This is a genomic window from Mycobacterium sp. IS-1496 (genome assembly GCF_001499995.1).
GTDB lineage: Bacteria > Actinomycetota > Actinomycetes > Mycobacteriales > Mycobacteriaceae > Mycobacterium.
In genome coordinates this window covers 1-54,668 of record NZ_LQIU01000031.1, presented here as the reverse complement: position 1 = coordinate 54,668, position 54,668 = coordinate 1, and the positions used below count along the sequence as shown (strand labels likewise).

The 54,668-nt window shown below is 68.8% G+C and carries 54 protein-coding genes; 32 read left to right on the top strand and 22 right to left on the bottom strand.

Annotation, left to right across the window (positions count from 1 at the left end):
• The first annotated feature begins 79 nt into the window (after positions 1-79).
• Genes AU195_RS16620 through AU195_RS16595 form a run of 6 tightly spaced genes read left to right on the top strand, consistent with a single transcriptional unit; the run spans position 80 to position 6,639 of the window.
• Entirely contained in the window at positions 80-814 is a 735-nt protein-coding gene (locus tag AU195_RS16620) for an enoyl-CoA hydratase (RefSeq protein WP_059160164.1), read from the top strand.
• A gap of 1 nt (position 815) precedes the next feature.
• Positions 816-1,931: an MBL fold metallo-hydrolase gene (locus AU195_RS16615; protein ID WP_059160163.1), complete on the top strand. Its 1,116-nt coding sequence runs from the start codon at positions 816-818 to the stop codon at positions 1,929-1,931.
• A gap of 9 nt (positions 1,932-1,940) precedes the next feature.
• Positions 1,941-3,542, top strand: coding sequence for a serine hydrolase (locus AU195_RS16610; RefSeq protein WP_059160162.1), 1,602 nt, complete (start codon positions 1,941-1,943; stop codon positions 3,540-3,542).
• Positions 3,543-3,555: 13 nt separating this feature from the next.
• On the top strand, positions 3,556-5,964 hold the full coding sequence (locus AU195_RS16605) for an HAD-IC family P-type ATPase (RefSeq protein ID WP_059160161.1): 2,409 nt from the start codon (positions 3,556-3,558) through the stop codon (positions 5,962-5,964).
• 4 nt (positions 5,965-5,968) lie between these two features.
• Positions 5,969-6,199, top strand: coding sequence for an antitoxin (locus tag AU195_RS16600; protein WP_059160160.1), 231 nt, complete (start codon positions 5,969-5,971; stop codon positions 6,197-6,199).
• A gap of 2 nt (positions 6,200-6,201) precedes the next feature.
• Positions 6,202-6,639 carry a type II toxin-antitoxin system Rv0910 family toxin gene (locus AU195_RS16595; RefSeq protein ID WP_059160159.1) on the top strand — a complete coding sequence of 146 codons (438 nt, stop codon included), beginning with the start codon at positions 6,202-6,204 and terminating at the stop codon, positions 6,637-6,639.
• A 197-nt stretch (positions 6,640-6,836) separates the two neighbouring features.
• On the opposite strand, the gene AU195_RS16590 is transcribed toward AU195_RS16595, so the two are convergent.
• From AU195_RS16590 to AU195_RS16555, 10 genes are all read right to left on the bottom strand, one after another.
• The gene (locus AU195_RS16590) at positions 6,837-7,880 is read right to left on the bottom strand and encodes an NAD(P)H-dependent amine dehydrogenase family protein (RefSeq protein WP_059160158.1); all 1,044 of its coding nucleotides are present in this window, start codon (positions 7,878-7,880) and stop codon (positions 6,837-6,839) included.
• Positions 7,877-9,094, bottom strand: coding sequence for a cytochrome P450 (locus tag AU195_RS16585; protein WP_059160157.1), 1,218 nt, complete (start codon positions 9,092-9,094; stop codon positions 7,877-7,879). The genes AU195_RS16590 and AU195_RS16585 overlap by 4 nt, the downstream gene beginning before the upstream one ends.
• Positions 9,091-9,507: a hypothetical protein gene (locus AU195_RS16580; protein ID WP_059160156.1), complete on the bottom strand. Its 417-nt coding sequence runs from the start codon at positions 9,505-9,507 to the stop codon at positions 9,091-9,093. The genes AU195_RS16585 and AU195_RS16580 overlap by 4 nt, the downstream gene beginning before the upstream one ends.
• Before the next feature lie 9 nt (positions 9,508-9,516).
• The gene (locus AU195_RS16575) at positions 9,517-10,239 is read right to left on the bottom strand and encodes a hypothetical protein (protein ID WP_172800611.1); all 723 of its coding nucleotides are present in this window, start codon (positions 10,237-10,239) and stop codon (positions 9,517-9,519) included.
• Positions 10,236-10,364 (bottom strand): hypothetical protein, encoded by a 129-nt coding sequence (locus AU195_RS26230; RefSeq protein WP_014211088.1) that lies wholly within the window; start codon positions 10,362-10,364, stop codon positions 10,236-10,238. The genes AU195_RS16575 and AU195_RS26230 overlap by 4 nt, the downstream gene beginning before the upstream one ends.
• Positions 10,365-10,377: 13 nt before the next feature.
• Positions 10,378-11,199 carry a CbbQ/NirQ/NorQ/GpvN family protein gene (locus AU195_RS16570; protein WP_059160154.1) on the bottom strand — a complete coding sequence of 274 codons (822 nt, stop codon included), beginning with the start codon at positions 11,197-11,199 and terminating at the stop codon, positions 10,378-10,380.
• Positions 11,196-12,728, bottom strand: a complete 1,533-nt coding sequence (locus AU195_RS16565; protein ID WP_059160153.1) for a nitric oxide reductase activation protein NorD — start codon at positions 12,726-12,728, stop codon at positions 11,196-11,198. The genes AU195_RS16570 and AU195_RS16565 overlap by 4 nt, the downstream gene beginning before the upstream one ends.
• Before the next feature lie 139 nt (positions 12,729-12,867).
• On the bottom strand, positions 12,868-13,011 hold the full coding sequence (locus tag AU195_RS25730) for a hypothetical protein (protein WP_157531158.1): 144 nt from the start codon (positions 13,009-13,011) through the stop codon (positions 12,868-12,870).
• A gap of 47 nt (positions 13,012-13,058) precedes the next feature.
• A complete protein-coding gene (locus tag AU195_RS16560) occupies positions 13,059-13,706 on the bottom strand; it encodes a hypothetical protein (RefSeq protein ID WP_172800612.1) in 648 nt (215 codons plus the stop codon).
• Between the two features lie 107 nt (positions 13,707-13,813).
• Positions 13,814-14,413, bottom strand: coding sequence for a TetR family transcriptional regulator (locus tag AU195_RS16555; RefSeq protein WP_059160151.1), 600 nt, complete (start codon positions 14,411-14,413; stop codon positions 13,814-13,816).
• Positions 14,414-14,482: 69 nt separating this feature from the next.
• Here AU195_RS16555 and AU195_RS16550 point away from each other — a divergent pair, with 69 nt between their 5' ends.
• Together AU195_RS16550 and AU195_RS16545 are read left to right on the top strand one after the other, a co-directional pair.
• On the top strand, positions 14,483-15,271 hold the full coding sequence (locus tag AU195_RS16550) for an SDR family NAD(P)-dependent oxidoreductase (protein ID WP_059160150.1): 789 nt from the start codon (positions 14,483-14,485) through the stop codon (positions 15,269-15,271).
• Positions 15,272-15,284: 13 nt separating this feature from the next.
• Positions 15,285-16,358 carry an NAD(P)H-dependent amine dehydrogenase family protein gene (locus AU195_RS16545; RefSeq protein WP_059160149.1) on the top strand — a complete coding sequence of 358 codons (1,074 nt, stop codon included), beginning with the start codon at positions 15,285-15,287 and terminating at the stop codon, positions 16,356-16,358.
• 1 nt (position 16,359) lies between these two features.
• Here the strand turns inward: AU195_RS16545 and AU195_RS16540 are convergent, their stop codons facing one another.
• From AU195_RS16540 to AU195_RS16515, 6 genes are all read right to left on the bottom strand, one after another.
• Positions 16,360-17,019: an NAD(P)H-binding protein gene (locus tag AU195_RS16540; protein WP_059160148.1), complete on the bottom strand. Its 660-nt coding sequence runs from the start codon at positions 17,017-17,019 to the stop codon at positions 16,360-16,362.
• Positions 17,020-17,103: 84 nt separating this feature from the next.
• Complete coding sequence (locus AU195_RS16535; RefSeq protein WP_059160147.1) at positions 17,104-18,561, bottom strand: acyl-CoA synthetase; 1,458 nt, start codon at positions 18,559-18,561, stop codon at positions 17,104-17,106.
• A 28-nt stretch (positions 18,562-18,589) separates the two neighbouring features.
• Positions 18,590-19,363: an SDR family NAD(P)-dependent oxidoreductase gene (locus AU195_RS16530; RefSeq protein ID WP_059160146.1), complete on the bottom strand. Its 774-nt coding sequence runs from the start codon at positions 19,361-19,363 to the stop codon at positions 18,590-18,592.
• Between the two features lies 1 nt (position 19,364).
• Positions 19,365-20,927 carry an AMP-binding protein gene (locus tag AU195_RS16525; protein ID WP_059160145.1) on the bottom strand — a complete coding sequence of 521 codons (1,563 nt, stop codon included), beginning with the start codon at positions 20,925-20,927 and terminating at the stop codon, positions 19,365-19,367.
• Between the two features lie 4 nt (positions 20,928-20,931).
• On the bottom strand, positions 20,932-21,669 hold the full coding sequence (locus AU195_RS16520; RefSeq protein WP_059160144.1) for a GntR family transcriptional regulator: 738 nt from the start codon (positions 21,667-21,669) through the stop codon (positions 20,932-20,934).
• Positions 21,666-23,285, bottom strand: a complete 1,620-nt coding sequence (locus AU195_RS16515; protein WP_059160143.1) for an SMP-30/gluconolactonase/LRE family protein — start codon at positions 23,283-23,285, stop codon at positions 21,666-21,668. The genes AU195_RS16520 and AU195_RS16515 overlap by 4 nt, the downstream gene beginning before the upstream one ends.
• Positions 23,286-23,429: 144 nt before the next feature.
• On the opposite strand from AU195_RS16515, the gene AU195_RS16510 reads away from it, so the two are divergent.
• The 20 genes from AU195_RS16510 to AU195_RS16415 all read left to right on the top strand — a co-directional run bounded on the left by AU195_RS16510 (position 23,430) and on the right by AU195_RS16415 (position 47,361).
• Positions 23,430-24,275, top strand: coding sequence for an SDR family NAD(P)-dependent oxidoreductase (locus tag AU195_RS16510; protein WP_059160142.1), 846 nt, complete (start codon positions 23,430-23,432; stop codon positions 24,273-24,275).
• A complete protein-coding gene (locus tag AU195_RS16505; protein ID WP_059160141.1) occupies positions 24,275-25,690 on the top strand; it encodes an aromatic ring-hydroxylating oxygenase subunit alpha in 1,416 nt (471 codons plus the stop codon). Before AU195_RS16510 ends, AU195_RS16505 begins: the two co-directional genes overlap by 1 nt.
• 61 nt (positions 25,691-25,751) lie before the next feature.
• On the top strand, positions 25,752-27,584 hold the full coding sequence (locus AU195_RS16500) for a flavin-containing monooxygenase (RefSeq protein ID WP_059160140.1): 1,833 nt from the start codon (positions 25,752-25,754) through the stop codon (positions 27,582-27,584).
• 62 nt (positions 27,585-27,646) lie between these two features.
• On the top strand, positions 27,647-28,582 hold the full coding sequence (locus tag AU195_RS16495; protein WP_059160139.1) for an SDR family NAD(P)-dependent oxidoreductase: 936 nt from the start codon (positions 27,647-27,649) through the stop codon (positions 28,580-28,582).
• A complete protein-coding gene (locus AU195_RS16490; protein WP_059160138.1) occupies positions 28,575-29,798 on the top strand; it encodes a CaiB/BaiF CoA transferase family protein in 1,224 nt (407 codons plus the stop codon). The genes AU195_RS16495 and AU195_RS16490 overlap by 8 nt, the downstream gene beginning before the upstream one ends.
• A gap of 2 nt (positions 29,799-29,800) precedes the next feature.
• The gene (locus tag AU195_RS16485) at positions 29,801-30,952 is read left to right on the top strand and encodes an acyl-CoA dehydrogenase family protein (RefSeq protein ID WP_059160137.1); all 1,152 of its coding nucleotides are present in this window, start codon (positions 29,801-29,803) and stop codon (positions 30,950-30,952) included.
• Complete coding sequence (locus tag AU195_RS16480; protein ID WP_059160136.1) at positions 30,949-31,866, top strand: acyl-CoA dehydrogenase family protein; 918 nt, start codon at positions 30,949-30,951, stop codon at positions 31,864-31,866. The genes AU195_RS16485 and AU195_RS16480 overlap by 4 nt, the downstream gene beginning before the upstream one ends.
• Complete coding sequence (locus tag AU195_RS16475; protein ID WP_059160135.1) at positions 31,863-32,819, top strand: Gfo/Idh/MocA family protein; 957 nt, start codon at positions 31,863-31,865, stop codon at positions 32,817-32,819. Before AU195_RS16480 ends, AU195_RS16475 begins: the two co-directional genes overlap by 4 nt.
• Positions 32,816-33,592 (top strand): enoyl-CoA hydratase/isomerase family protein, encoded by a 777-nt coding sequence (locus AU195_RS16470; protein WP_059160134.1) that lies wholly within the window; start codon positions 32,816-32,818, stop codon positions 33,590-33,592. Before AU195_RS16475 ends, AU195_RS16470 begins: the two co-directional genes overlap by 4 nt.
• The gene (locus tag AU195_RS16465) at positions 33,589-34,749 is read left to right on the top strand and encodes an acyl-CoA dehydrogenase family protein (RefSeq protein WP_059160133.1); all 1,161 of its coding nucleotides are present in this window, start codon (positions 33,589-33,591) and stop codon (positions 34,747-34,749) included. The genes AU195_RS16470 and AU195_RS16465 overlap by 4 nt, the downstream gene beginning before the upstream one ends.
• Entirely contained in the window at positions 34,749-35,735 is a 987-nt protein-coding gene (locus tag AU195_RS16460) for an acyl-CoA dehydrogenase family protein (protein WP_059160132.1), read from the top strand. The genes AU195_RS16465 and AU195_RS16460 overlap by 1 nt, the downstream gene beginning before the upstream one ends.
• Before the next feature lie 4 nt (positions 35,736-35,739).
• The gene (locus AU195_RS16455; RefSeq protein ID WP_059160131.1) at positions 35,740-37,455 is read left to right on the top strand and encodes a thiamine pyrophosphate-binding protein; all 1,716 of its coding nucleotides are present in this window, start codon (positions 35,740-35,742) and stop codon (positions 37,453-37,455) included.
• Positions 37,456-37,481: 26 nt separating this feature from the next.
• Positions 37,482-38,915, top strand: a complete 1,434-nt coding sequence (locus AU195_RS16450) for an aldehyde dehydrogenase family protein (RefSeq protein ID WP_059160130.1) — start codon at positions 37,482-37,484, stop codon at positions 38,913-38,915.
• A gap of 57 nt (positions 38,916-38,972) precedes the next feature.
• Positions 38,973-39,863, top strand: a complete 891-nt coding sequence (locus AU195_RS16445; RefSeq protein WP_059160129.1) for an amidohydrolase family protein — start codon at positions 38,973-38,975, stop codon at positions 39,861-39,863.
• Positions 39,864-40,010: 147 nt separating this feature from the next.
• Positions 40,011-40,328 carry an L-rhamnose mutarotase gene (locus AU195_RS16440; protein WP_059160128.1) on the top strand — a complete coding sequence of 106 codons (318 nt, stop codon included), beginning with the start codon at positions 40,011-40,013 and terminating at the stop codon, positions 40,326-40,328.
• A 21-nt stretch (positions 40,329-40,349) separates the two neighbouring features.
• Positions 40,350-41,669: an MFS transporter gene (locus AU195_RS16435; RefSeq protein ID WP_059160127.1), complete on the top strand. Its 1,320-nt coding sequence runs from the start codon at positions 40,350-40,352 to the stop codon at positions 41,667-41,669.
• Complete coding sequence (rhaI, locus tag AU195_RS16430; protein ID WP_059160126.1) at positions 41,666-42,844, top strand: L-rhamnose isomerase; 1,179 nt, start codon at positions 41,666-41,668, stop codon at positions 42,842-42,844. The genes AU195_RS16435 and rhaI overlap by 4 nt, the downstream gene beginning before the upstream one ends.
• 2 nt (positions 42,845-42,846) lie before the next feature.
• Positions 42,847-44,895, top strand: coding sequence for a bifunctional rhamnulose-1-phosphate aldolase/short-chain dehydrogenase (locus tag AU195_RS16425; protein ID WP_059160125.1), 2,049 nt, complete (start codon positions 42,847-42,849; stop codon positions 44,893-44,895).
• A 28-nt stretch (positions 44,896-44,923) separates the two neighbouring features.
• Positions 44,924-46,369 (top strand): rhamnulokinase, encoded by a 1,446-nt coding sequence (locus AU195_RS16420; RefSeq protein WP_059160124.1) that lies wholly within the window; start codon positions 44,924-44,926, stop codon positions 46,367-46,369.
• 2 nt (positions 46,370-46,371) lie between these two features.
• Positions 46,372-47,361, top strand: coding sequence for a LacI family DNA-binding transcriptional regulator (locus AU195_RS16415; RefSeq protein WP_059160123.1), 990 nt, complete (start codon positions 46,372-46,374; stop codon positions 47,359-47,361).
• Here the strand turns inward: AU195_RS16415 and AU195_RS16410 are convergent.
• The 3 genes from AU195_RS16410 to AU195_RS16400 are packed head-to-tail and all read right to left on the bottom strand — an operon-like array spanning position 47,358 to position 50,177.
• Complete coding sequence (locus tag AU195_RS16410; protein WP_059160122.1) at positions 47,358-47,969, bottom strand: LutC/YkgG family protein; 612 nt, start codon at positions 47,967-47,969, stop codon at positions 47,358-47,360. The two genes, AU195_RS16415 and AU195_RS16410, sit on opposite strands and share 4 nt — an antisense overlap.
• Positions 47,962-49,425, bottom strand: coding sequence for a LutB/LldF family L-lactate oxidation iron-sulfur protein (locus tag AU195_RS16405; protein WP_059160121.1), 1,464 nt, complete (start codon positions 49,423-49,425; stop codon positions 47,962-47,964). The genes AU195_RS16410 and AU195_RS16405 overlap by 8 nt, the downstream gene beginning before the upstream one ends.
• A complete protein-coding gene (locus AU195_RS16400) occupies positions 49,422-50,177 on the bottom strand; it encodes a (Fe-S)-binding protein (RefSeq protein WP_059160120.1) in 756 nt (251 codons plus the stop codon). The genes AU195_RS16405 and AU195_RS16400 overlap by 4 nt, the downstream gene beginning before the upstream one ends.
• Before the next feature lie 85 nt (positions 50,178-50,262).
• Between AU195_RS16400 and AU195_RS16395 the strand changes: the two genes are divergently transcribed.
• Together AU195_RS16395 and AU195_RS16390 are read left to right on the top strand one after the other, a co-directional pair.
• The gene (locus AU195_RS16395; protein ID WP_059160119.1) at positions 50,263-50,949 is read left to right on the top strand and encodes a FadR/GntR family transcriptional regulator; all 687 of its coding nucleotides are present in this window, start codon (positions 50,263-50,265) and stop codon (positions 50,947-50,949) included.
• 47 nt (positions 50,950-50,996) lie between these two features.
• Positions 50,997-51,725: a 3-keto-5-aminohexanoate cleavage protein gene (locus AU195_RS16390; RefSeq protein WP_059160118.1), complete on the top strand. Its 729-nt coding sequence runs from the start codon at positions 50,997-50,999 to the stop codon at positions 51,723-51,725.
• Here AU195_RS16390 and AU195_RS16385 read toward each other — a convergent pair.
• On the bottom strand, positions 51,715-52,161 hold the full coding sequence (locus AU195_RS16385; RefSeq protein WP_059160117.1) for a cupin domain-containing protein: 447 nt from the start codon (positions 52,159-52,161) through the stop codon (positions 51,715-51,717). The two genes, AU195_RS16390 and AU195_RS16385, sit on opposite strands and share 11 nt — an antisense overlap.
• Positions 52,162-52,256: 95 nt before the next feature.
• Here AU195_RS16385 and AU195_RS16380 point away from each other — a divergent pair, with 95 nt between their 5' ends.
• Positions 52,257-52,676: a hypothetical protein gene (locus AU195_RS16380; protein WP_059160116.1), complete on the top strand. Its 420-nt coding sequence runs from the start codon at positions 52,257-52,259 to the stop codon at positions 52,674-52,676.
• Positions 52,677-52,726: 50 nt separating this feature from the next.
• Here AU195_RS16380 and AU195_RS16375 read toward each other — a convergent pair whose 3' ends face one another.
• A complete protein-coding gene (locus tag AU195_RS16375) occupies positions 52,727-53,176 on the bottom strand; it encodes an Hsp20/alpha crystallin family protein (protein WP_059160115.1) in 450 nt (149 codons plus the stop codon).
• Between the two features lie 390 nt (positions 53,177-53,566).
• Here AU195_RS16375 and AU195_RS16370 point away from each other — a divergent pair, with 390 nt between their 5' ends.
• Positions 53,567-54,250, top strand: coding sequence for a GAF and ANTAR domain-containing protein (locus tag AU195_RS16370; protein WP_059160114.1), 684 nt, complete (start codon positions 53,567-53,569; stop codon positions 54,248-54,250).
• Here the strand turns inward: AU195_RS16370 and AU195_RS16365 are convergent, their stop codons facing one another.
• On the bottom strand, positions 54,251-54,487 hold the full coding sequence (locus AU195_RS16365) for a hypothetical protein (RefSeq protein ID WP_059160113.1): 237 nt from the start codon (positions 54,485-54,487) through the stop codon (positions 54,251-54,253).
• Between the last annotated feature and the right edge of the window lie 181 nt (positions 54,488-54,668).

Below are 54,668 nucleotides of genomic sequence, written 5' to 3'. Positions count from 1 at the left end.
TCTTCGGCCATTTGCAGACAGACCACAACCACCGTCAAAAGCCTTGCCAAATGGCAGCGGCTTGACATAGGAGAGACGCATGATCGGTGCCACACGCGACGGCCACGTGCTCACCCTCGAGATGCAGAGGGCGGAGCGGCGCAACGCCCTCAACGGTGAACTCGTCGACGGTCTGCGCGAAGCCATCGAGAAGGCCACCACCGAGGACGTCCGGGCCATCGTCCTCACCGGACAGGGCCACGTGTTCAGCTCGGGTGCGGATCTGTCCGGCGGACAGGGCGTCGCCGACGAGCTGCCCGACAAGGCCAGGGCATTGAACTTCGCCATCGACAAGGCGCCGGTCCCGGTGATCGCCGCGATCAACGGCCCGGCGATCGGCGCGGGCGTCATCCTGTCGATGATCTGCGATCTGCGGGTGGTGGCGCCCGACGCCTACTTCCAGTTTCCTGTCGCCAAATACGGTATCGCGCTGGACAACTGGAGCATCCGGCGGCTGACGTCGCTGGTCGGCGCCGGCCGGGCCCGCGGCATGCTGCTGGCGGCCGAGCGGCTCACCGCCGACGTCGCGCTGCAGACGGGGATGGCGAACCGGGTCGGCACGCTCGCCGACGCGCAGGCGTGGGCGCAGGAGATCGCCGGGTTCGCACCGCTGGCGCTGCAGCACGCCAAACGGGTGCTCAACGACGACGGCGCCTATGAGGACCCCTGGCCCGCGCACCAGGAACTGTTCGACAAGGCATGGGCCAGCCAGGACATCATCGAAGCGCAGGTCGCGCGAATCGAGAAGCGGCCGCCGAGGTTCCAGGGGGCCTGACATGTTGGGTGCAGCGCTGCGGTTCGGATTCGGGACGGCCTCGGTGCTGGCCGGTGGCTGGGTACTGCGGGCGCTGCACGGCACACCCGCCTCGCTGGGTGCGACCCCGGCCGAGATCCACCCGGTCGCCAAACGGTCGCCGAACTACCGCGACGGCGAGTTCTTCAACCTCGAACCGGCCGCGGCCATGTCCATGGAGGCCGAAGAACGCCGCATGCTGATGCGCGATCTGGTGCTCGGCGACAACGGCAGGCCCGGCGGTCCGATCCCGGTGGTGACCCCCACCGCCCCCGACGCGCAGGCCGCGGGGCTGGCGGCCTACTGGCACGGGCACTCCACCACGCTGGTCGAGGTCGACGGCTACCGCGTGCTCACCGACCCGATCTGGAGCGCCCGCTGTTCGCCGTCGCGCGCCGTCGGCCCGCAACGCCTGCACGAACCGCCGGTGCCGCTGGAACAGCTGCCCGCCGTGGACGCGGTGCTGATCAGCCACGACCACTACGACCACCTCGACATCGACACGATCCTCGGGCTGGCGCGCACGCAACGGGCGCCGTTCGTCGTCCCGCTCGGCGTGGGTGCGCACCTGCGCAAGTGGGGGATCTCCGAAGCGCGGGTGGTCGAACTCGACTGGAACGAGAGCCACCGCATCGGCGAGCTGACGCTGGTGTGCACGCCCGCTCGGCACTTCTCCGGCCGGCTGTTCACCCGCAACACCACCCTGTGGGCGTCCTGGGTGATCGCCGGGCCGCGACACCGCGCGTTCTTCGGCGGCGACACCGGATACACCGCCAGCTTCACCGAGATCGGTTCGGATCACGGGCCTTTCGACCTCACCCTGCTACCCGTCGGGGCGTACCACCCGGCGTGGCCGGACATCCACATGAATCCCGAGGAAGCCGTCCGCGCGCACCGGGACCTGACCGACGCGGGCGGTGGCGTGCTGCTGCCCATCCACTGGGGCACGTTCCGGCTGGCGCCGCACGCCTGGGCCGAACCGGTGGAGCGGTTGCTGTCGGCCGCCGATCCGGCGGGCGTGAGCGTCGTGGTGCCCAAACCGGGGCAGCGTGTCGAGCGGGGCGCGTCACCGCCGATAGACCGATGGTGGCAGCTCTGAGCGGCTAGCGTGCAGGCTGTGAACCGCCGACTCCTGCCGTTGTTCGCCCTCGCCGTGACACTCACCCTGGTCGCGGGGTGTGACTCCGCCCCGACCGAGCAACCGCAGTCGGCGCCGCCGCCAGCGGCCACCCCGAAGTCGGACGTCCCGCCGCCGCTCGTCCCCGCCATGCCGCTACCGGAGGGCGCCGTCGACAAGGCCGTCGGCCAACTCGACAGGATGGCCGAGGACCTGCTGGCCGAGACCGGGATCCCCGGGATGGCGGTCGCGGTGGTGCACGGTGGAAAGACGGTGTACGCCAAGGGGTTCGGTGTCACCGACGTGAGAACGGGTGCGAAGGTGGATCCGGATACGGTGTTCCAGCTCGCGTCGCTGTCGAAACCGTTGGGCGCCACCGTCGTCGCCCACCAGGTCAGCGAGAAGGCCATCGAGTGGGACACGCCGATCGTGTCGAAGCTGCCGTGGTTCGCGCTGTCCGATCCGGCGGTCACCCAGATGGTCACCGTCGGCGACCTGTACGCGCACCGCTCGGGGCTGCCCGACCACGCCGGTGATCTGCTCGAGGAGGTGGGATACGACCGCCGCGCGATCATCGAGCGGTTGCGCCTGCTTCCGCTGGCGCCGTTCCGGGACTCGTACGCCTACACCAACTTCGGGCTCACCACCGCCGCCGAAGCGGTCGCGACCAGTGCCGGAAGACCGTGGGAGACGCTCGCCGAGGAGGTGCTGTACCGGCCGCTGGGGATGACCTCGACCAGTTCGCGTTTCGCCGACTACGAGAAGCGCCCCGACCGGGCGGTCGGCCATATCCACGTCGACGGCCGCTACGAGCCGACCTACGTACGGAACCCGGACGCGCAGAGCCCGGCGGGCGGGGTGAGTTCGTCGGTCAACGACGTGACCAAGTGGCTGGCCATGGTGCTCGCGGACGGGTCCGCAGGCGGGAAACAGCTCGTCGCCCCCGACGCACTGCTGCCCGCCGTCACGCCGCAGATCGTTTCGAGTCCGGCCGGTGAACCGGCGATGCGGTCGGGTTTCTACGGATTCGGCTTCAATGTCAGCACCACGTCGGCCGCACGCGTCGAGTTCAGCCATTCGGGCGCCTTCGAACTCGGCGCGGGGTCGAACGCCCTGTTCTTGCCGTCCGCGGACGTGGCGATCGTGGCCCTGACCAACGCCACCCCGGCGGGGGTCCCCGAGGCACTGACCGCCCAGTTCGCCGACCTCGTGCAGTTCGGCGAGGTGCGCGAGGACTGGTTCCGCCTCTACAACGACGCGTTCGTGGCCATGGCGAAGCCACTCGGCGCGCTCGTCGGCAAAAAGCCGCCCGCCGATCCGGCTCCGCCCGCGCCGCTGACGACGCTGGCCGGCACCTACAACAACGACTTCTGGGGTCCGGCCGAGGTCAGCGAGGCGGGCGGCACGCTGGGTCTCAAACTCGGTCCGCGCGGTGAGGTCTGGCCGCTGAAGCACTGGGACGGCAACGTCTTCACGTTCAGCTTCGTCACGGAGAACTCCCCGCCCGGATCGGTCTCGAAGGCCACGTTCGACGGGAACCGGTTGACGCTGGAGTACTTCGACCAAGAGGGTGACGGAGTCTTCACGCGATGAGCCGAGTACCCCGATGACGGTGGGTCCGGCACTGAGGACCGCCGGGCTGACCGATGCCGAGGTCGCCCGGCGCGTCGAAGCGGGCCAGTCGAACGACGTCCCCACCCGGGCCGCGCGCACCACCGGTGAGATCGTCCGCGCCAACGTGTTCACGCGCATCAACGCCATCCTCGGCGTGCTGTTCGTCATCGTGCTGTCCACCGGGTCGATCATCAACGGCGCCTTCGGCCTGCTGATCGTCGCCAACAGCGCGATCGGCATCATCCAGGAACTGCGGGCCAAGCGGACGCTGGACAAGCTGGCGATCGTCGGCCAGGCGAAACCGTTGGTGCGCAGGGAGTCCGGCACCCGGGCCATGGCGCCGAGCGAGGTGGTGCTCGACGACATCATCGAGTTGGGGCCCGGCGACCAGATCGTCGTCGACGGTGAGGTCGTCGAGGACAACAACCTCGAGATCGACGAATCCCTGCTCACCGGCGAGGCCGACGCAATCGCCAAGGACGCGGGCGACCCGGTGATGTCGGGCAGCTTCGTGGTGGCCGGCTCCGGCGCCTACCGCGCCACCAGGGTGGGGCGTGAGGCGTACGCCGCCAAACTCGCCGAGGAGGCCAGCAAGTTCACGCTGGTGAAATCGGAACTGCGCAGCGGTATCAACCAGATCCTGCGGTTCATCACCTACCTGCTGGTGCCCGCCGGTCTGCTGACCATCTACACCCAGCTGTTCACCACCGACACCGGGTGGCGGCGCGCGGTGCTGGCCATGGTGGGGGCGCTGGTGCCGATGGTGCCCGAGGGTCTGGTGCTGATGACGTCGATCGCGTTCGCGGTCGGGGTGATCCGGCTGGGCCGACGGCAGTGCCTGGTCAACGAACTGCCCGCCATCGAGGGGTTGGCCCGCGTCGACGTGGTGTGTGCCGACAAGACGGGCACGCTGACCGAGAACGGTATGCGCCTGCACGACGTCGAGACGTTCACCACCGATCAGATCGCGGACGTCCTGGCCTCGATGGCCGCCGACGACACCAGGCCCAACGCGAGCATCCAGGCCATCGCGGAGGCCTACCCGGACCCGCCCGGGTGGACCGCCACCGCGGTCGCGCCGTTCAAATCGGCCACCAAGTGGAGCGGGGTGTCCTACGGCGCGCACGGCAACTGGGTGATCGGTGCGCCCGATGTGCTGCTCGACCCGTCCTCGCCGGCGGCCGAACAGGCCGAGGCGATCGGTTCCCACGGGCTGCGTGTCCTGCTGGTCGGGTCGTCGGACCTGCCGGTGGACGATCCGGCCGCGCCGGGCACCGTGACCCCGGTCGCGCTCGTGGTGCTCGAACAACGTGTGCGGCCCGACGCCCGGGACACGCTGGACTACTTCGCCACCCAGCAGGTGTCGATCAAGGTCATCTCCGGCGACAACGCGCTGTCGGTCGGCGCGGTCGCCGGCTCACTGGGACTGCACGGCGAATGCATGGACGCCCGCAACCTGCCCGACACGACCGACGAACTCGCCGAGGAGATCGAGTCCCACACCACGTTCGGTCGTGTCCGCCCCGACCAGAAACGGGCGATGGTGCACGCGCTGCAGTCCCGCGGACACACCGTCGCGATGACGGGCGACGGCGTCAACGACGTGCTCGCGCTCAAGGACGCCGACATCGGCGTGGCGATGGGCGCGGGCAGTCCGGCCACCCGGGCCGTCGCGCAGATCGTGTTGTTGGACAACAAGTTCGCGACACTGCCGTACGTCGTCGGCGAGGGCCGCCGCGTGATCGGCAACATCGAACGGGTCTCGAACCTCTTCCTGACCAAGACCGTCTACTCGGTCCTGCTGGCGGTCCTGGTGGGGGTGGCGGGCCTGGCGTCGGAGATCTTCGGGACCGATCCGCTGCTGTTCCCGTTCCAGCCCATCCACGTGACGATCGCCGCCTGGTTCACCATCGGCATCCCAGCCTTCGTCCTGTCGCTGGCGCCGAACAACGAGCGCGCGCACACCGGGTTCGTGCGGCGGGTGATGTCGGCGGCCCTGCCGTCCGGACTCGTGGTCGGGACGGCGACGTTCATCGCGTATCTGCTGGCCTACCAGGGCCGCGCCGCCAGTGAGACCGAACAGATCCAGGCCTCCACCGCGGCGCTCATCACGTTGCTGGTGACGGCGCTCTGGGTGCTGGCCGTGGTGGCCCGGCCCTACGAGTGGTGGCGGGTCGCACTGGTCGGGCTCTCGGCGCTGGCGTACGTGGTGATCTTCTCGATTCCGTGGGCTCAGGAGTTGTTCATCCTCGACCCGACGAACGTGACGACGACCACGATGGCGCTCGGAGTCGGCCTGGTCGGGGCGGCCGCGATCGAAGCGCTCTGGTGGGGGCAGGGAAGGTTGCTGGGGGAACGGCGCCGGCTGTGGCAGGAGCGTCAGGACGCAGCGGTAGGCTGACGTCATGGCATTCCTCGACAAGGTGAAGAACTGGGTGTCGAAGAACCCCGACAAGGCCGGCAGCGCGATCGAGAAGGCCGGTGACCTCTTCGACCAGAAGACCAAGGGCAAGTACACCAACCAGGTGAACAAGGCCCAGAGCGCGGCGCAGAACTACGTCAACCAGAACAACCCGCAGCAGCCGCCGCCTCCGCAACCCCCGGTCAACCCGCAGAACCCGCCGCTGCACCCCTAGCCATGGCGAAGCTGTCCGTCTCCGTCGACGTTCCCCTACCGCCGGAGCAGGCGTGGGAGTGCGCCTCTGACCTGTCGCGGTACAAAGAATGGCTGTCCATCCACCGGGTGTGGCGCTCGAAGCTGCCCGAGACGTTGGACAAGGGTGTCCGCATCGACTCGATCGTCGAGGTGATGGGCATGCCCAACCGGGTGAGCTGGACCATCGTCCACTACAAGCCGCCGCAGGCGATGACGCTCAACGGCGACGGCAAGGGCGGGGTCAAGGTCAAGCTGATGGGCAAGGTCAAACCGTCCGGTGACGGTTCCACCGTCACGTTCGACATCCATCTCGGCGGCCCCGCCCTGTTCGGGCCGATCGGCATGGTGGTGGCCGGGGCGCTCAAGAGCGACATCCGGGAGTCGTTGAACCGGTTCAAGACCGTCTTCGCCCCTGCCTGAGCGCTCCATGTGTCGGAGCATCACGGCGACGGCACACCGGCAGTGCGGTGTCCCTGCCGATAGCCGTCACCGGCGGGCGGCCGATCCGCTGGCGGAAGCGCCGACGACCTGCTTCGCCACCCGGTGAAGCACGGCGGGATCGATCCGATACGTCACCATGCCACCTCAGAACTGGTGCGCACGCGATTCGCCGACGGTCACGGGCGCACCAGCCCGCGGGGCCGGATCAGGCCGAGATCGAGGTGGGTGACCCAACCGGGTGGCGCGTCGCAGACGTCGGGGATCGCGTTGATCGCGCCCATCGCCGTCCAGTCGTATCCGGGATGCCGCAGCGACCCGTCGGCCTGATCGAAGCCTTGGAGGGTCAGTTCGCTCGGCGGGTCCCCGTCGATCACGATGCGGTAGCGGGTCTCTCCCCACTCCCACCGGGGTTCGATCTTGTCGGAGGTGAGGTAGATCGCGTGATAGACGATCAGCGGCGCGCCGTCGACCCATGCCGTCCACTCGTGGTGCTGCGCGGCCACCGTCCCGCGCGGGATGGCGCCGAGTTCGTGCGGGATGTCCTCGGTCGCGACGGCGGCCCTGACGTCGGCGGCGGTCACCTCGTCGATCTGCACACCGAGGCCGGCCGCGATCATGTACATCGACTGGGCGAAGAACGGCACGCCGAGGCCGAGGATCGTGGGTTCGGTCAGGAACGCGTCGCGGTCCTTGCCGAAACCCATCCAGTCGATGTGGTCGAGCGGCGCGTCGGTGAGGACGTTGACCACTTCGAAGACGCGGATCTGGTCGATCCTGCTCATCACGCGGGCCAGGGTGAGCGGCAGGATGTCGCCCGCGTAGCCCGGATGGATGCCGCCGGCGTGGAACGACGTGCCGCCGTCATGGCACGCGGCGCGGATCTTGTCCCCGTCGGCGGCGAAGTCCGGTGTCGGATAGAAGAATCCGCTGGTCGTCACGACGTTCTTGCCGGAGCGCAGCAGTCGGCAGACCGTGTCGGTGTCCATGATGACCGGCGTGAAGAAGACGCAGTCGGCCTCCATCGCGATCACCGCGTCGATGTCGTCGGTCGCGGTCACTCCGATCGACGGGATTCCGGCGATGTCACCGGCGTCCTTGCCGACCTTGTGGCTGTCGTGCACCAGCACCCCGACGAGTTCGAACACGGGGTTGTCGGCGAAGTGCCGGATGCCGACCTGTCCGACGTCGCCGGTCATCCACTGGATGACGCGATAGGTCATGTCCGTCGCCGCACCGGAGTGAACGTGACAGGGATGCTGCGGAATCCACGCGTGACCGAGTTGCCGTGGAAGGTGGCGGCACCGTCGGACGCCAACACGTAGTCGGGTATACGCGTCAGCACCTGTTGAAGTCCGACCGTGAACTCGAGGCGGGCGAGGTTCGACCCGAGGCATCGGTGCACGCCCGCGCCGAAGCCGAGGTGGCGGTTCGCCTGCCGGTCCAGGACGCATCGATCCGGGTCGGGAAACTGATCGGCGTCCCGGTTGGCCGACGCGTAGTTGACGATCACCGACTGGCCCGGACAGAACGTGTGGCCGCTGACTTCCACCTCGGCGGCCACGGTGCGCGGTATCCCGTGGATCGATCCGGCATAGCGGATGAACTCCTCGACCGCGCGGGGCAGGATCTCGGGTTCGGCGATCAGCCGGTCGCGATCGGCCGGGTTCGTCGCGAGGTGATGGAACGCGAACGACATTGCACTGGCGGTGGTTTCGAGCCCTGCCTGCACCAGCAGCATCGCGTTGGCGACGGCCATCTCGAAGGGCAGCGGCTCACCATCGATCTCGGCGTTGAGCAAGACGTCGATCATGTCGTCGCGGGGAGGCTGCGTGGTCCTCGCGGTGACGGCGCGGTGGAGATGGGCGTACAGCGCACCCCAGGCGCCCATCCGGACGTCCTCGGTGTCGCCGTTCAGCGCGGTGTCGGTGAGCTCGACGCACAGCGGTACATCGTCGATGGGCATGCCGAGCAGGTACTTGAAGAACACCACACCGGGCTGGTGCCATGCCACGTCGGCCAGGTCCCCTCGTCCGGACTCGATGAACTGGTCGAGCAGGCGGTCGGTCTCCTGACGGATCTGCGGCTGCAGCGCTTTCATCCGTGCCGGCGAGAAGTAAGGGTTCAAGACCTTGCGGAAACTCTGCTGACGCGGCGGGTCCATGGTGATGACGAGGTCGCCCGCGAGCTGTTCGGCGCCCTCCGGCGTCGGGTTGCTCGAGAAGTGTTGCCAGTCCTGCAGAATGCGGTAGCAGTCGTCGTAGCGGGTGGCGACCCAGGCGCCACCGGGGGTGGGGGCCAGGAACGGCGTATCGGTGTGGGCGAACGGCGCGTCGCGCCGCATCACCGCGTAGACGTCGTACAGGAAGTCGTTGTCGCGGAAATCCTCGTGGCGAAGGTCCCAGTTGCGGGCATGCTCCTCGACCGAACGGGTCACGGCGACGGCACGCCCTGCTGCTCGGCGGCTTGCCGGGCTTCGCGTTCTTCGTGGATGCGCACCAGTTCGCGGAACCCGAGCCGGTTGTAGCCCGGGACCGGCTGAATGCCCCACTCGTCCTGCGCGGTGTCCTTGCCCTCGGCGCCCTCCGGTGGGCCCAGCGGCGGGTAGGGCACCTTGCACTCCAGGGCGTCGTCGGAGTACCGGACCTTGAGCAGTTCACTGCAGATCTCGGTGAGGCTCAGCGTCGGGTAGCCGTAGTACACCGCCATGAACGGCAGCGTGAAGGCGCCTTCGATGACCAGGGCCACCAGGCACACCAGCACGGCCCGCTTGATGTAGCGGTGCATGCGGGCGTAGTACGGCGTGGTGCCGGGTGGGAGGTCGTCGACCTTCTCTTCAGTCGTGGTCACAGTTGCTCCTTAGTCCGAGAAGATCTCGCGATTCACCGTGTGCAGGTAGGGGATGGCCAGGAACGGTGTGATGTAGAAGATGTCGTAGATCCACCATCCGATGACCGGGAAGACCACACCGGCATAACGCACGTCGGCGTACATGGTCATGTTGAACACGTAGACGCACCAGATGAGCACGCCCATCCAGCAGGTGATGATCATCCACTGGTGGCCCCACCGCTTCATCTGCAGGAAGCCGATCGCCGCGGCACACCGCATCGCGAAGACGGTGAGGATCATCCCGAACACCATGGATTTCTCGCCGGGCGCGGCCGCGCCCCCGACCCACGCCTCGTTGTAGTGCCAGAAGTAGCCGGCGTCGAACATCGCACCCCAGCCGACCATCAACACCCGGTTGATCAACGTGTGGTTGGCGACGAGGTCGAGTGCCCAGCCGAGGCTGTTCAGCATGCCGTCGATCAGGACCAGGTAACCGATCAGCGTGACGATCATCGGCCGCATCGACAGACCGGCGCGGGCGGCCTGCCGTTGCAGCCACACTCCGCGCATGAAGATGGGAAACCCGATGAGCCCGGGCACCCACATTCCCATCAGGGCGGCGCCGGTGATCATCCACTTGTCCGCTCTGCGTTGCGCCAGACGCGATTCCTCGTGATGCTCCTCGAGGCCGACGCTCCCGCCCGGCGGTTGCCTGGCGGCCGAACGCCGGTTCAGCAGAGGGAGATTCACAGCTCCCACCACCCGCGGGCGAACGACATGTAGAGCTGGATGCCGAACATCGCCAGCAGGTAGCCGTAGATGACGATCTGCAGGACGATCAGCGCCCTCTTGCGCTTGCGCTCCTTCTGATCCATGTGGAACTCCCCTCTATGCGGATGTGCTCGGGCTGTCGGCGGCCAGGCTGGCCACGGCGACTTCACGCAGACCGTCGGTGATGGCACCGTCGGTGGACAGCGGTGCGAGGATGCACGCTTCGGCGGCCTCCAATTCCGTTGCGCCGGCGACGATCAACTGTGCGGCGGTGACCAGCACCCGTGTCGACGGCGGCTCGAAGTGAAAGGCCTCGTCGGCGGTGCGGATGGCGGTGGCGCACCGGACGAGCCGCGTTGCCGTCGCCGATCCGACACCGGTCTCGGCGACGATCACCCCGGCTTCACGCTCGGCCGGCAGGTAGGTCATCGGCAGCGTCACGAACCGTTGGCGGAAGGACGGTTTGAGCTCCTTGAGCGAGCTGCGGTAGGCGGGGTTGTACGAACAGACGAGCATGAAGCTCTCGGGTGCCCGCACCACCTCGCCGGCCCGGTCCAGATACAGGGCGCGCCGGTGATCGGTCAGCGAGTGCAGGATGGCCAGCGAGTCGTGGCGTGCCTCCACCACCTCGTCGAGATAGCAGATGGCGCCGGCCTTGACGGCCCGGGTCAGTGGTCCGTCCGTCCATACGACGTCACCACCGGTGACCATGAAACGGCCGACCAGATCGGAACTGGTGAGGTCGTCGTGGCAGCTGACGGTGACCACCGGGCGACCCAGCAGGACGCCCATGTGCTCGACGAGGCGGGTCTTGCCGCACCCGGTGGGACCGGTCAACATGACGGGAAGACGCTGGTGATAGGCCTGTTCGAAGAGCCTGACCTCGTTGGCGTTCGCGTAGTAGTCAGTGCCGCTCGTGCGCTCGGAGGCGTCGCTCATGCGGCCACCAACTCGCGATGTACGTGGGCCAACACCCTGGGTAGCTCCTCTATCCGCCGGATTCGTTGTGAGCGACGTGGTCCGAACACCTCGGGCAGCGGGTCGACCCGGGTGGGACCCACGCCGACGTAGTAGATCCGCACCCCCGCGTCGTCGGCCTCCTCGACCGCGTGCGCGGCATCGGCCCAGGCGTAGCGGCCCTCGTATCCTTCGTCGGAGATCAGGCCGTCGCCGATCACGATGAGCAGGCGTCGCTCCGACGACTGCGCCAGCAGCCGGCTCGTCAGGTGGCGCAGCGGTGCGCCGAGGCGGGTGTAGCCGCCGGCGGCGAGACCGAGACGGCTGGGTGGGACGAACCGTCGGTCCTCGAAGTCCTTGAGGCAGGTGACGTCGACGCGGTGCCGGGTGTTGCCGGTGAAGACGAAGATGCCGTGGCGTTCGTGCGCCAGCGTCATCGCTCGGGAAAGGGCGTCGGCACAGGCCAGTTCGAGTGCGAAGATGCTCCCGCCGTGTACGCCGAGCGAGGAGCTGCCGTCGAGTAGCAGCGCCGTGGTGACGTCCCGGCTACTCGGCAGCAGCTCGCGGAAGATCCTCGGTTCGATCGCCTCGCCGGTGGCCAGGTCGATGTAGTGGCGGACGTACTGTTCGACGTCCAGGTCGGAGCCGTCTTCGAGGCGGTTCTTCATGGTGCGGTGGGTGTGTTCCTCGAACCATTTCCGCAGTTCCGCCGACACCGGTTCCGGCGGTCGGGTTCGGGTGGCGAGCGTCTTCTCCAGCACCGCGACGTGATTCGGCATGAAGCTCTTCGTCCATGCGTTCCATTCCGGATAGGGGATACCTGGCCGATGGTCGGGTGTGATGTCGAGATCGTTGTCCTGTGGTCGGCTCGGTGGCGGCAGGTTGGGGTTGCGGATGCCGCCGTCGCCGCCCACCGGAACCGAATACGGGCGGGGGAGGCGCTTCTCGGTGGTGGTCCACGGCATCCGGCCGAGCGTGCGCCGCATCTTGTCGGCGACACTCTGCGGCGTCGTGTACGCCAGCGGTAGCCGGCCGAACAGCGGATGGGGATACACATGTCGGCCGCCACGCACGGCCGCGATCGCCGCGTCGAGCATCTCCGCGGCGTCGAGGTCACCGGGCAGCGTCTCGAGATCGCCGACGATTCTGCGGAATTCGGGCAGCAGGCCCGGCCATCGGGACGACACCCACCCCAGGGCGACCCTGCCTTCCACCACCGTCAGCGCACGCAGTTCAGGCGCCGAGAGTTCGTTGAGGCGGTACCCGACGATCCGCTCCTTGGACGGCGCGCACTGCAGCGCCACCCCGCACGTGACGGTTCGCCTGGTCCAGTCGCGTGCGAGTGGCGGGTAGGGCACGTGCACGAAATCCAGTGCGGCGCTGAGGCCGAATCCGCGGTGCTCCCCGGTCACGAGGCGGACGCCCTCACGACGTCGTCCGCTCAGCGCGACGGCCGTCACAGCACAACTGCGTTCGACCGCCATCGCGTGGGTGTCGGAGAGGTCGGCCATGGCAGATCAGAAGGTGCCGATGTTGGAGAACATCCAGTACCAGAACCAGATGATCAGACCGGTGCCGCCCCAGGCGGCGACATATCGCAGGATCTCCCAGATCCAGTCCACCAGTGCGACCTCCTCGGTAGTGGGTCCGTCATCGAATCGCCGGACCGCGCACGGCCGGGGCGACGGGTTCGGCCGGCGTCGCGTCCCCTGTGCCCGGGATGTCGGTGGTGGTCGGTACTGCGTGGATCCCGAGCACGAAGACGCGCACCGACGTCCTGACTTGAGCCGTCATGGTGAGTACTTTGTATCCGCTTCACTGACGTAAGTCAATGAGTTGAGTCAGTCCGCGAAGATCTCCCGGTTGACGGTGTGCAGGTAGGGGATGGCCAGGAACGGCGTGATGTAGAAGATGTCGTACAACCACCACCCGACGACGGGGAAGATCGTGCCCGCATAGCGCACGTCGGCGTACATGGTCATGTTGAACACGTAGAGACACCAGATGACGACGCCCATCCAGCAGGTGACGATCATCCATTGATGGCCCCAGCGCTTCATCTGCAGGAAGCCGATACCGGCGGCGATGCGCATCGTGAAGACGGTCAGGATCATCCCGACCTCCATGGCCTTCTCGCCCGGCCCGGCCGCCCCGCCCAGCCAGAGTTCGTTGTAGTGCCAGAAGTAGCCGGCGTCGAACATCGCGCCCCAGCCGTTCAGCAGGATTCGCGCCAGGATGGTGTGGCTGGCGACGAGGTCGAGTGCCCATCCCACGGTGTTGATCGCGGCGTCGATGATCACCAGGTATCCGATCAGGGTGACGATCATCGGCCGTACCGACAGTCCTTCGCGCTGCGCCTCGCGCAGCAGCCACACGCCTCGAAGGAACAGCGGGAGGCCGAAGATCCCCAGCGCTGCGGTCCCGATGAGCAGGCTGCCGGAGATGAGCCACTTGTCGGCCCGGCGCTGCGCCAGTCGCGAGCGCTCCATGTGCTCCTCGAGGCCGCCGACGGCGGCGGCGGACGTGGGCGGATTCACAGCACCCTCCTGGGATCGGCACCCAGAGCATCGCAGCAACGTTGACCTAAGTCAACGAATCACCTCACGTCGAGACCCCGCAGGGTTTGCGTCACGTAGTCGTCGAGCATCGCGCTCTGCGTCGGCCAGTTGTGCGTGGTGGTCAAGAGTGCATAGAGGCCCAGCAGGAAGAACACCGCGCTGTTCACGGGATTGACCTCGGCGTCCACCTCACCGCGCCGCTGCGCCCGTTCGATCCCGCCGGCGAGCTCGACGATCACCGGGTGCTGGGCGCTCTCGTCGATGGGCCGCGTCTGCGAGAAGTGCAGCGCGAGGAAGTCCTTGAACAGAACCGACCCCAGGCGCCGCTCGAGCCCGAGGACGAGCCGGACCGACTCCTGCAGAACCGATTTGACGTCGGGCATCGCAGCCGCCGACCGTTTGAGTTGCTTGGCGATGCGTTCCTCTTCTCGTCGCTCGAGTTCGAGCAGCACGTGTTCCTTGGTGGGGAAGTGGAAGAAGAAGGTGCCGTGCGCGACCCCGGCCGCGGCCACGATGGCGCCGACATCGGCCGCGGCGATCCCGGACCGCTTGAACTCGGCGATCGCCGCGCCCATCAGCCTCTCCCGGGTCTGCAGACGCTTGGTCTCGCGGGCCGACGGCTTGTCCACCACTGCCATGTATCCACAATAGCTGGATCATCGACCCTGGTCTGTGGTTGACTGCGGTCAGTCGGCGAGAGGGGCGGCATGGCGCTCGAGCAGTTCGACCTCGGCGGTCGGGTCGCGATCGTGACCGGGGCGGGAAAAGGTGTGGGACAGGGGATTGCGCGAGTCCTGGCCGAGGCCGGTGCGACCGTCGTGGGCACAGCGCGCACCGAGAAGGACATCGTCGGCACGATCGCCGGTATCGAAGAGGCGGGCGGGAAGGGCCTCGCCCTGGTCGCCGACGCGATGAGCCGCCCCGACGGTGAGCGTGTGGTCGGCACGGCGATCGACCGGTTCGGTCACATCGACATCCTGGTCAACAACGTCGGGGGATCGACGTACGCGCGCTTCCTCGACATCACCGACGAGGACTTCCGGCACACCTTCGACTGGTGTGTGACGTCGGCGTTCATCATGAGCCAGCTGGTCGCCCCGCACATGATCGAGGCCGGCCGCGGCTCGGTCATCAACATCTCCTCGGGCTCGGCGCGATTCGGTATCCGCGCCTTGGCGGCGTACTGCACCGCCAAGGGCGCCCTCGAGGCGCTGACCCGGGCGATGGCGCAGGAACTCGCCCCGAAGATCCGTGTCAACGCCATCGCGCTGGGCTCGTTCGCCACGGAGGGGTTGCAGGGCAGCCTCGACATGCTGCCCGGATCGCTGGAGAAGATGACCGCGTCGACACCCCTGCATCGCCTCGGTGACGTCGAGGACCTCGGACGATTGTGCGTGTACCTGTCCACGCGGGACTGCTATGCGACGAACGCGATCTTCCACGTCGACGGCGGCATCGACTCGAACAACTCGCCTCTGCCCATACCCGACTACTGAACGAGGACAGACGATGCGCAGGGTCGTTCAGTTCGCCACCGGCAACGTCGGGCAGCATTCACTGCGGGCGGTCATCGGCAGGCCGGATCTCGAGCTGGTGGGCGTGCACGCGTCGAGTCCCGGGAAGATCGGGCGCGACGCGGCCGACCTGTGTGGTTCGAGTGAGCCGACCGGCATCGTCGCCACGGACAACCTCGACGCGTTGATCGCCCTGGCGCCGGACTGTGTCGTCTACACGGCTCAGGCCGAGACGCGGCCGATGGAGGCGCTCGAGCAGTTGACGACGATCTTGTCCGCGGGTATCAACGTCGTCGCCAGTTCACTGGTGTGGTTGGTGACCCCCCGGCTGGCCGATGACTGGCTGCGGGTGCCGTTGGAGCAGGCGTGTGACGCCGGCGACGCGTCGCTGTACGTCAACGGCATAGACCCCGGCTACTCGGGTGACACCGAGGTGCACAGTGCGCTGAGCCTGGTGACACGGGCGACGTCGGTCACGGTGCAGGAGATCTTCGATTACGGCAACTACGACGACTTCGAATTCACGGGCAAGTCAATGGGATTCGGGCTCTCCGCTGAGGACGAGCAGCCCCTGTTCTATCTCCCCGGGGTCCTCACGTCGATGTGGGGTGGGCAGGTGCGCAACCTCGCCGGTCAGCTCGGCATCGCGCTGGACGACGTCCGGCAGCGGATCGAGCCGTGGTACACGCCGACGCGGATCGAATGCACGATGGCGACCGTCGAGCCCGGTGGCATGGCCGCCGTGCGATTCGCCGTGGAAGGTGTCCGCGACGGCGCACCCGTCATCACCATCGAACACATCACCCGCCTCACCACCGCGGCCGCTCCGCAGTGGGAGTACCCACCGGATGGCAGGACCGGTGTCCACCGGGTGGTGGTCGAGGGCGAGCCGCGCGTCGAACTGAACACCCACGTGTCGCACCCCCGGCTCGACGTCACCGAGGCCGGGTGTGTCTCCACCGCCGCGCGAATCGTCAACGTCATCGACTGGGTCTGCCGGGCGCCCCGGGGACTGATCGCGGTGGAGGACATCCCGCCGGTCGAGATGGTCCGCGGCCTGATGTGGTGACTCAGCCGACCGCGGCGACCGCGTCGTCGACCGGGGTGTCCCCGCCGATCAACTCGAAGGTGCGGCCGGCGGTGGCCGGGTTGTCGAGCACGGTGAGCAGGACGGCCGCGACGTCCTCGCGGGGGATCGCGCCGTAGCCGGTGGAGTCCGCGATGTGCACCCGGCCGGTGCCGGGATCGTCGGTGAGCCGTCCGGGCCGCACGATGGTCGTGTCGAGTGCGCGCCGGGACCGCACGGCGTCGTCGGCGGCGCCCTTGGCCCGCAGGTAGGTCACGAACACCGGATCACCCGCGTCGTCGGGCGCCTCGGTGTTCGCGCCCATCGACGAGATCGTCACATAGCGCTTGACGCCGGCGGCTTCGGCGGCGTCGGCCAGCAGGATCGCCGCGTCGCGATCCACGGTCTCCTTGCGCTCCGCACCGCTGCCCGGCCCCGCCCCCGCGGCGAAGACGACCGCGTCGGCGCCCCGCACCGCGTCGATCACCTCGTCGACGGAGGCCTTCTCCAGGTCGAGCACCAGTGGCTCCCCACCGACGCGCCTCAGGTCGTCCGCGTGGTCGGGGTTGCGGATCAGCCCGACCGCCGTGTCGCCCCGCTGGGCGAGGAGACGTTCGAGGTGCAGTGCGATCTTGCCGTGTCCACCGGCGATGACAACCTTCATGGGGTCAAGCATGCCTGGCGAGATCGTGATTTGGGCGCGCTGGCATACGCTCAGCGTCGGTGAGCGCGCCGAAATCGCCCGGTCTCACGCCAGTTGCGCGCGCAACGCCCGCTTGAGCACCTTGCCGTAGCTGTTCTTCGGTAGCTCGTCGACGAATTCGTAGCGTTTGGGCCGCTTGAATCGTGCGATGCGGGTCAGCAGGTGCGCGTCGAGGTCCGCCGGATCGGCAGTCCCGACGATGAACGCGACGACGATCTCACCCCACTCCTGGTCGGGTGCGCCGACCACGCACGCCTCGGCCACGCCGGGGTGCTCGATCAGCACCTCCTCGACCTCGCGGGGGTAGATGTTGCTGCCGCCGCTGATCACCACGTCCTTCGACCGGTCCCGCAGTGTGAGATATCCGCGGCCGTCGAACGACCCCATGTCCCCGGTGTGCAGCCACCCGTGGCGCAGGGTGGTCGCGGTCGCCTCGGGGTTGTGCCAGTAACCCGACATGACCACGTCACCGCGGCAGACGATCTCACCGATCTCGTCGACCGCCGCGGGCGTACCGTCCTCCCGCACCACGGCCACGTCCACCCCGGACCGGGCATAGCCCACGGACCCGAGGATCGCGTCGTCCGCACCGAGGTGATCGGCGCGGCGCAGGCCGGTGATGGTCATCGGCGCCTCGCCCTGACCGTAGAGCTGGACGAAGATCGGGCCGAACGCCGCCATCGCCTTCTTGAGGCTGTCGACGTACATGGGTCCGCCCCCGTAGACGACGGTGCGCAGATTCCGCGGGCGGGGGCGGCCGGTCTGCACGAGGCGCTGCACCATCGTGGGCGCGAGGAACGCGCTGCACCCCGGATGGTGTCCGCACAGGTCGAGGAACTCCTCCGGATCGAACGCCCCCGACGCGGGAATCACCTGACGGGCGCCGCGCAGCACGTACGGCGGTATGTACAGACCCGACCCGTGCGACATCGGCGCACCGTGGACGAGGCTGCAATCCTGGTCGGGCGCATCGAAGTCCGCGAGGTGGGACACGGTCATCGCCATCAGGTTGCGGTGCGACAGCATCGCGCCCTTGGACCGGCCGGTGGTACCGCTGGTGTAGAACAACCACGCCAGCGCGGCCGGATCGGTGTCCGGGGGCGCGGCGGGCTCGCCGGCGAACCACCGCTCGTACGGATCGGCGCCGATGGTCTCGACCGGTACGTCGACGTCCAGCCGGCCGGCGATCGCCGGCGACGCGAACACCTGCGCCGCACCGGAATCCGCGACGATGTCGGCCATCTCGCGTTCGTGCAGCTTGTAGTTGATCGGGACGTAGACGAACTCCGCGGCCCAGATCCCGAACATCAACTCGACGATCTCCGGGCGGTTCTCCGACGCCACGGCGATCCGGGTGCCCGGCTCACCGCGCAGCGCGCCCGCCAACCGCAGCGCCCGCTCCCGCAGCTCCGCCCACGTACACACCTGCCGCTCACCGTGATACACCGCGCCCCGGTCACCGAATCGCGCGGCGGCCTGGTCGAGCAGGGCAAACAGGTTCATTGTTGTCTGCTCTTCGCGCAAGCGCTCATCACCGCGCAACCCACTCCGAGTTCAGTGCGAAGTCCGACAGGTACTTGGTCGAACTCCACCCACCGTCGACGACGATGGTCTGCCCGTTGATGAAACTGCCGCCTTCGGAACACAGGAACGCGACCGTGGCCGCGAGGTCCTCGACCTTGCCCAGCCGCGGGTACGGCGTCATCTCGGTGTTGATCTTGCGGAACCGCTCGTCCTCGAGGCGGCTCGCCACCATCGGCGTCAGCGTGACGCCGGGGGCGACGGCGTTGCAGCGGATCCCCTGGGGACCGTACTGGCAGGCGATGTGCGTGGTCAGCGCGGTGAGCCCGCCCTTGGCGGCCGAGTACGCACCCCCGCGCAGGCCGCCCACGACGGCGAAGGTGGAGGTGACGTTGATGATCGCCGAGCCGGGCCCCATGTGTGGGATGACGTCGCGGGCCAGCCGGAACGGCGCGCGCAGCATCAGACCCAGGAAATAGTCCAAGGATTCGTCGTCGGTCTCGTGCAGCGGTTTCGGGCTGCCCACCCCGGCGTTGTTGACCAGGAAGTCGATGTGGCCCCACCGCTCCACGGCGGCGGCCACGACACGCTGCGGCGCGTCGTCGGCGGTGAGGTCGACCGCGAGGGTCTGCACCCGGTCGGGGTCGCCGATGGCGGCTCGCAGTTCGGCGAGCCGCTCCTCGTCGCGCCCGGTGCCCAGCACCGCCATCCCCGCTTCGGCGAGTTTCGTCGCGCAGCCGAACCCGATGCCGCTGCTCGCTCCCGTGACTATGGCGACCTGCATCTCACTCCACCTTCCGGGTTGTCAGCACCGCCCGAATCCGGTGCTTGAGCACTTTGCCGGCATCGTTGCGCGGCAATGCATCCCAGAGCTCGACCTGTTCCGGGATCTTGAACGTGGCCACACCGTGGGTCTGCAGCACCCGGCGCAGGTCCGCCACGTCGGGACGGGCGCCGTCCGCAGGAACGATGACGGCGCAGGCCCGTTCACCGGTGCGCGCATCCGGCACGCCCACCACCGCGATCTCGGCGATCCCCGCGCTGCCCACGAGCAGATCCTCGATCTCCTTCGGCGAGATGTTCTCGCCGTTGCGGATGATGAGGTCCTTCGCGCGTCCCGTGACGACCAGGTGGCCGCCGTCCCAGCGGGCGAGGTCGCCGGTGCGGAAGTAGCCGTCCTCGTCGAAGGATTCGAGCTCGTCCTCGGCGTGGTGGTAGCCCACGAGCATCTGGGCGCCGCGGGCGCGGATCTCACCGTCGACCAGGCGGACGTCGGCGATCCCGGGCCCGCCGTCGGAGTCGGCGGCGTATCCGGGGTCCTGCAGGGCGCCGACGGTGGTCACCGGCACCTCGGTCGACCCGTAGACACGGGTGACGGCGGCCCGGTCGAAATACGCCGCCGCGCGCCGGATCAACGACGGCGGCACCGAGGCGCCACCGCAGATGAACACCTTCAGATCCGGCAACCGGGTGCCCGCGCGTTCGGCGGCGGCCAGCAGCTGTTGCAGGAACGGCGTGGCGCCGGCCATGTGCGTGCAGTGCTCGGCGGTCATCAGCGCGACGGCCTCGTCGGCGTCCCAGCGTTCCATCAGCACGGCGGTGGTGCCCAGCAGCAGCGGGCACTCGAACGCGTAGATCGACCCGCCGATGTGGGCGATGGGCGACGGCACGAGGAACGCGTCGCCGGGGTCCACCCGCCAGTGGTCCCGAATCTGGGAGATCAGCGCATGGATCGAATTGTGACTGTGGAGAACGCCTTTGGGGCGGCCCGTGGTTCCGGAGGTGTACATCACCATCCGCACCTCGTCCGGATCGGGTGCGCGCAGCGCGGTGGCCGGCGAGTCGTCGAACAACTCCCGGTACGCGGTGTGGCCCCCGTCCTCGCCCCGGACCACCACCACCTCGGGCGGCCGGTCCAGTGCGCCGGCCACCCGGTGCAACATCGCGGCGTAGTCGTGACCGCGGAACCGGGCGGGGACGAAGACCATCCGGCTGTCCACGTCGTCGAGCAGGAAGCGCAGTTCGTGGTCGCGCAGCGACGGCAGGATCGGGTTGACCACCATCCCGGCCAGCGTCGCACCCAGGTACACGACGGCGGCCTCGTGCCAGTTGGGCAGCATGAACGACACGACGCTGCGCGCGGGCAGGCGCGCGGTGAGCGCATGGGCCAGTGCGGTGGCCCGCTCGAGCAGCACCGCGCAGGTCAGCCGGCAGTCGCCGTCCACCAGGACGACGCGGTCCGGTGTCCGCCGCGCGGCGTCGCGCAGGCTGTCGGCCAGGGTGGTGCGCACCCACAGCCCGCGGGCGTAGGCGTCCGCGACGCGGCTGTCGTCCGACCGGAGAGGCACCGGTCTAACCCTTGACCCGGCGCATCGTCATCGAGTGCCGGTAGCGCGCCGCCGGGTGCGTGTTCACCGTGACCTGGGCGACCTCACCGTCGGAGGTGGTGTACGTGCGTTGCATCTGCAGTGCGGCGCTGCCGGATTCGACGCCGAGCCGGCCGGCCACCCCGGCGGGCAGCACCACCGCGGCGATCTCCTGGTGCACCTCGACCACACTGACCCCGAACAGGTCCTCGATCAGCGGGAAGATCGGGCCGGTGTGCCGGGGCAGCAGCCGGCCCACGGCGGCGAACGCGCGGTTGATGTAGTACTCCGTGCGGCAGATGGGCGTCGATGCGGTGTCGGCCTGGCGGTAACCCAGCACCGCGAGCCATTCCGAGCCGAGGGGGAGCCGCGTCCGCTCGGCGAGTTCGGCATCGACGGTCACGGTGGCGTTCGACTCGACGGTGAACTGCGCGCCCGCGGCGAACGCCAGCAGATCGTCGATCGACATCACGTCCTGGGCGTAGGTGTTGCCCGCCGGGCGGGGCACCACCAGGGTGCCCGCCCTGGGGCGTGAGGTGACCAGGTTGTCCTCGCGCAGCCGGCGCAGCGCCTCCCGGATGGTGAAGCGGCTGACCGCGAACCGTTCGCACAACTCGTGCTCGGTGGGCAGCTGAGAGCCGACCGGATACACCCCGTCGACGATCTCCTTGCGCAGGGTGCGAGCCACCTGCAGGTAGCGGTGCTCGGTGTGGGTGACGCTCATGTGCTGCGGGTGTCGCGCCGCAGCGCCAGCACGCTGCCGTCGCCGTCGGCGGAGACGAACAGCGTTCCGTCCCGGCCCATCGCGATGCCCGCGAACGGTCCCTGCGGGCCGGAGAACGGCGGCATCCCCCGCAGCGGTTTGGGCTCCACGCCCGGCGGGGGGCCGACGGGCAGCCCGGAGGCGATCGTCCGGCGGTCACCACTGTCCAGGTCCACCGCGATCACCTCTTTGGCCCCGGCGTCGACGATGTAGAGGACGCCGCCGTCGACCAGCAGCCCCTGGGGCCGCTGCAACCCGTCGACGACGGTGACAACCTGGGTCCCCGCCAGGCGCACCACCCGCCCGGCTCCGGATTCGGCGACCAGCGCAGTGCCGTCCGGCCCGATCGCGACGCCCACGGGTTCGCGCAGGTCCGCTGCCAGCAGCTGCACGGTGCCGTCATGCACCGAGTGCACCCGCCCGGTGCCGAGTTCGGCGAACACGGCCGCGCCGCCGGGAGCCGTCGCGATCCCGTACAGCTGGTCGAAACCGTCTGCCAGAACGTCGCTTTCGCCGGCGGCGGGACGGTACCGGGTCACCTGGCCGCCCGAGGTGGTGACCACGAACTCACCGCCGCCCGTGGGGGCCAGACCACGCAGGAAGCCGGGATAGCCGGGGGTGAACAGCATGCCGACGGTCTGCAGCGAACCATCGGCCTGCACGAGGTAGAAGTACGTGCCGTCGGCGACGTAGAGGCCGCCGTCGTCGCCGACCGCCAGGTCCAGCGGCCAGTTCAGCCCGCCGGCCAGGGTGGTGCGGGTGTCGCCGCCCGCCAGGATCTCGGTGATCTCGCCGGTGAAATTGGAGACGAACAACCGGTCGCCGACGAACGTCAGGTTGTCCAGTCCGGGCGACAGCTGGGCGAGCAGCGTCTGCGCACCGCTGCGCGGGTCGATGCGCAACACCTGTCCGCTGGCCACCTGCGTGGAGACGATGAACCCGTCGGCGTCGAACTTCACCGCGTCGGGCACTCCGAGGTCACCCGCGACGCGTTGCGGCTCGCCGCTGTCGGGATGGATGCGCCAGATCTCGTTGGCCGTCATCAGCGGGTAGTACAACAATCCGTCCGGACCCACCTCCATCGCGTTCGGCGACGGCAGGTTCTCGGCGAGGGTGCGGACGATGCCGCCGTTGCCGTCGAGTTCCATCAGCCGTCCGCCCTCGCGGCACTCGCCGACGAACAGCCGTCCCTGGTGGACGGTGATGCCGTTGGCGCACGGCAGGTCGTCGCGCAGCACGCGGGTCCGGCCGTCGGTCCCGCGCACGCTGACGCGGCCGTCCATCACCTCGGTGGCGTACAGGTCGCCGTCCGGCCCGAAGGCCACGTCGTCGGGGGCGATGATGTCGCCGCCCTTCGGGCTGACCGTCTCCAGGTTTGCGGTGCCCAGGTCGAGCGCGCTGATCTGGCTGCCGGTCACCTGGGCGACGTAGACCCGGCCGTCCGGGCCGGTGCGCAGGCCATTGGCGCCGAACAACCGGCTCGGCGCGGTCACCCGCTCGAGGCGCCACCCGTCGGCGACGGCCGGCTGTGCGCCGGGGTAGCGGGTGGCCTGCAACGACTCGGTCGGCGACGTCATGAACCCGGACGTTATCAACCCCGGCTAGTCCAGACAATAGGCGGCAAACACCGTTTCTCGGCCCTTGACGTTCGGATAAACCCTGCGGAATAGTGTTCTGCAATATGCAGAGCACCGTATGTCGTCCGGACAATTAGGTTGGGTATGCACGAGTCGTTGAACCTGACCGGCCGGATCGTCGTCGTCTCCGGCGCGGGTGGTGGCGGGATCGGCACCACGGTCACCGACCTGGCGGCCACCGCGGGCGCGACCGTCATCGCGGTCAGCCGCAACCAGGACAACCTCGACCAACACGTCGGTCCGCTGATCGCCAAGGGGCTGTCGATCGTCACGGTCGCCGCCGACGCCTCGACCGACGAGGGCATCGCCCGCGTCCTCGACGAGGTGCGGCGCACCGAAGGCGATCTCTACGGGTTGGTCAACGTCGCGGGCGGCGCCGCCCCCGCGACATGGATGCCGTCCACCCGCGTCACCCGCGACGACTGGCGGTCGTTGTTCACCGCCAACCTCGAAACCGCGTTCTTCATGAGCCAGGCCGTCGCCGCCGAGATCAGGTCACAGGGCCTCAAGGGGTCGATCGTCTCGGTGTCGTCGATCAGTGGGATGAACACCGCCCCGTTCCACATCGCCTACGGCACGGCCAAAGCCGCGGTGGTCGCGATGACCCGCACCATGGCCGTCGAACTGGCGCTCGACAACATCCGCGTCAACGCCGTCGCCCCCGGTGTCACCGAGACCGCCGCCTCGGCGACCTACGTCGACGAGGATCCCGAACGGGACCGCACGGCGATCGCGATGGGCCGCCGGGGCACACCCGTCGAACAGGCAAACGCCATCCTGTTCCTGCTGTCCGACATGTCGAGCTACATCACCGGCCAGACACTGCTGGTCGACGGCGGCCTCGACCTCAAGTGGACCCATCTGGGCGCCGACAACACGTCGTTGTTCCTCAAGGACGAAGGCTTCCGATCCGCGATCAAGGAGATCTGATGACGCATACAGAATCCGACCTGGACGCCGCGATCGAGGTCGACGCCGATCCGGACGACTCAACGGGTGAGATCGCCGAGGATCTGTCGGACTCGATGACCATCCCGGTCGAGGCGTACATCTCCGAGGAGTACGCCCGCGCGGAGCGGGACAAGCTGTGGCGCAAGGTGTGGCAGCAGGTCGGGCGCGTCGAGGAGATCCCCGAGGTGGGCAGTTACCTGACCTACGACATCCTCGACGACTCGATCATCGTGGTCCGCACCGGGCCCGACGAGTTCACCGCCCACCACAACGTGTGCATGCACCGGGGTCGCCGGCTCATCGACGTCCCCGACCGGGCGAAGAACGCCGTCGGCCGCGCGCGGAAGTCCTTCGTCTGCGGATTCCACGGCTGGACATACGGTCTCGACGGCGCGTGTACGCACATCCGCGAACAGGACGACTGGAAGGGCAAGCTCACCCCGCGCAACACCCACCTCGCGCCGGTGCAGGTGGACACCTGGGGCGGGTGGCTGTTCGTCAACATGGACCCGCACTGTGAACCGTTGGCGGACTACCTGTTTCCCGCCTCGAAGATCCTCGACCCGTTCGGGCTGGAGAACATGCGCTACAAGTGGCGCAAGTGGTTGTACTTCGACTGCAACTGGAAAGTGGCGTTGGAGGCCTTCAACGAGACGTACCACGTGTTCACCACCCACCCGGAGTTCAACAAGTTCGGCGAGTTCAAGGGCTGGGCCAAGGCGCAGGGCAAGCACAGCAACATCGGCTACGACGCGCCGAAGGGCATGGACGAGACGAAGTCCAAGATCCGGCTCGGGACGGGTGACGATCCGCGGGTCTCCACCGCGGAGATGCAGATGTACACGTGGGAGCAGACCAACGCGACCACCACCGAGACGCTGGTCAACGCGGCCAAGCGGCTGGTCGATGAACTGCCCGAGGGCACCCCGGCCGACAAGGTGCTGCAGCACTGGCTGGCGTCGGCGCGTCGTGACGACGAGGCCCGCGGTGTGATCTGGCCGACGATCCCGCCGGACATCCTGGGGCAGAGCGGCACCGCGTGGCAGCTGTTCCCGAACTTCCAGATCGGCCAGGGCCTGACGAGCGCACTGTGCTACTCGGCCCGGCCCGATCCGAGCTATGACCCGAACAAGTGCATCTTCGAGGTCGCCGTGTTCGAGCTGTACCCCAAAGGCGAAGAGCCCGAGACGGAATGGGCGTACACCCCGAAGGACTCACCGAACTGGCTGTCGGTGCTGCCGCAGGACTTCTCGAACATGGCGGCCGTGCAGCGGGGCATGAAGTCCGCGGGTTTCCCCGGCACGATGCCCAACCCCTACCGCGAACGCAGCACCGTCAACCTGCACCACCAACTGTCGAAGTACATGGGCACCGGAGAGCCCCGCGAACTGTGATCTCGGTGCACTCAGTCGCGCTCAGCGCAACCAACGACACCGAATTCGCCCAAGGAGAGATATGAGCGACTGCGCCCCGACCCAGACCCCGGACGACTTCGACATCGACGCGCTGCGCGAGAGGTACGCCCAGGAACGCGCCAAACGGCTTCGTCCCGAAGGGTCCAAACAGTACGTCGAGCTGACCGACGAGTTCGCCGGCTACTACGAGAACGATCCGTACACCCCCGTGCAGCCCCGCAACCCGATCCACGAGGACATCGACGTGGCGGTGCTCGGCGGCGGGTTCGGCGGGCTGCTGTCGGCGGCGCACCTGAAGAAGGCCGGCGTCGACGACGTGCGGATCATCGAACTGGGCGGCGACTTCGGCGGCGTCTGGTACTGGAACCGCTACCCGGGAATCCAGTGCGACAACGAATCCTATTGCTACATCCCGTTGCTCGAAGAGCTGAACTTCATGCCCAGCAAGAAGTTCGCCGACGGCGCCGAGATCTACGAGCACTGCCGCAACATCGGCAAGCACTTCGGCCTCTACGACAAGGCGATCTTCTCCACTCAGGTCAGGGATCTGCGCTGGGATGACGAGATCCACCGCTGGCGCATCAGCACCAATCGCGACGACGACATCCGCGCCCGGTTCGTGGTGCTGGCGTCGGGTCCGTTCCACCGGCCGAAACTGCCGGGCATTCCGGGCATCCGGGACTTCAAGGGCCACGCCTTCCACTCGTCGCGGTGGGATTACGACTACACCGGGGGCGACACGAGCGGCAATCTGCACAAGCTGGCCGACAAGAAGGTCGCCGTCATCGGCACCGGCGCGACGGCCATCCAGATCGTGCCGTTCCTGGCGCGTGACGCCGAGCATCTCTACGTGTTCCAGCGCACGCCGTCCACCGTCGACGAACGCAACAACGCGCCGACCGATCCGGAGTGGGTGAAGTCCCTGCAGCCGGGCTGGCAGAAGGAACGCCAGCGCAACTTCCACGCCTGGACGTTCGAGGGGATGGCGCCCGGGCAGCCGGATCTGGTGTGCGACTTCTGGACCGAGATCGGCCGCAACACCGCGGCGCGGGTGATGGCGCTCGAGGATCCCGCTTCGCTGACGCCCGAGCAGTTCATGGCGATCCGCGAGGAGGAGGACTACAAGTTGATGGAGCGGTTGCGCCGCCGCATCGACGCCCTCGTCGACGATCCCGAGACCGCCGAGGCGCTCAAGCCGTTCTACCGGTTCCTCTGCAAGCGGCCACTGTCCAACGACGAATACCTGCCGGCGTTCAACCGCCCGAACGTCACGCTGGTCGACGTCTCGGACTCCAAGGGCGTCGAGAAGGTCACCGAGAAGGGTTTGGTGGCAGGCGGCGTCGAATACGAGGTCGACTGCATCATCTACGCCAGTGGGTTCGAGATCACCACGGACATCAGCAGGCGGTATTCGATCGACGCGATCGAGGGCCGCGACGGCCTGTCGCTCTACGACTACTGGCGCGACGGGTACAAGACGCTGCACGGGATGACCAGCCGCGGCTTCCCGAACCAGTTCTTCACCGGCTTCACCCAGGTCGGGATCTCGGCCAACATCGCGGCGAACTACGAACTGCAGGGTGAGCACATCGCCTACGTGATCGCCCAGGCGCTCGAACGGGGAGCCGAAGTCGTCGAGCCCACCGAGGATGCCCAGGAGGCGTGGTGCCGGACGGTCAAGGACACGGCCGTCGACAACTCGGCGTTCGACGCCTCCTGCACGCCGGGCTACTACAACAACGAGGGCGGTGGCGGCGGCGAGGGCATCCGCTCGCACCTCGGCGAACCGTACGGTCCGGGCTTCTACGCGTTCGGCGACCTGCTGGCCTCCTGGCGCGAGAAGGGCGATCTGGATGGCCTGCAACTTGCGTAACGCCACGGCGGAAGATCACCCGAAATTCCGCCGTGGCGTTACGCAAATCGGATGGTCGGCGCATGGCTGAGCTCAGGTACGACGGCCGTGTCGCCGTCGTCACCGGCGGAGGTCGCGGGCTCGGCCGGGCGTACGCGCTGCTGCTCGCCTCGCGCGGGGCGAAGGTCGTCGTCAACGACCTCGGCGGCAGCCTGACCGGCGACGGCAGCGACGAGGGTCCCGCGCAGGAGGTGGCGCGCGAGATCGTCGCCGCCGGAGGCGAGGCGGTCGCCAGCACCGAGTCGGTGGCCACGCCCGAAGGCGGAAAGGCGATCGTCGACGCGGCGCTGGACACCTACGGCCGCCTGGACATCCTGATCCACAACGCCGGCAACGTGCGGCGCGGATCGCTGCGCGACATCAGCTACGAGGACTTCGACGCGGTGGTCGACGTCCACCTGCGCGGCGCGTTCCACGTTGTGCGGCCGGCGTTCCCGGTGATGTGCGACGCCGGCTACGGCCGCATCGTGCTGACATCGTCGATCGGCGGCCTCTACGGCAACCACGACGTGGTGAACTACGCGGTCGCCAAGGCCGGGGTGATCGGACTGTCGAACGTCGCGGCGATCGAAGGGGCGGCGCACGGGGTGACGAGCAACGTCATCGTGCCCGCGGCCGTCACCCGGATGGCCGAGGGGATCGACACGTCGGCCTATCCGCCGATGGGCCCGGAACTGGTGGCGCCGACCGTCGGCTGGCTGGCGCACGAAACCTGTTCGGTGACAGGCGAGATGTTCGTCGCGCTGGCAGGCCGGGTGGCCACGGCCGTCCTCACCGAGACGCCGGGCGTGTACCGGCCGTCGTGGTCGGTCGAGGACGTCGCCGCCGACCTCGACGCCATCCGCGACCGCTCGCAGCCGGTCGTGTTCCCGGTGGTGCCCGACGGCCACAACGCCCACATCCGCTACAGCTTCGGGATGGCTCTGCAGAACTCGGGGCAGGGAGCCTCACATGGCTGAGACGGCGGGGCCGTTGGCGGGTGTGCGCGTGGTGGACCTGACCGCGATGGTGATGGGTCCGTACTGCACCCAGATCATGGCCGACATGGGCGCCGACGTCGTGAAGGTCGAACCGCCGGAAGGGGACAACACCCGCTTCATCTCGGTCGGCCCCGCCCCGGGGATGAGCGGGGTGTTCGTCAACGTCAACCGCGGCAAGCGCGGCATCGTGCTGGACCTGCGCACCGAGGACGGCAAGGCGGCGCTGCGCGCGCTGATCGCCGAGGCCGATGTGTTCATCCATTCGATGCGGGCCAAGGCGATCGCCAAACTCGGATTCGCCTACGACGACGTCGCCGCGCTGAACCCGGGCATCGTCTACACCAACTGCTACGGCTACGGGCACCGCGGCCCGGACCGTGATCTGCCCGCCTACGACGACACCATCCAGGCCGAATGCGGTATCCCCGCCGTGCAGGAACAACTCACCGGCGAGGCCAACTACGTCGGGACCATCATGGCCGACAAGGTCGCCGGCCTGACCGCGCTGTACGCCACCATGATGGCCCTGTTCCACCGTGAGCGCACCGGTGAGGGGCAGGAGGTGGAGGTCAGCATGTTCGAGACCATGGCCGCCTTCATGCTGGTCGAACATGCCAACGGCGCCATGTTCGACCCCCCGCTCGGGCCTGCGGTGTATCCGCGCACCGTGGCGCCCAACCGCAAGCCGTACGAGACGAAAGACGGTTACATCGCCGCGCTGATCTACAACGACAAACACTGGAACGCGTTCGTCGACGCGGTGAAACCCGTGTGGGACAACGATCTCTACGGGACCCTCGAGCGGCGGGCGAAGCAGATCGACACCGTCTACGGCCTGGTGGCCGAGACGCTGAAGGAGCGCACCACCGACGAGTGGCTGGCGTTGTTCCGCGAGTTGGAGATCCCGGCCGCGCCGATCCAGAGTCCCGGCGCCCTGTTCGACCACCCGCACCTCAACGCCGTCGGGCTGTTCGAGACCGTCGAGACCTCGCACGGCCCGGTGCGCTTTCCCGGTGTGCCGACCTGGTTCTCGCGCACACCCGGTCACGTGCGGGGGCCTGCGCCGGAGCTGGGTGCCGATACCGCCGCGGTACTCGACGAACTGGGCTTGAGCCGCGCCGAGCCTACGGTTGATGACGGAGACCCCGCGGATCTCGTCAACAACCGTAGTGTCGGCGCCTCGGAAGTGGGGTGAGCATGGACTTCGACATGGGGCCGCGGGCCGCCGAACTGCGTACCCGACTGCGTACGCTCGTCCACGACCACGTGCCCGAGCACTTCCTCGGGGCGTTCACCGACGATCCCGCCGATCTCGAGACCGCACAACGCTTCTGCCGTCTGCTCGCCGAACAGGACCTGCTGTGCCTGGCGTGGCCGGAGGAGTTCGGCGGCGGGGGAGCGTCGGTGTGGGAGCAGACCGTGGTGCGCGAGGAGATGTGGGCGCACCACGAACCGCGCGGCGCCCAGTACATGGGTGTCAACTGGGTCGGGCCGATCATCATGCGGCACGGCACCAAGGAGCAGCAGCGCAGGCATCTGCCGCCGATCGCCCGCGGTGAGGTGATCTGGTGTCAGGGCTTCTCCGAACCCGAATCCGGCTCCGACCTCGCCTCGCTGCGCACCACGGCCCGGCCCGACGGGAACGGGTGGCTGGTCAGTGGGCAGAAGATCTGGACGTCCTACGCGACGATGGCGCAGTGGTGCTTCCTGCTGGCGCGCACCTCCAGGGGTGAGCGCAAACAACAGGGCCTGACGATCTTCCTGGTGCCGATGGACGATCCGGCGATCCAGGTGCGGCCGATCCGTTCCATGCTGGGACCGCACCACCTCAACGAGGTGTTCTTCGACGATCTGCGCGTGACCGAGGCCGACGTGCTGGGCACCGTCGACGCGGGCTGGTCGATCGTGCAGGACGTCATGGCGTTCGAGCGGGTGGGCATCGCCCGGTACGCCCGGTGCGAACGGTTACTGGCCGCTGCGCCAACGGTTCTCGGCGACCGATGGGACGGTCTGTCCGAGGAACTGCGCGGACGTTGGGTGCGGATGCTCACGCACTGCCGCCGAGCCCGCCTGATGGCGTACCGCATCGTCGAACTGCAGAGCAGCGGCCGCATCCAGCCCGGCGACGCCGCCGCCTACCGCATCGCGGTGACGAAGCTCGACCAGGACAGCGCGGAGGTGCTGATGGATATCGCCGCCGAGGTGTCCCACGACGACGCCCGGGCCGCCTGGTTTCTCGGCGAGGTCGAGGACCACTGGCGGTATTCGCAGGCCGCGACCGTGTCGTCGGGCAGCATCGAGATGCAGCGCATCCTGCTGTCCCGTGCCCTGCTGGCGGCGGCGAAATGATCCTGGATCTCGGTGACGACGCCCGGGAGTACGGACGTCAGGCGCTGCGGGCGTTCGAGACCGCCGGCGGCGACCTGCTGGTGCAGCAGGCCGAGGCCAAACCGGCCGACCGTGAATCGCTTGCCGGCCCGACGCTGACCGAACTCGGCGCGTGGGAGCTCGACGTCCGGGCCGACCCGGACGAACTGGAAGCGGGCGCCGCACTGTGTCGCAGCGCCGGCTACTGGGCCGTCCCGTATCCGGTGGCCGAGCGGCTGGCCCGCCCCGCCGACCTCGACGTGGACGGCCTGCTGGTCGTCGCGGGCAACCGTCCGGCCGGTGCGCTCGGCGGCCTCGAATCACGCTGGGCGGCAGTCACGCTGGACGGTGCTCGAAGCATGGTGACGGGTCACGGCACTGCCGGGGCCGCGTTCGTCACCGAACTGGAATTGTCCGCCGTCGACCACGCCGGTGCCGGGGACCTCGCCCTCGCGCTCACTCTGCCGTGCTGGACGCTGCTCGGCATGCTCGACCGGGCCATCGACCTGACCACCGCACACGTCACCTTGCGTAAGCAGTTCGGACAGACGCTGTCGAGTTTCCAGGGCGTGCAGTTCCAGCTGACCGATGCGGAGGTCGAACGCAGCGGCGTCGACATCCTGGCCAAGTATGCGCTGTGGAGCATCGCCACCGGACGGTCCGAGGCCGTCGACGATGCGCTGGCGCTGCGGTTGGCGGCGATCGAGGCCGCGGAAGTCGTGTTCCGCGTGTGCCATCAGCTGCACGGCGCCGTCGGCTTCTGCGACGAGACCACGCTGTCGTGGCTGTCGCGCCACAGCCAGCCGCTGCGCCGTCTGCCGCTCGGACTGTCGGCCACGCGGTCGGAGTTGACCAGACGCGCGGGCCGTCACGGGCTGACGGGTCTGTACACGTGAGGGCCCTCGTCATCGGCACGGGTTTCGGCAGGCACGCCGCCGCCCCCGCTTATCAGAGCGCCGGATTCGACGTGGAGGTGGTCAGCCCCCGCGACGAGGACGCCGTCGCCCGGGGGATCGCCTCCGGCGTCGATCTGGTCTCCGTGCACTCGCCGCCGTTCCTCCACGTCGGCCATGTGTCCGCCGCCCTCGAGCGCGGCATCGCGGTGTTGTGCGACAAGCCGTTCGGCCGCACAGCCGCCGAGGCCGCCGCGATGTGCGAGCGGGCCCGCGAGGCCGGCGTCCTGACCTTCCTCAACTTCGAGTTCCGGTGCCGCGACGCGTGGGCGAAGGTCAAGGAGTTCGCCGACGCGGGCGCGATCGGCACGCCCACGCACCTGAGCTGGAACTGGTTCGGCAACGGGTTGCGCGGCCGCCGGTACGGGTGGATCAACGACGCCGACCTCGGCGGCGGCTGGATCGGCGCCTACGGGTCCCATCTGATCGACTTCACCCGCTGGGTGTTCGGCAGCGAGATCGTCGACTGCGGCGGCGTCACCCGCATCGACGACCCGATGCACCCCGACGGTGACGGGACACCGCGGGCGGCGAGCGCCGAAGACGCCTACGCGGCCTGGTTCGTCCTGGCCAACGGGGCGACGGCGGCTCAGGACACCGGGTTCGCCACGGCGACGACGACCCTGCCGCGTGCCGTGCTGCTGGGCACCGACGGCGCGATCGAGCTGACCGCCGACACGACGCTGGTGTTGCGCAGCGGCAGTTCGGCGCCCGAGACCGTGGCCTTCGACCGACCCGGGCGCCCCGACCCGGCGTTGGTGACCTTCTTCGGCCGGGTCGCCGACGCACTGCGGACGGGCACGCAGATCACCCCCTCGTTCGACGACGGGCTCGCCGTCGCCCAGGTGATGGACCGCCTGCGCGCCAACGCGATCCGAGTGGGGGGCTCCCGGTGAAGTACGACCTGCCCGACGAGCTCACCGTCACCGCGGACGGGGCGGTCCGGACCGTCCTGATCAACCGGCCCGCCGATCTGAACTGCGTCAACGAGAACCTGCACTGGGCGCTGGCCAACGTCTGGCGGCAGCTGGCCGCCGACAAAGAGGCACGTGTGGTGATCCTGTCGGGTGCCGGGCGGGCGTTCTGCGCCGGCGGTGACCTCACCTGGATCACCTCGTTCCTCGACGACCCCGCCGCCCGCGACGAGAGCATCCGCGAGGGCGCCCAGATCATCGAGGAGATGCTGCGGTTCCCGCTGCCGGTGATCGCGGCCGTCAACGGACCCGCGGTCGGCCTGGGCTGCAGTGTCGCGCTGCTCAGCGACATCATGCTGATCGCCGACACCGCCCATCTCTCCGATCCGCACGTCGCGGTGGGTCTGGTGGCCGGCGACGGCGGCGCCGCGTTCTGGCCCCTTCTCACCCCGATCATGCGGTCCCGCGAATACCTGTTCACCGGCGACCGGATCCCCGCCGCGACCGCCGTCGAACTCGGTTTCGCCAGCCGTCAGGTCCCGGCGGCCGACCTGATGACCGAGGCCCGCACGCTCGCGGGACGCCTCGCGGCCCAGCCCGTCGAGGCGCTGCAGGGGACCAAGCGAGTGGTGAACATGTATCTGTCGCAGGTCATGTCGGGAGCGCTGCAGGCCGGGTTCGCCGCCGAGGTCGCGACCATGCGCACCGAGGACCACCGCAACCGTCTGCTCGCGTTCCGGGAGCGCGCGACGTGAACATCGACGACTTCCGCGCCACCGTGCGGGCCTGGTGTGCCGAGCACGTTCCGCCGGACTGGCGCGCGGCGCAGACCGGGGTGAGCGACGACGAGTTCGTCCGCTTCCAGAAGGCCTGGTTCGCCGAACTGCACGGCGCCGGATACGCGGTGCCGCACTGGCCCGCCGAATGGGGTGGCGGGCTCTCGGTGCCCGAGCAGATCGTGCTGTACCAGGAGCTGGCCGCCCACGACGCACCACGACTGGTGCTGGCGTTCGTCGGCATCCACCACGCCGCGTCGACGCTCCTGGTCGCCGGCACCGACGAGCAACGGCGCAGGCACCTGCCCGCGATCCTGGACGGCGAGATCTGGGTGCAGGGGTTCTCCGAACCCGAGGCGGGTTCGGACCTGGCGGCCCTGCGCACCACCGCCCGCCGCGCCGGTGACACATTCGTCGTCAACGGCCAGAAGCTCTGGGCCAGCGGCGGTATGCACGCCGACTGGTGTCTGCTGCTGGCGCGCACGGACCCGGATGCGCCCAAGCGGAAGGGCATCTCGTACTTCCTGCTCGACATGACCTCCCCGGGCGTCGACGTACGGCCGATCCGCAACGCCGTCGGCGACTCCCACTTCTGCGAGATCTTCCTCAACGACGTCGAGATACCCGCCACCAACCTGGTGGGCGCCGAGAACGCGGGATGGCAGGTCGCGCAGGCGACGCTCGGCGCCGAACGCGGCATGACGATGCTCGAACTCGCCGAACGCCTCGCGAACGCCGGCTTCCACAGACTCGTGCGGACCAGCCCCGTCGACGATCCGGTGGTGGCGGACCGGTTGGCGCAGTTCGAATGCGAGATCACCGCGCTGCGTGGGCTCTGCCGAAAAGTGGTGGAGGGACACGACTCCGGTGCCATCGGACCGGCCGACGCGTCGATCGTGAAGCTCTACTACAGCGAACTGCTGCAGCGGCTCACCGACTTCGCCGCCGAGATCGGCGGCCTGCCCGGGCACACCGAGACCGCCAAACCGATGTCGAGCGGTTGGGAGTCCGGGTCGTGGGTCCTCGACTTCATCGGCTCGTGGGAGTGGACGATCCCCGGCGGGTCGAGCGAGATCCAGCGCACCATCATCGGTGAGCGCGGCCTCGGGCTGCCCCGAGAACCGAGCGTCCTCTGATGGGCTTCGAGGAGTTCCACGACGAGTTGCGGTCCGTCGCGGCCGACGTGCTCGGCAAGCGCACGCGGGGAGCCGAACACGCAGAGGACCGGGCGGTGGACTGGCCGGTCCTCGTCGACGCGGGGTGGGTGGGTCTCGAGATACCCGAACACCTCGGCGGCGCAGGCGCCACCTTCGCCGAGACCGCGGTGATCTGCCGGGAGTTGGGCCGTGCCGCCAGCGCGGGGAGCTACCTCGGCAGCGCCGTACTCGCCGTGGGCACGTTGAACGCGTTGCAGCCCAGTGAGATTCGTGACCGGCTGCTCGCCGACATCGCCGCCGGTGACACCAGGGTGGCCGTCGCGCTCGACGGGCTGGACTTCGTGCCCGACGCCGTCGGCGCCGACCGGGTTCTGGTGGTGGCCAACGGGGCGGTCGCGGTCGCCGAACTCGACGTCACACCCCTGCCCGTGGTCGACGAGACGCGTCGGCTGGCCGCGGTCTCGTCACGGACGCTCGAGCCGCCGACGATGCTGCGCTTCGACGGAGACGCCGACACCGCGGTGCGCCGGTTGCGCGAACGCGCCGCCGTCGCCGTCGCCTGCGACAGCCTCGGACTCGCCGAGGCGATGCTGAGCGCGACGGTCGAATACGCCAAGGTGCGTTCGCAGTTCGGCAGGCCCATCGGGTCGTTCCAGGCCGTCAAGCACGCCTGCGCGGACCTGCTCGTGCAGGTGCAGGTGTGCCGCCAACTCGTCGAGACGGCCGTGCACGCCGTCGTCGCCGGGGATGCGACCGCGGCCGCCGCCATGGCGAAGTCGCACGTCTGCAGTGCGGCGGTCGACGTCGCGGGCAAGGCCATGCAACTTCACGGCGGCATCGGATACACCTGGGAGAGCGGTATCCACGTGTATCTCAAACGCGCCGCGCTCAACCGCTCGCTGTTCGGATCCCCTGCGGCGCACCGCAGACAACTCGCTCAACGCTATCGCGATCAAGGAGAGTAATTCCATGGGTGTCCCCGTCTACAAACGCATCCTCGACCTGTTCGAGGCCGAGGGTGTGAACACGCTGTTCGGTATTCCGGACCCGAACTTCGTGCACATGTTCACCGAGGCCGACGCGCGCGGCTGGTCGGTGGTGGCGCCGCACCACGAGCTGAGCGCCGGGTTCATGGCCGAGGCGGCGTCGCGCATGACGGGTAAGCCGGGGTTGTGCATCGGCACGCTCGGGCCCGGCGTGGCGAACATCGCGGGCGCGATGATGTGCGCGCTGGTGGAGAACTCACCGGTGATCTTCCTCGGCGGTCAACGGGCCCGCATCACCGAGCGGCGGGTGCGGCGCGGTCGCATCCAATTCGTCCAGCAGGAAGGGCTTTTCGCGCCGTCGGTGAAGTACAGCAGCTCGATCGAGTACGCCGACCAGACCGACGAGATCGTGCACGAGGCCATCCGGCGGGCCATGTCGGGCACCCCCGGCCCCGCCTACATCGAGTTCCCGTCGCACGTCATCCTCGACGAGCTCAACGTGGGGGATGCGCCGCCGCCGTCGGCCTACCGGTTGGTGAACCAGGGCGCAGGCAGCCGTGAGGTGGCCCGGGCCGTCGAACTGATCCGCCAGGCGAAGAGCCCGATCTTGTTGGTGGGCCACGGCGTTCACACCTCGCGGACCCAGGAGCAGGTCCGGGAGCTGGCCGAGTTGATGGCCTGCCCGGTGATCCAGACCTCCGGCGGGACCTCGTTCATCCCCGGTCTGGAGGACCGCACCTTCCCGTACCTGTTCTCCCCGGCCGCCAACGAGGCAGTCGAGGAGTCCGACCTGTGCGTGGCGCTGGGCACCGAACTCGGCGAGCCCATGCACTACGGCCGGACCCAGCACTGGGCCGGCAACGACGCCAACCGCAAGTGGGTGTACGTCGAGCAGGACCCGACCGCGATCGGCGTCAACCGGCGCTTCGACGTACCACTGGTCGGCGACCTGCGCGGGGTGGTGCCGCAGCTGGTCGAGGCGCTGCGGGACACTCCGCGCGCCCCGTCGGCCAACCTCGAGAAGCTCGTCGAGGCCGACGCCGCCGAGATGGCCCGGGTGGCCGAAGAAGCGCCGAGCGGTCGCACCCCGGTGCACCCGGCCCGCTACGTCGTCGAGGCCACCAAGGCGTTCAAGGAGCACACCCAGGACGGCATCCTGGTCCGCGACGGCGGTGCCACCGTGATCTTCCAGTGGACCTACTCGCAGGTCAAACCGCGCGACGTGATCTGGAATCAGAACTTCGGTCACCTCGGCACCGGGCTGCCCTACGCCGTCGGCGCGTCGGTGGCCGAGGGCCGAAAACGGCCGGTGATGCTCTTGACCAGCGATTCGGCGTTCCTGTTCCACATCGCCGAATTGGAGACCGCCGCCCGCGAGGGTCTGCCCCTGGTGTGCGTGGTCGGCGTCGACCACCAGTGGGGCCTGGAAGTCGGCGTGTACAAGCGCACCTTCGACCAGCCGTCAACGCAGCCCGGTGTGCACTGGAGCAAGGACGTGCGGATGGACAAGATCGCCGAGGGCTTCGGCTGCCACGGCGAGTACGTCGAGAAGGAGGACGAGATCGGACCGGCGATCCAGCGGGCCTTCGCCAGCGGGAAGACCGCCGTGGTCCACGTCTGCATCGACCCGAAGGCCAACTCCGAGGAGATGCCGAAATACGACCGATTCCGCACCTGGTATGCAGAAGGCACCCAGTAGGCCGGTGGATAGGGAAAGCTTGAGCCATGCGTGAGTATCTGAAGTTCTACATCGACGGCCAGTGGGTCGAGCCGCTGCGTCCGAACGCCCTCGAGGTCGACAATCCGACCACCGAGGAGGTGTCCGGCAAGATCGCGCTGGGATCGTCGGCCGACGTCGACCTGGCGGTGCAGGCCGCCCGTCGCGCGTTCGAGACCTGGTCGCAGACCACCCGCGAGGAGCGCCTGGACGTGCTGCAGGCCATCGTCGCCGAGTACCAGAAGCGGGCCGGCGACCTCGCCGACGCGGTGTCCGAGGAGATGGGTGCGCCGGCGTCGCTGGCGGCGGGCCCCCAGGTGAACCTGGGTCTGGGACATCTCATGACGGCGATCGACGTGCTGAAGAACTTCGAGTTCGAAGAACAGCACGGCTCGACGCTGGTGGTGAAGGAGCCGGTCGGGGTCTGCGGGTTGATCACCCCGTGGAACTGGCCGATCAACCAGATCGCCTGCAAGGTGTACCCGGCGCTGGCCACCGGCTGCACGATGGTGCTCAAACCCTCCGAGGTCGCCCCGTACTCGGCGCAGATCTTCACCGAGGTCATCGACGCCGCAGGCGTTCCCGCCGGTGTCTACAACCTGGTCTTCGGTGACGGTCCAGGTGTCGGCGTCCCGCTGTCGAGCCATCCGGACGTCGACATGGTGTCGTTCACCGGGTCGACGCGTGCCGGGATCGAGGTGGCGCGCAACGCGGCGCCGACCGTCAAGCGGGTGACTCAGGAACTCGGCGGCAAGAGCCCCAACATCGTGCTCGACGACGACGACTTCGCCAAGAGTGTGGCCGCGGGTGTGTCGGTGATGATGATGAACAGCGGGCAGAGCTGTAATGCGCCGTCGCGCATGCTGGTGCCGAACTCCCGGATGGACGAGGCCATCGAGATCGCCAAGCAGACCGCCGGTGCGGTCAAGGTCGGGGATCCGGGCGACAAGACCGCGATCGGACCGGTGGCGTCGAAGGTGCAGTTCGACAAGATCCAGGGCCTGATCCAGAAGGGCATCGACGAGGGTGCGACGGTCGCCGTCGGCGGCACCGGCCGTCCGGAGGGCCTCGACAAGGGCTACTACGTGAAGCCGACTGTGTTCGCGCACGTCACCAACGACATGACGATCGCGCGCGAGGAGATCTTCGGGCCGGTGCTGTGCATCCTCGGCTACGACGACCTCGACCAGGCGATCGAGATCGCCAACGACACCGATTACGGGTTGGCGGGCTACGTGTCGGCGGCCGATCTGGACAAGGCCCGCCAGGTCGCGCGCCGGATCCGCGCCGGGTCGGTGGCGATCAATCACGGCTTCGACATGAGCGCCCCGTTCGGCGGCTACAAGCGCAGCGGCAACGGTCGTGAGTGGGGCCAGTTCGCGTTCGACGAGTTCCTCGAGATCAAGGCCGCGCTGGGCTACGCGCCGGAGTCGGCCGGCTAGGGATTTCGGCGCGCTCAGGTACGCCATGCGCACGCGAGCGCGCCGAAATCGCCGGGTATGGGCATGTACGAGTACGGAATCGACTTCGCACGGGTCGACGCCGTCGACTTCCACACCCACGTGGAGATCGACGGCCACGGCCACCCGGCCTACGACGACGCCCTGGTCGAAGCCACCGCCAAGTACTTCAACCTCGGGTCCGGCGCGCTGTCGAGCGTCGACGCGCTCGCCGACCAGTACCGCAGGCACAACACCGCGGCGGTGGTGTTCACCATCGACGCCCGCACCGCGATGCGCCACGTCCCGAATTCGATCGAGGACCTCATCGCGGGTGCGGTGCGCAACAACGACGTGCTGATCCCGTTCGGCAGCGTCGACCCGTGGCACGAGCGGCGTGCGGTGCACCGGGTGCACGAACTGGTCCGGGACTACGGCGTCCGGGGTTTCAAGTTCCATCCGAGCATGCAGGCCTTCGAGCCGAACGACCGCCGCTTCTACCCGATCTACGAGGCGATCGCCGAGGCCGCCGTCCCGGCGCTGTTCCACACCGGCCAGACCGGGATGGGGGCCGGACTGCCGGGCGGGCACGGCATCAAACTGCGCTACTCGGATCCGATGCTGCTCGACGACGTCGCCGCCGACTTCCCCGAGTTGACGATCGTCATGGCGCATCCGGCGGTGCCGTGGGTGGACGCGCAGATCTCGATCGCGGCGCACAAGGCCAACGTCTTCGTCGACCTGTCCGGCTGGTCGCCGAGGTACTTCCCACCCCAGCTGGTGGGCGCCATCCGGCGGCAGTTGCGCACCAAGGTGCTGTTCGGCACCGACTTCCCGTACATCCAGCTCGACCGGTGGCAGCGCGATTTCGACGAGCTCGGCTTCGATCCGTCGGTGCGCCGGCTCGTGCTCAAGGACAACGCGCTGCGTGTGCTCGGTCTGACGGGCTGATCCCCGCCGAGTGTGAAGCGACTGCGAGTATCCGGCCGGTTTCTCGCACCGGGCGCACGTTCGGCTGCGTCTTGACTCCGTCACGCGACATCCCCTACTGTGAGCGCAGTCACCTATTGAAACGTTTCAAGCCCGGAAGGGGTCCGCATGCCGGTCGAGCGGGTCTGTTTTCGGCTTCGGCTCAGGCGTGACCGGATCGAGGACTACCTCGCTGCTCACGAACACGTGTGGCCGGAGATGCTCGACGCTCTGAGCCGGGCCGGGTGGCGCAACTACTCGCTGTTCCTCGACGACGAAGACGGTCTGGTCGTCGGCTATTTCGAGACCGACGACCATGCCGCCGCCACCGCCGCCATGGCCGCCGCCGAGGTCAACGACCGGTGGCAGGCGACCATGGCCGACTACTTCGACAGCAGGCCCGATCACGCGATGCGGGTGCTGCCGTCGTACTTCCACCTACCCTGAACGAGAGACCGAGGACTTGCCGTGAAAGTAGGAGCGCGCTCCACCACAGGCTGGAAGGCGACGATCTCCGTCGCGATGTCGAACTACATCGAGGCGGGGTCGATCATCGCGATCGCCACCAGCCTGGGTTTCTGGCAGGCCGAATTCGGCATCAGCAATTTCGGGGTCGGACTCCTCGCGGCGTTGAGCGCCAACGCCTTCGGCGCCGCGCTCGGCGCGATCCTCGGCGGCCCACTGTGTGACCGGTTCGGGCGCAAGGCGATCTACACCTACGACCTGCTGGTCTACATGGCAGGCGTGTTGGTGGCCGCGTGCGCGGTGAACTTCACCATGCTGCTCGTCGGGTTCATCGTCACCGGCATCGCCGTCGGCGCCGGCGTACCCGCCTCGTGGACCTACATCGCCGAACAGGCGCCGTCGGTGCAGCGGGCCAAACACGTGGGCACCGCACAGCTGGCGTGGTCGACCGGGCCGCTCATCGGGTTCGCGCTCGCCGCCGCCCTCGCGCCGCTCGGACTGCTCGGCTCCCGGTTGATCTTCGCCCACCTGTTCGTCGTCGCGGCGATCGTCTGGTGGGTCCGGCAGGGGTTGGAGGAATCGCAGATCTGGCAGGACGAGGGAAAGGCGGAGTCCGCGCAGATCGCCGCGGCAGTCGGCGTCCGCGGCCTCCGGGGATTGTTCTCGCGCAAGGTCAACATCACCGCGCTGCTCTTCCTCGGCGGCATCTACCTGTTCTGGAACACCGTCGCGGGGCAGGCCGGGATCTTCATGCCGCGGGTCTACGACACCGCGGGCCTGCACAGCGCGGTCCAGCAGAATCTGCTGCAGGTGATGGTGTGGGGCTGCACCGTCGCCGCCACCTACTTCGGGTTCATGGGGCTCGCCGACCGGATGTCGCAGCGCCTGCTCTACGTCATCGGCGCCGCGCTCGGCATCGTCGGCTGGATCGTGCTGGTCGCGTTCACCGACAACGGCGTCCCCACCATGCTGATCTTCGCGGTGCTGTGGGGAATCTCCAGCGGTATCGGCGCGCAGGCGTTCTACAGCCTGTGGACCAGCGAACTGTTCGCCACCCCCTACCGCGCGAGCGCGCAGGGCGTGATGTTCTTCGTGGTCCGCACCGCCACCGGCCTGCTGTCCTACTTCTTCCCGACGATGCTCGCCGTCACCGGTCTCACCGGCGTCGGACTCCTGCTCGTCGGCTTGCTCACCATCGCGCTGATCATCGGCGCGGTGTGCGCCCCACAGACCCGAGGCAAGACCCTCAAACAGATCGAAGCCGAACGCTACGGTGCGCCCGTCTCACCGATGGTCACCGAGAAAGCGACTGTCACACCATGAATCCGCTAATGGACAACCTCGCGATCGAACTGCCGTCGTGGGCGTTCGGCAACTCGGGCACCCGCTTCAAGGTGTTCGGCACCCCCGGCACCGCGCGCACCGTCGAGGAGAAGATCGCCGACGCCGCGATGGTGCACCGGATGACGGGCCTGGCCCCGCGGGTCGCGCTGCACATCCCGTGGGACACCGTCGACGACTACGCCGCGCTGTCGGACTACGCCAGGGACCTCGGCGTCACGCTGGGCACAATCAACTCCAACACCTTCCAGGACGACGACTACAAGTTCGGCAGCCTTACCCACACCGACAAAGCCGTGCGGCAGAAGGCCATCGACCATCACCTGCACTGCATCGAGGTGATGGACCAGACCGGTTCCCGGGACCTCAAAGTGTGGCTGGCCGACGGCACCAACTACCCCGGCCAGGGCGATCTGCGCGGACGCCAGGAACGCCTCGCCGAATCGCTGGCCGCGATCTACGAGCACATCGGCCCCAACCAGCGAATGGTGTTGGAGTACAAGTTCTTCGAACCGGCGATGTACATGACCGACGTGCCGGACTGGGGCACGTCGTACGCCCACGTCACCGCGCTGGGCGAACGCGCGATGGTCTGCCTGGACACCGGTCACCACGCCCCCGGCACGAATGTCGAGTTCATCGTCGCGCAGTTGCTGCGCCTGGGCCGGCTGGGATCGTTCGACTTCAACTCGCGCTTCTACGCCGACGACGACCTCATCGTGGGTGCGGCCGACCCGTTCCAGCTGTTCCGCATCATGTTCGAGGTGATTCGCGGCGGCGGTCTGGACGCCACGGGCGAGCGAAGCGACAGGGGGAAGACGGAGTCGGGCGTCGCGCTGATGCTCGACCAGTGCCACAACGTCGAGGCGAAGATCCCCGGGCAGATCCGGTCGGTCCTCAACGTGCTGGAGATGACGGCACGCGCGCTGCTCGTCGACACCGACGCGCTGACCGCGGCGCAGGAGGCCTCGGACGTGTTGGGCGCCAACGCGATCTTCATGGACGCGTTCTACACCGACGTCCGTCCCCGCCTCGCCCAGTGGCGCACCGAGCGGGGCCTGCCCGCCGACCCGATGGCCGCGTTCGCCGAATCGGGCTACCAGGAGACCATCAACGCCGACCGTGTCGGCGGTACGCAATCGAGTTGGGGAGCATGAGCATGACGAACAGCACCGTCGCCGAGTTGATCGAACGCTCGAACCGGTTGGGCGCGGACCCGAAGAACACCAACTACGCCGGCGGAAACACCTCGGCCAAGGGAACCGAGACCGATCCGGTGACCGGCCAACCCGTTGAGTTGTTGTGGGTCAAGGGGTCCGGCGGCGACCTCGGCACGCTGACCGAGAAGGGCCTGGCTGTGTTGCGGCTGGACCGGATACGCGCGCTCGTCGACGTCTACCCGGGTATCGACCGCGAGGACGAGATGGTGGCCGCGTTCGACTACTGCCTGCACGGCCGTGGTGGCGCGGCGCCGTCGATCGACACCGCCATGCACGGTCTGGTCGACGCCGCACACGTCGACCACCTGCACCCCGATTCGGGCATCGCCATCGCGACCGCCGCCGACGGCGAGGCGTTGACCAAGCAGATCTTCGGCGACCGGGTGGTGTGGGTTCCGTGGCGCCGACCGGGGTTCCAACTCGGTCTCGACATCGCCGAGATCAAGCGGACCAACCCGCAGGCCATCGGCACCATCCTCGGTGGCCACGGCATCACCGCGTGGGGTGACACCTCGGCCGAGGCCGAGGCGCACTCGCTCGAGATCATCCGCACCGCCGAGCGCTACATCGCCGAACACGGCCGCCGCTATCCGTTCGGCGCCCCGCTTTCGGGATACGGTGCGCTGTCCGAGAAGCAGCGCCGCGCCAAGGCCGCCGCGCTCGCCCCGTACCTGCGCGGGCTCGCATCCACCGACAAACCCCAGGTCGGGCATTTCACCGACGACCCGCGGGTGCTCGAATTCCTCAGCTGCAGTGAACATCCGCGCCTGGCGGCCCTCGGCACGAGCTGTCCCGACCACTTCCTGCGCACCAAGGTCACACCGCTGGTGCTCGACCTGCCCGCCGACGCTCCGGTGGACGAGTGCAAGGCCCGGCTCACCGAACTGCACGAGGCGTACCGCGCCGACTACCGCGCCTACTACGAGCGCCACGCCGGACCCGACAGCCCGGCGATGCGCGGCGCCGACCCCGCCATCGTGCTGATCCCCGGCGTCGGGATGTTCAGCTACGGCAAGGACAAGCAGACCGCGCGGGTGGCCGGGGAGTTCTACCTCAACGCCATCAACGTCATGCGCGGCGCCGAGGCGATCTCCACCTACGCACCGATCGACGAGGCGGAGAAGTTCCGCATCGAGTACTGGGCGCTGGAGGAGGCCAAGCTCCAGCGGATGCCGAAACCGAAGCCGCTGGCGACCCGCATCGCGCTGGTGACCGGTGCGGCCTCGGGGATCGGCAAGGCCATCGCCGCGCGGCTGGCCGCCGAGGGTGCGTGCGTGGTGATCGCCGACCTGGACGCCACCAAGGCCGAGGCGGCCGCCTCCGAGATCACCACCGAGATCGGCAACGCCGACGCGGCGGTGGGTATCGCCGCCGACGTCACCGACGAAGCGGCGGTGCAGGCCGCGATCGACGCCACCGTGCTCGCATTCGGCGGCATCGACATCGTCGTCAACAACGCCGGTCTCTCGCTGTCGAAGTCGTTGCTGGAGACCACCGCCGAGGACTGGGATCTGCAGCACGACGTGATGGCCCGCGGCTCGTTCCTGGTGTCCAAGGCCGCGGCGAAAGCGCTGATCGACCAGGGCCTCGGCGGCGACATCATCTACATCTCGTCGAAGAACTCGGTGTTCGCCGGTCCGAACAACATCGCCTACTCCGCGACCAAGGCCGACCAGGCGCATCAGGTCCGGCTGCTGGCCGCCGAACTGGGCGAGCACGGCGTGAAGGTCAACGGCATCAACCCCGACGGCGTGGTGCGCGGCTCGGGCATCTTCGCCGGCGGCTGGGGTGCCAAACGCGCAGCGGTGTACGGGGTTCCGGAGGAGGAGCTCGGCAAGTACTACGCGCAGCGCACCCTGCTCAAGCGTGAGGTACTGCCGGAGAACGTCGCCAATGCCGCGTTCGCGCTGTGCACGTCGGACTTCTCGCACACCACCGGATTGCATGTGCCGGTCGACGCGGGCGTCGCCGCGGCGTTCTTGCGATGAGCGCTTGCGCGAAGAGCCGAGGACTGCGATGAGTCGCGGGCAGGTCGCGGCGGTCGACCTCGGCGCCACCAGCGGCCGTGTCATGCTCGCCGACATCGGCTCCGGGCATCTGGAGATGACGGCGGTCGCCCGTTTCCCCAACGATCCCGTGCGGGTGTGGAACGGCAGGCGCAACGCGCTGCACTGGGACATCACCGGGCTGTACGGCCAGGTGTGTCAGGGATTGTCGGCCGCGGCGAGGACGGCCGACAACCTCACCGGGATCGGGGTCGATTCGTGGGCGGTGGACTACGGGCTGCTGCGGGAAGGGCGGCTGCTCGGCACCCCGCACCACTACCGCGACGACCGCACGGCCACGGGAGTCGACCTCGTGCACGCCGTGGTGGAACCTTCGGAGCTCTACCACCGCAACGGCATCCAGTTCCTGCCCTTCAACACCATCTACCAGTTGGCGGTGGAACGCGCCGACGGGCTGCTCGACTCAGCCGACACCGTTCTGCTCGTTCCCGACCTGATCAACTACTGGCTGACCGGCCGCGCGGCCGCCGAGCGGACCAACGTGTCGACCACCGGCCTGCTGGGACTCGACGGCGGCTGGGACACCGACCTCATGCGACGGATCGGCCTGCGCCCGAGCCTGTTCGGCGATCTCGTGGAGCCGGGCACCGTGCTCGGCCCGGTCCGGACGCAGGTCGCCGGATCTCTCGGCCTGACCGGAGACGTGCAGGTGGTCGCGGTCGGTTCGCACGACACCGCCTCGGCCGTGGCGGCGATCCCGATGCGGCCGCAGCAGGCGGCCTACATCTCCTGCGGCACCTGGGGTCTGGTGGGCGTCGAGCTGCCCGGGCCGGTGGTCACCGAGGAGAGCCGGGCCGCCAACTTCACCAACGAGATCGGCGTCGAGGGCCGGGTGCGGTTCCTGCGCAACGTGATGGGCACCTGGCTGCTGTCGGAGACGGTGCGGCAGTACGAACGCGACGGCGCCCCGGCCGATCTGGCTGTGCTGCTCGATCAGGCCGCCGCCGCTCCGGCACCCGCCGAGGTGTTCGACACCGACGACCCCCGCTTCCTGCCGCCGGGCGACATGCCCGCGCGGATCGCCTCGTGGTACCGCGAACAGGGCCTGCCCGCCCCCGACGGGCCCGCCGAGACCGTCCGCGCCATCGTCGAAAGCCTCGCCGCGGCATTCGCGGTGGCGGTCGGTACGGCGGCGAGGCTGTCCGGTGTCGACGTCGCGACGGTGCACATGGTCGGCGGCGGCTGCCGGAACACGCTGCTGTGCCAGCTGACCGCCGACCGCCTCGGTAGGCCCCTGCTGGCCGGACCCGTCGAGGCCACCGCGCTGGGCAACGTGCTGCTCACCGCGCGCGCCACCGGACTCGTCGACGGTGGGCTCGACGCGCTGCGGGGTCTGGTCGCCGACCGGTTCCCCGCGACCCGCTACGTCCCGTCTGGTGCAATGGTGTCGTGGTGAGCATGCGGGAGGTGGCCGCTGCGGCGGCCGTCTCCGTCGGCACGGTGTCCAACGTGCTGAACTCACCCGGCAAGGTCGCCCCGGCGACCGTCGCGCGCGTGCACGCGGCCATCGAGGAGTTGGGGTTCGTCCGCAACGACGCCGCCCGCCAACTCAAGGCCGGCCGGTCGCGCAGCGTCGGGTTGGTGGTGCTCGACGTGGGCAACCCGTTCTTCACCGACATCGCCCGCGCCGCCGAACACCGGGCCGGCGAATACAACCTCACCCTGCTGCTCGGCACGTCCGACGACGACATCCGCCGCGAACGGGCCTACCTCGACGCCTTCGACGAACAACGGGTCTTCGGGCTGCTGGTATCGCCGATCGGCGACGACCTCGGCCGGCTACGGGCCTCCCAGCAGCGTGGGACGCCGGTCGTCCTGGTCGACCGTGACGGCAGCGGCACCCCGTTCGATTCGGTGGCGGTCGACGACGTCGCGGGTGCCCGGCTGGCCGTGAATCACCTGTGCGCCACGGGGCGTCGGCGGATCGCGTTCGTCAGCGGGCCGACCGAACTGCGGCAGGTGCGTGACCGGCTCCGCGGTGCGCGGGAGGCGGTCGCCGATGTTCCGGGCGCCACGCTCGAGGTCGTCGAGACGCCCACGCTCACCGTGCTGGAGGGCCGTGCAGCCGGGGAACGGCTGCGGTCACGGCCACCCGGGCGCCGGCCCGACGCCGTGTTCTGCGCCAACGACCTGCTGGCCATCGGCGTGCTGCAGGCGCTGGCGCTGATCGGCGACATCCGCGTGCCCGACGACATCGCGCTGGTCGGCTACGACGACATCGACTTCGCACGCTCGGCCGTGGTGCCGCTGACGTCGGTGCGCCAGCCCACCAGGGCGATCGGGACGACGGCGATCGACCTGCTGATGGCCGCGGCCGACGCCGGCAGCGCACACAGCGCCGAGCACATCGTGTTCCAGCCCGAACTGGTCGTCCGCGACTCGACCTAACCGTCGACGATCAGCACGTCCAGTGTGCGCGGGCCGTGGACGCCCTCGACCCGGTTGAGTTCGATGTCGCTCGTGGCGCTCGGCCCGGAGATGAACGTCAACGGGCGCAACGGATCGAGCGCCGCGAACGCCTGCGGGACGGTGTCGACGATCTGCCGGGTGAACACCACGCAGATGTGGTGGTCGGGAATGAGCGTCAACGCCCGCCTGCCCTGTGTGGGGCCGGCGTCGAGCACGATGGTTCCCGTCGCGGCGATGCCCACCGCGCATCCCGTCACCACCGCATCGGCCCCGTCCAGGTCGGCGTTCGACAGCGGAGGGACGTCACGCACCGCGTCGAGGCCGTCCACCCATTCGCCGGGCACGTCGGCCGGGGTCACCACGCGAGCGCCCGGCGGGAGTAAGGCGCCGACCGTGTCCGCCACCGCGCCCGCGACGTGGTGCACCCGTGCCTGGTACTCGCCGACCGCCTCGGCGAAGCGGGCCACGTCACCGCGGCCCTGTAACGGCGCGCGGTCGTAGTCGCGGGGGACCCGCACCGCAGGCGGCGGGGCAGTCGCGAGAGCGTCCCGGATGCGGCCGAGCACAACCGCTTTCGCGTCATCCATGGGTGCGGCTCCACCACTGCCGGAACGTCTCGGCGGGTGGTTCGGGCATGTCGCGGCTGGCGGTCCACTTCGACCCCGGCCACGGCAGGGACGTGATGCGGTGGTCGGCATCGGCGGCCCACCGTCCGGCGGCCAGCGCCTTCTCGGCCAGTGCGAACCGGCGCGGTGACGCCATCGTCCACGCCGCGGCCTTCATCGCCAGGTCCTGCCCACCGGGTATGCCGCCGCGTACGCCTCTTTCCTGGTCCACCGATTTCGCCCGCAGATGCACGAGGATCGACGGGATGTCGATGCGCACGGGGCACGCGTCGAAACACGCGCCGCACAGCGACGAGGCATAGGGCAGTGAGGCGTTGGGATCGTCGTGTCCGGCGGTGCCGGTCAGCTGTGGGGACAGGATCGCCCCGATGGGCCCCGGGTAGACCGACCCGTAGGCGTGCCCACCGGTGCGCTCGTAGACCGGGCACACGTTGAGGCAGGCGCTGCACCGGATGCAGTGCAGCGCGGCGCGGCCCACCTCGTCGGCGAGCACGCCGGTGCGGCCGTTGTCGAGCAACACGAGGTGGAACTCCCGGGGACCGTCGCCGGGATGCACCCCGGTCCACATCGAGGTGTACGGGTTCATCCGCTCGGCGGTCGACGACCGCGGGAGCAGCTGCATGAACACCTCGAGGTCGGTGAACCGCGGCACCACCTTCTCGATGCCCATCACGGTGATCAGGGTCTGCGGCAGCGTCAGGCACATCCGGCCGTTGCCCTCGGATTCGACGACGGCGAGCGTACCCGTCTCGGCCACACCGAAATTGGCCCCGCTGACCGCGACCTTGGCCGACAAGAACTTGCGGCGCAGATGTGCGCGGGCGGCCATGGCGAGGACGCGCGGTTCGTCGGTCAGGTCCGCCGCACCCGGCATCTCGCGCCGGAAGATCTCGCGGATCTCCGCGCGGTTGCGGTGGATCGCCGGCACCAGGATGTGACTGGGCTTGTCATGTCCGAGTTGGACGATCAGTTCGGCGAGATCGGTTTCGACCGCCGCGATACCGATGGACTCCAGGTACTCGTTGAGCCCGATCTCCTGGGTGGCCATCGACTTGACCTTGACCACCTCGTCGGCACCGGCCGCCCGGGCCACCTCGCCCACGATGCGGTTCGCCTCGTCCGCGTCGCGCGCCCAGTGCACCACCCCGCCGCGGGCGGTGACGTTGCGCTCGAGTTCGGTGAGCAGTTCGGGAAGGCGGGCGAGCACATCCTGTTTGAGCGCGCTGCCCGCCGCCCGCAGCTCTTCCCAGTCGGCGCACTCGCTCACCGCGTGCAGCCGTTTGGTCCGGATGGTGCGGGTGGCGTATCCGACGTTGCGCCGCATCTGAGCGTCCTGCAAGGCTTTCCGCGCGGCCCGTGGGAAGGTCTCGTCGCCGCGCAGGTTGCCGGTGCCGGGGGTGCCGAGGAACGTGCTCACCGCGCACCGGCCGTGGCGTCGTCGGTCGAGGCGAGGATCTCGGCGAGGTGGACGGTACGCACGCCGGACCGGAGGCGGCTCAGGCCGCCACCGATGTGCATGAGGCACGAGGAGTCGCCCGCGCTGCAGATCTCGGCGCCCGTCTCGATCACGTGGGCCATCTTGTCGGCGAGCATGGCCGTCGAGGTGTCGGCGTTCTTGAGCGCGAAGGTCCCGCCGAAGCCGCAGCAGGACTCGGCGTCGGGCAGCTCGACCAGCGTGAGCCCCCGGACGTGGCGCAGCAACTCCAGCGGTTTGTCGCCGACCCGCAGCATCCGCAGCGAGTGACAGGTGGGGTGGTAGGTCACCCGGTGCGGGTAGTAGGCGCCGACGTCGCGCACGCCGAGGACGTCGACCAGGAATTCGGACAGCTCGTAGGTGCGGGTGGCGACGGCTTCCGCGCGGACGGCCAGCCGCTCGTCGCCGGCCCGGCGGGCGACTATCGCGTGCTGGTGGCGGACCGAGCCCACGCAAGACCCCGACGGCGCCACGGCGGCCTCGCACCCGGCCTGTTCGAACACCTCGACGTGGTGGCGCACCAGGGTGGTCGCCTCATTGAGATAGCCCGTGTTGACGTGCATCTGACCGCAGCAGGTCTGCTTCTCGGGGAAGACGACGTCATGGCCGAGCCGCTCGAGGAGCTGCACGGTGGCGATGGCGGCCTGCGGGAACATGGCGTCGGCCAGACAGGTCGCGAACAGGGCGATACGCATGACGGCTCCGGGGCGTGGGCTGTGGTCCGACCACAGTACGTCACTGTGGTCGGACCACACCAGCGCGCACGGATATCCTCATCGCATGCGCGCCCACGAACTCGTCCTCGAGCGGATCGAACGCGATCTCGCCGGCGGCGCGCTGGCGATCGGGGACCGGCTGCCGGGGGAGCGGGCGCTGGCCGGCGAACTGTCGGTCAGCCGGTCCTCGGTGCGGGAGGCCATCCGGGTGCTCGAGGCCATGGGGGTGGTTCGCACCGCGGTGGGTTCCGGGCCCGAGGCGGGCGCCGTCGTCGTCGCCGATCCGAGCAGCTCGATCGGGTCCGCCCTGCGGCTGCACACCGCGACCCGGCACCTGCCGATCGCCGACCTCGTCGACACCCGGATCCTGTTGGAGAGCTGGGCGTTGCGCGAAGCCGCGCATCGCACCCCGCGGCCGGACCTGACCGCCGTCGAAGCGACGCTCGACGCGATGGACGAGGCGCGGATGAGTCCCGAGGAGTTCCTGCGCCTCGATGCCGCGTTCCACGTCGCGATGTCGGAGTTGGCGGGCAACGTCGTCGTGGCGGCGATGATGGCGGCACTGCGGGACTCCATCCACGGCTACGTGCTGGCCGGTGTGCCGTCGCTCGACGACTGGCCGGCCGTCGCGACGACCCTGCGCGCGGAGCACCGGGCGATCCTGGCCGCGGTGCGCCGCGGACACGGGGCCCGGGCCGGCGAGTTGGTGTGCGCCCACATCCGCGGTTACGTCGACCTGATCCAGCGGTGACTCAAGATCGTCCGTCGCCGCGAACATCCGCAGGCCAAGATGGAGCCATGGCCTCGAAGTCACCGACCTACGTCCAGGCGTGCATCAACGGCGCCCGCACCCCCGATGAGCACCCCGCCCTTCCGGTCACGCCGGACGAACTCGCTGCGGCCGCCGTCGCCGCCCACGGGGCCGGGGCGAAGTCGGTGCACCTGCACCCCAAGGGGACCGACGGCGCCGACTCACTCGAGCCCGACATCGTCGGGGCAGCGGTGGCCGCGGTCCGCCACGCCGCCCCCGGCCTTCCGCTCGGCGTGACGACCGGCTTCTGGGCGCTGCCCGACGCGCGGCACCGGCTTCGCGCGGTGGAGAGTTGGTCGGTCCTCCCGGACTTCACCTCGCTGAACTGGCATGAGCCGGGGTCGCCGGAACTCGCGGATCTGTTGCTGAGCAGAGGCCTCGGCGTGGAGGTCGGGATCTTCCACGCCGAGGCGGCCGAGTCGTGGGCGGCGTCCGAGGTTGCGCCGCACTGTCTGCGCGTGATGATCGAACTGCCACGCGACGGCGACACCGACACCGCCGACACGCTGCTCGACATCGTGCGGTCCGCCGAGTCGCCGGCACCGGTGCTGCTGCACGGCCTCGACGAAAGCTGTTGGCCGGTCCTGCAACACGCGGGCGTGCGCGAGCTGCAGACGCGGATCGGTCTGGAGGACACGCTGCGGCTTCCCGACGGATCGGTGGCCCCCGACAACGCGGCGCTGGTTGCGGCCGCGATCGCCCTGCTCAGTCGTTGACGGCGCCCAACTCGAAGTCGGCGAAGTCGAATCCGGGGATCACCACACAGCTGACCAGGCTGGGCTCGTCGTCGCGGGGGCGGGCGCGTTGCCAGTGCCGCGCGGGCACGATCAGCTGCGGGCTCTCCCCGGCGTCGATGTCGCTGCCGAGCAGATGCGTTGTCGCCGAATCGTGTTCGGGCCCCATCTCCAGCAGCAGCGGGCTGCCGCGGTGGTAGAGCCACAGTTCGGCGCTGCGCACGGTGTGCCACGCCGACTGCTGACCCGGCATGAGCAGGAACAGGATCGCGGTTCCCGCGCTGCGCGGGCCGGTGTAGTCCGGCGGCAGAGCCGACTGCGTGACGGTGAGATCGCTGCGCCAGGTCTCCCGGTACCAGCCGCCTTCGGGATGCGGCGACAGGTCGAGCCGCTGCGCCCACGCCGGGAGATCGCTCATCGCATGCACCGCCTTGGGTCGAGGTCACCTCAGCCTAGAGATGATCAGCCCGGTGGTCGACGCCGGCGCACGGACGCGCACGCTAATCTCATCGCATGCTGCGTCCCGGGTGGCTCGTCGCGCTGTGTGCGGCGGCGCTGGCCGTGAGTGCGTGGTTGCCGTGGCTGACCACCACCGCCGACGGGGGTGGACGCGCCAGCGCGATCGGGGGGACCGTCGGCAGCCTGGTGCTTCCGCCCCGGTTCGGCGCCGGGCAGTTGATCGTGCTGCTGGCGTCGGTTCTGGTGGTGGCCGGGGCGATGGCGGCGAGGGGTCTGTCCGAACGGACGGCTTCGATTGCCGCCGTGGCTCTTTCGCTGCTGATCGTCGGGATGACGGCGTGGTACTACCGCATCAACGTCCAGGATCCGGTGGAACCCGGCTACGGACTCTACGTCGGTGCCGGCGTGGCCGTCGCCGCCCTGTTGTGCTCGGTGTGGTCACTCGTCGCGGCGATGTCCCGGCACCCACGCTGAACACGACAAGGCCGCGGGCTCGCGCCCGCGGCCTGTGCCGTGTGTCGCCGCTACTCGGCGTCGACGGTCGTGGGTTGGATGGACTTCTGGCCGCCGCCGTGGGCGACGTCGATCTTGCGCGGTTTGGCGCGTTCGGCCATCGGGATCGTGACGGTCAGCACGCCGTTCTCGTAGGTCGCCGAAATCGCCCCCGTGTCGACGCCCTCACCGAGCGACAGCTGCCGCCGGTAGCTGCCGAAGAACCGCTCGTTGGCAAGCCATTGCGCGGCGTCGTCGGATCGGGCGGTGCGGTGCGCCGAGATGGTGAGCGTGCCGTTGTCGACGTTGACGTCGACCGAGCCGGGGTCGACGCCGGGAAGGTCGGCGGTCAGCACGTAGTGGTCGTCGATCTTGCAGAGGTCCATCGGCATGAACCGGGGAGTACGAGTTGATCCGGTCTGGCTGCTCAGCAAACCCCGGGTCCAGGTGTCCAGATCACTGAACGGATCAAAGCGAAGCACAGCAATCCACCTCCTCGTCGATCTGAAAGCCCGCCACCCTGGCGGGTAGCCAAATCACTGTGCACCGTCAGATTAGCACTCGGTGCGGGAGAGTGCTAGCCCCTTTTTTGGCCGATCGGCGCAGCTGGGGCGGTGTTTTCGGGAAGCGTGTCCGCGGTCGGGAACCGCCGTGGCGCGCGGCCGAAGGAGTGGCCGTCGGCGCGGGCGAGCGCGGGGATCGGGCGCCGGAGGCGCAGATGAGGGCGGCCCCGCCGGCTCCTGGTCTGAACCGACGAGACCTCAGCGGGTGTGGTGGTCGACCGCCACACCCGCCTCAGCGCACCATTCCCCACTCGCAACGTCACAAACGTATCCGGTGTGCGTTTCGCCGACATCGGGAAGACTGGCCCCATGACCCAACCGCAGACGCACGATCTCGCCATGCGCATGGCGGAGTTGGCGCGCACCCTCGCCTCTCCCCGCGACCTGGACGAGATCCTGTCCGGCGTCACGGCGGCGGCCAAGGAGCTTATCCCGGGCGTGGACGCCGCGGGCATCCTGCTGATCGGTCGCGGAGGGACGTTCGAGTCGGTCGCGCAGGTCACCGAATTGCCGCAACGGCTCGACGAACTGCAGATGAAGTACAACGAGGGGCCCTGCGTGCAGGCGGCGCTCGATGACGTCGTGGTGCGCACCGACGACTTCCGCGAGGAGACCCGTTGGCCGCAGTACGCACCGGCGTGTGTCGAGATGGGGGTGTTCAGCGGGCTGTCGTTCAAGCTCTACACCGCCGACCGCACCGCCGGGGCGCTCAACCTGTTCGGCTTGCAGCCCCGGGTGTGGGACGACGAGTCTGAGACCACCGGCACGGTGCTGGCCGCGCACGCCGCGGCCGCCCTGCTCGCCCACCGCGAAGGCGAGCAGCTCAGATCTGCGCTGTCCACCCGTGACCGGATCGGGCAGGCCAAGGGGATCATCATGGAGCGCTACAAGGTCGACGACGTCCAGGCGTTCGAGATGATGCGCCGACTCTCGCAGGACAGCAACAAGAAGCTCACCGAGATCGCTCAGCAGGTGATCGACACCCGCGGCTGATCAGTGGTTGTGGTGGCCGTGCTTCCAATGGCCGTTGCCCCGTCCGCGCGGCCCGTCGTCGTACCACTGCACCCATCCCGGGGTGTCGACGCAGGCGTAGGCCACTCCGTAGGGGCCGCTGACGCAGACGTCCGGTCCGGCCGACGCGGGGGCGGCTGCCGCGAGGGCGACGCCGACGGGCAGCGCCATCGCGCCGGTTGCCAGTGCCACGGTCTTGCGCATTCTCGATCGGATCACGCGAACACCTTAGCCCGGCTACCGAATGGCGAACAACCGTGCCCCGCTGACGCTTTCGTCAAAAGTCGGCATTCGCTGAGACTGCTGTCAGATCGCGAATCGGCCGGCGGTTTCAAGCGGTGGATGCAACAGCTGGTGGGTTTGAGAGTAGTTCGTTGAGTTTCTCGGCTGGTGTTCTCCA

Excerpts from the sequence above, each read along its gene's own strand:
- AU195_RS16380 (WP_059160116.1), top strand. The coding sequence starts at position 52,257 with ATGCTGCGTCCCGGGTGGCTCGTCGCGCTGTGTGCGGCGGCGCTGGCC.
- AU195_RS16545 (WP_059160149.1), top strand. The coding sequence starts at position 15,285 with ATGCGCAGGGTCGTTCAGTTCGCCACCGGCAACGTCGGGCAGCATTCA.
- AU195_RS16620 (WP_059160164.1), top strand. The coding sequence starts at position 80 with ATGATCGGTGCCACACGCGACGGCCACGTGCTCACCCTCGAGATGCAG.
- AU195_RS16485 (WP_059160137.1), top strand. The coding sequence starts at position 29,801 with ATGGACTTCGACATGGGGCCGCGGGCCGCCGAACTGCGTACCCGACTG.
- AU195_RS25730 (WP_157531158.1), bottom strand. The coding sequence starts at position 13,011 with ATGACGGCTCAAGTCAGGACGTCGGTGCGCGTCTTCGTGCTCGGGATC.
- AU195_RS16605 (WP_059160161.1), top strand. The coding sequence starts at position 3,556 with ATGACGGTGGGTCCGGCACTGAGGACCGCCGGGCTGACCGATGCCGAG.
- AU195_RS16425 (WP_059160125.1), top strand. The coding sequence starts at position 42,847 with ATGACGAACAGCACCGTCGCCGAGTTGATCGAACGCTCGAACCGGTTG.
- AU195_RS16410 (WP_059160122.1), bottom strand. The coding sequence starts at position 47,969 with ATGGATGACGCGAAAGCGGTTGTGCTCGGCCGCATCCGGGACGCTCTC.
- AU195_RS16600 (WP_059160160.1), top strand. The coding sequence starts at position 5,969 with ATGGCATTCCTCGACAAGGTGAAGAACTGGGTGTCGAAGAACCCCGAC.
- AU195_RS16530 (WP_059160146.1), bottom strand. The coding sequence starts at position 19,363 with ATGCAGGTCGCCATAGTCACGGGAGCGAGCAGCGGCATCGGGTTCGGC.
- AU195_RS16615 (WP_059160163.1), top strand. The coding sequence starts at position 816 with ATGTTGGGTGCAGCGCTGCGGTTCGGATTCGGGACGGCCTCGGTGCTG.
- AU195_RS16450 (WP_059160130.1), top strand. The coding sequence starts at position 37,482 with ATGCGTGAGTATCTGAAGTTCTACATCGACGGCCAGTGGGTCGAGCCG.
- AU195_RS16390 (WP_059160118.1), top strand. The coding sequence starts at position 50,997 with ATGGCCTCGAAGTCACCGACCTACGTCCAGGCGTGCATCAACGGCGCC.
- AU195_RS16420 (WP_059160124.1), top strand. The coding sequence starts at position 44,924 with ATGAGTCGCGGGCAGGTCGCGGCGGTCGACCTCGGCGCCACCAGCGGC.
- AU195_RS16505 (WP_059160141.1), top strand. The coding sequence starts at position 24,275 with ATGACGCATACAGAATCCGACCTGGACGCCGCGATCGAGGTCGACGCC.
- AU195_RS16445 (WP_059160129.1), top strand. The coding sequence starts at position 38,973 with ATGGGCATGTACGAGTACGGAATCGACTTCGCACGGGTCGACGCCGTC.
- AU195_RS16455 (WP_059160131.1), top strand. The coding sequence starts at position 35,740 with ATGGGTGTCCCCGTCTACAAACGCATCCTCGACCTGTTCGAGGCCGAG.
- AU195_RS16565 (WP_059160153.1), bottom strand. The coding sequence starts at position 12,728 with ATGGCCGACCTCTCCGACACCCACGCGATGGCGGTCGAACGCAGTTGT.
- AU195_RS16515 (WP_059160143.1), bottom strand. The coding sequence starts at position 23,285 with ATGACGTCGCCGACCGAGTCGTTGCAGGCCACCCGCTACCCCGGCGCA.
- AU195_RS16550 (WP_059160150.1), top strand. The coding sequence starts at position 14,483 with ATGGCGCTCGAGCAGTTCGACCTCGGCGGTCGGGTCGCGATCGTGACC.
- AU195_RS26230 (WP_014211088.1), bottom strand. The coding sequence starts at position 10,364 with ATGGATCAGAAGGAGCGCAAGCGCAAGAGGGCGCTGATCGTCCTGCAG.
- AU195_RS16555 (WP_059160151.1), bottom strand. The coding sequence starts at position 14,413 with ATGGCAGTGGTGGACAAGCCGTCGGCCCGCGAGACCAAGCGTCTGCAG.
- AU195_RS16490 (WP_059160138.1), top strand. The coding sequence starts at position 28,575 with ATGGCTGAGACGGCGGGGCCGTTGGCGGGTGTGCGCGTGGTGGACCTG.
- AU195_RS16385 (WP_059160117.1), bottom strand. The coding sequence starts at position 52,161 with ATGAGCGATCTCCCGGCGTGGGCGCAGCGGCTCGACCTGTCGCCGCAT.
- AU195_RS16590 (WP_059160158.1), bottom strand. The coding sequence starts at position 7,880 with ATGACCTATCGCGTCATCCAGTGGATGACCGGCGACGTCGGACAGGTC.
- AU195_RS16500 (WP_059160140.1), top strand. The coding sequence starts at position 25,752 with ATGAGCGACTGCGCCCCGACCCAGACCCCGGACGACTTCGACATCGAC.
- AU195_RS16370 (WP_059160114.1), top strand. The coding sequence starts at position 53,567 with ATGACCCAACCGCAGACGCACGATCTCGCCATGCGCATGGCGGAGTTG.
- AU195_RS16540 (WP_059160148.1), bottom strand. The coding sequence starts at position 17,019 with ATGAAGGTTGTCATCGCCGGTGGACACGGCAAGATCGCACTGCACCTC.
- rhaI (WP_059160126.1), top strand. The coding sequence starts at position 41,666 with ATGAATCCGCTAATGGACAACCTCGCGATCGAACTGCCGTCGTGGGCG.
- AU195_RS16570 (WP_059160154.1), bottom strand. The coding sequence starts at position 11,199 with ATGAGCGACGCCTCCGAGCGCACGAGCGGCACTGACTACTACGCGAAC.
- AU195_RS16520 (WP_059160144.1), bottom strand. The coding sequence starts at position 21,669 with ATGAGCGTCACCCACACCGAGCACCGCTACCTGCAGGTGGCTCGCACC.
- AU195_RS16460 (WP_059160132.1), top strand. The coding sequence starts at position 34,749 with ATGGGCTTCGAGGAGTTCCACGACGAGTTGCGGTCCGTCGCGGCCGAC.
- AU195_RS16495 (WP_059160139.1), top strand. The coding sequence starts at position 27,647 with ATGGCTGAGCTCAGGTACGACGGCCGTGTCGCCGTCGTCACCGGCGGA.
- AU195_RS16395 (WP_059160119.1), top strand. The coding sequence starts at position 50,263 with ATGCGCGCCCACGAACTCGTCCTCGAGCGGATCGAACGCGATCTCGCC.
- AU195_RS16415 (WP_059160123.1), top strand. The coding sequence starts at position 46,372 with ATGCGGGAGGTGGCCGCTGCGGCGGCCGTCTCCGTCGGCACGGTGTCC.
- AU195_RS16595 (WP_059160159.1), top strand. The coding sequence starts at position 6,202 with ATGGCGAAGCTGTCCGTCTCCGTCGACGTTCCCCTACCGCCGGAGCAG.
- AU195_RS16440 (WP_059160128.1), top strand. The coding sequence starts at position 40,011 with ATGCCGGTCGAGCGGGTCTGTTTTCGGCTTCGGCTCAGGCGTGACCGG.
- AU195_RS16560 (WP_172800612.1), bottom strand. The coding sequence starts at position 13,706 with ATGGAGCGCTCGCGACTGGCGCAGCGCCGGGCCGACAAGTGGCTCATC.
- AU195_RS16510 (WP_059160142.1), top strand. The coding sequence starts at position 23,430 with ATGCACGAGTCGTTGAACCTGACCGGCCGGATCGTCGTCGTCTCCGGC.
- AU195_RS16400 (WP_059160120.1), bottom strand. The coding sequence starts at position 50,177 with ATGCGTATCGCCCTGTTCGCGACCTGTCTGGCCGACGCCATGTTCCCG.
- AU195_RS16480 (WP_059160136.1), top strand. The coding sequence starts at position 30,949 with ATGATCCTGGATCTCGGTGACGACGCCCGGGAGTACGGACGTCAGGCG.
- AU195_RS16535 (WP_059160147.1), bottom strand. The coding sequence starts at position 18,561 with ATGAACCTGTTTGCCCTGCTCGACCAGGCCGCCGCGCGATTCGGTGAC.